A 54,276-nucleotide genomic window follows, 5' to 3' on the forward strand; every position below is an offset into this window, starting at 1 on the left:
AATCCCAGTTGATCATCCACTTTTTGCCGGATCTGACATCCGAGCAGGCGGCCGCCCTCCACCACGCGGTCAGGACCGACGATTGGAGCGACCCCGTCATCGAGGGCATCCCGTTCCCTTGCCCGATGGCGTGCGGCGCGATGACCAGCGACGCGGCGGGAGGGCCGTGCCGGAACTGCTGGAACGCCCTGTGACCTCGTTTGAGACTCCCCCAACCGACAGGAGCCGCATGATGTACCGAGCGTTGAGTGGCTGACCAGACCGACATCGGCGCCCTGGTCGCCGAACTGCAAGACCTGCTCCAGGAGGTCCAGGCCCTCCTACCCGAGCAGGTTGGGGACGTCTCCCGGGGCACGACCTCTCACCACAAGGTGAGCGGGTCACCCGCCCCATGGCACCCCGAGGCCGGGATGGTCCTCATGGTCATCCATGAGGAAGCCCGCCGCCTGGAAGCCGCGCTCCGCATGGAGGTCGCCGGCCACCCCGGTCGACGCCGTGGCGGTAGCGACGCCAACACCGCCGCAGCGTTGACCGCGATCGCCCAGCTGGTGCACGGCGTACCGCGTGAGGCCGCCGTGCAGGCCCGGCGGATCATCGAGCGCTGGATACGCGCCGCCCGGCAGATCCGGGACATCGGCCTGGAGGAGCCGTGGGTCCCCATCCCGGTTCCGCAGGGCGCCGTACCTCCGTCGTGTCCGTACTGCCAGACTTTCAGCCTGCGAATGAGGGGCACCGAGCGGCGGATCCGGTGCATCAACCCCCGCTGCTGGGACCTCGAAGATCGCCACCCGGAGGGCAGACTGGTGAAGAGCGGCCTGAACGGCGACTCCACGATCCAGTGGCGCGACGGGCGGGTGACCTACCGGAGGGACTGGGCCTGATGGGCGACATGGTGGGGTGGACCGTAGACGACGCCGTCGCCATGCTCCACCCCACCATGACCCTGCCCGAGGTTCGTGCCCTCGTCTTGCTGTTCCGGCTAGATGCGGTCGGCCATCGCCGCGGCGGACGCGGCCGACCCGCCCCCGAGTATGACGTCGGCCAGTTCCTTCAAGCGCACGCTGCCATCGTCATGACGCGCGGCCGGCAGCTTGTAGGCCTCGCGCCACCGAGCACCGAATAGGCGCATGGCCTCGCCCGTCCGCCGGATCGCCTCCTCATCCCGGCTCCCCGGGATGATCACAGCGAGGCCGACATCCATCCGGCCGCCGTGGTTACGGCAGGTGAACAGCACCGTCTCCGTCCAGCGACGCCAGCCCCGCGTGTCGCAGGAACCCGGCGGCGGCGGGACCCTCCCCGGCACGATCGCGGCCGGTCTCACATCGACCGCCCAGATGTCCGCGTTGCATTCACGCGGGTCACATCCGAGCGCGTTTCCCTCCATGGTCACCATGGAGCACCACCCCCTGTCTCGTCGAAGGCCCCGAGTTGGACCTCGACGAGCGCACCATGCCATACGAAATCGCTAACGTCGCGTTCTGCTCTGACCTGCGATTACACGGATGAGAGGTGCGTTACTTCCGTCTCCACGAGATCATCAAATCGGCTGCGTACGCAGAGATGTTCACCAACATCTCGTTCAGCTCGTCCATCGATTCGGAGCAGTTCTCGCGCGTGAGGCCGATCGCCTCGTTCGCGAGCTTGCGGAGATCATCGGCTTGATCGAGCAGCTTCCCCGCATTGGGCTCGTCGTGGACTGCGACCGCTGACAGATGAACGTGGATGGCAGTTACCAGCTCGTTCGCCGCACGTTGCCGATGGCGCCTACCCGCCCGCTCGTCGTCCTCCTCGAAGGAGTCTGCGAATTTGCCGAGCGTGTTGGAGGCGGCCTCGATGAACAGCCGTACAGCCGCCCGAGCTTCGACCTCGCGCTGCTGCTGACGCTCGTTGAGGAAGGTGACCCTGATGGTCACGACCGCCACCCAGGCGGCCATGATGCCGCCCAGGAAGCTTGCCGCTACACCTTGGATGAAGACAGGAAGCCAGCCGCCCGGGACGCCCTGGGCGCCGGGGGAGGCGAGTAAATACGTCAGCATGCCGGGAACGTACAGCCTCGCGAAGAGGGGTCGTGTTTGGCCTGGTTGACGGCCACTCGATTTAGCTGGCTTAATTCGTCCTACCACCCTTGTGCCCACGGCCCGGCCAGCGCGCCGGGTTTTCGCGTTTCCCCGCCTCTTCGCGAGGCTCCCATGTTCGTCGCGGGCGGGCTCTTGAGGGTGCGGCCTGCCCGCGATTCCACCTCCGGGGTTATCCACAGAACGCTGCTCGGTCGTTCGGGAGGCTGGCCGGGCCCGGCACCATCGGCGCATGACTCTCGACCTCGCGTTCGCTCACCTCGACGACGCCCGCGCCGCACTCAACGCCACGGACGCCGACCCGCGAGCCGCGCGCCTGGCCGCCCGCATTGAGCTCCGCGCCGCAGACCAGGCGCTGGCCGACCTGATGGCCGCGTAGACGTGCCGCTCCTCTGTGTCCCCTCCGGCCACATCAGGTGGTCGTGTCAGGTCGTAGGCGGTAGCGAGCACAACGCGCCCATCATGCCGGACCCGGACTCCTCCAGTACCAGTTGCCCGTCAACCCTGATCCGGCAGATCATCACGGCTTCCGCTCCGTCGTTCAGGACCGACAGCGTCAACTCCGGCACCGGGCCGTTGATCGCCACCGTCGTGCTGAACGGCAGCTCAACGCGGTCTTGCCTCTGGTGAATGAACGCCGATGCGGACGTACCCGCCGCACTGTAGATCACGGTCCCCAGCTTGGACGCCCCGTCCCGGGACTCGGCCTCGAACGTCACGACGTGACCGTCGACCGGTGTCGCAGAAGGCGCCGCCGGTGCGGTGCCGGCCGACCGGTAGAGCTCGCGCGGCTGAGCCTCGGGTTCGCCGCATCCGGTGAGCAGCATGGCCACCGTCAGCAGCCGAAGGCATCGGATCATGGTCGCGCTCCCGGGGTAGGCATGGGACGACGCAGTTAGACGAGCGTCACCTGTGCGCGGATTACCTCTCTACCGGCCAGGGTTTCTTGACGGGGCGCAGCGAAAGCCGGGGCCCTCTCGTACGGGGGGCGCCTCACTGCTGGGGCCAGACTTAAGGGGGGCAGGGTGGCGTGCCGGCAGACGGGCCGCACGATCACGACCCTGACCCCAGAACGTGAAGCGCACCGCGCCCACAGCGTGCCCCGAAAGCCAGGCGCCCCATGCAAACGGGGGCCGCCCGCACGCAGCGAGCAGCGCCACACGAGGTGACCCGATGCCCCGACGCGAATGCCTCGACTGCGAGACCCTCCACTCCGGTTCAGGCCCACGCTGCGAAACATGTCGACTCAAACGGCAGCGCGTACGCGACGCGGAGCGCGGGACCACCACCGAACGTGGACTCGGGTGGGAGCACCAGAAAGCCCGCGCTCTGCTCCTGGCCGACCAGCCCGCATGCCACTGGTGTGGTGCGTGGCCAGCCACGCACGCAGACCACGTCCAGCAGCGTGCTTTAGGTGGTCGAAGCGTTCTCGAGAACTACGTGCCCTCGTGTGCGTCGTGCAACGAGGCACGTCAGCCACCCCGATCCACATAACCCCAGGCCAGGGGGGTGGGACGTTTACGCAGGTCAGAGGCTTGCCCCCTGACCCGTCCCCAAGGTGCCTTTTCTTCTGTACGGGTCTGGTTATCCCGCGTGATCGCCAGACCGTGTATTTCGGAGGTGATCGCGATGGCCGGGACGGGCCCGCCTTCCAACCCGAACCGCCGGCGCCGCAACGCCGGCCCGGCCACGACCAAGCTCCCTGCGAGCCGCGACGGCGACATTCCGCCGTGGCCGCTCCCCAAGGGCAGGAGCGCGCCGAGGAACAGGCGCGAGGCGGAGGTCTGGGCCGAGCTGTGGCGCACCCCCCAGTCGGCCGTGTGGGAGCGCCTCGCGTGGACGCGCACGGTCGCCCGCTATGTCCGCTACCTGGTCCAGGCCGAGGCGGGCGATGTCCGCATCGCCGCCGAGGTCCGCCAGTTGGAAGACCGCCTCGGGTTGAACCCGCTGGCACTGCTGCGCCTGCATTGGGTGGTCGAGGACGAACCCGCCGGCGAGGTCAGGGAGTTCCCGAAGGCGGTCGGCGACCGTCGTCTCCGCGCGGTGGATCCGGAGGAGTAGCCAGTGCCTTGGCGTGGACCCCAGGAGAGGGGTGAGTTCCCGACCTTGGGCTATATCGTCGGCGACTGGATCGAAGCGAACCTGATCATCCCCGATGGGGAGCGGATGGGTCAGCCGTACCTCCTGACCGACGAGATGTGGCACTTCCTGCTGCGCTTCTACCGGCTGCACCCGTACGCCACCCAGGACATGGGTTCGGAGGCGTTCGTCCACTACGGCGGGCAGCTGGTGCGGCCGCAGAAGTGGGGCAAGGACCCGTTCGCGGCGACGCTCATCTGCGCGCACGCCGTCGGGGAGGACCTGTTCGCCGGCTGGGACGCCTACGGGGAGCCGGTCGCCCGGCCGCACCCCTCGCCGTGGGTGCAGTGCGTGGCGGTCGCGGAGGACCAGACCGTCAACACGTTCGCGCCGATCGTGTTCATGCTGGCGAACGGCCCGCTCGCCGACCTGCAGGGCCTGGATATCGGGGAGACCCGCATCAAGCTCCCCGGTATTGGCTGGATCGAACCGGCGACGTCGTCGGGGCGGGCCCGGTTGGGCGCCCGGCTGACCGAGGCGGTGTTCACCGAGTCGGGGCTGATGACGTCCAACACTGGTGGCGTGGTGCTGGCCCGGAACATGAAGCGGAACCTAGCCGGCATGGGCGGGCGCTGGCTGGAGATCACCAACGCCTGGGCGCAAAATGAGAATTCGGTGGCCCAGCGCACGTACAAGGCGGCGGCGCCGGGTGTGCACATCGACTATCGGCGGCCGCGGGTCCGGGTGGACCTGGACGACGATGCGGCCGTGCTGGACGAGATCCGGTACGTGTACGGCGACTCGATCCGCTCCCGCGGCGGGTGGGTGCGCGAGCAGCGCATCCTGGCCGACATCCGCGACGAGTCCACCGGGGAGAACGAGTCCCGCAGGTTCTTCCTCAACGACGACGAGGCGGGCGGCGCGGAGGACGCGATCAACGCGGCCAGGTGGACGGCGCTGGCCAGGCCGCCCGGCCTGCCCCCGAAGGCACGGATCGCGCTCGGATTCGACGGCAGCCGCACGCGGGACTCCACCGCGCTGATCGCCTGTGACGAGCACAGTCGACTCCACGTGATCCGCGTCTGGGAGCGACCGAAGAACGCGCCGGAGGACTGGCGGGTGCCCCTGCACGAGGTCGACCAGGCCGTGAATGACGCCTTCGAGGCCTACCTGGTCGCCTACCTGTACGCGGACCCGTACGGATGGCAGGACTACCTGACGAAGTGGTCAGCGAAGTGGCCCGGCCGGATCGTGGAGTTTCCGACCACCAGCGAGATCCGGATGGACCGGGCGATCGACCGCTTCCTCACCTCCTACCGGGACGGCGACCTCACTCACGACGGTGACGAGGTCCTGACGAGGCACGCCGGGAACGCGGTGCTGGCGAAGGGCAAACGGAAGCCGCCCGACCCCGACGACGACGGCGTGCCGAAGTACTACCTGCGCGTGGTGAAACGAGCCAAGGGACACCGTATCGACGCGTTCGTGGCCGCGATTCTCGCCAAGCGGGCGCTCAGCAAGGCAATCGAAGAAGACGCATGGGCTGGCCTGGCGCCGCCGGTCGAGCCGTTCGCGGTGTGGGTGTAGGAGTAGGAGGGGCTGTGGCGTTGAGCATCCCGCTGGAGGAGATCGAGGAGCGGGCCCGGACGGCGGACCCGCGCAAGGCGCTGCTGACGGCCTTGCTGCTCGTCCCGTTCGCGCTCGGCTGGACTGTGCGGCGGGCGTGGATGGCGCTGGTCTACCTGTGGTCCGCGATCGTGGCCGGCTGGCAGGAGGCGGCCCGGCCGCGCGCTGCCGAGGACGGCGCCGAGAACTGATGGGGCTGGTGGAGAGGGTCGCGGAGACTCACCGCGGCCGGGCGCAGCCTGCCCGCACGTCCACGGCGAAGTCGTGGTCCGGGTCGGACTTCTGGGACCTGGACCGGCTGCGCTTCCCGTTCCTCGGCTCGTCATCGCTGGCTTCTGACCGCGAGCAGATCGAAAACGACTTCGAGGGCTACGTCACGGGGATCGCCAAGCGAAACGGCCCGATCTTCGCCCTGATGATGGTCCGGATGCTGGTGTTCTCGGAGGCGCGCTTCCAGTTTCGCCAGATCACCAACGGCCGTCCCGGCGACCTATTCGGGACGGCGGCGCTGAGATCGCTGGAGAATCCGTGGCCGGGCGGCACCACGGGGGACCTGCTCGCCCGCATGATCCAGGACGCGGATTTGGCAGGCAACGCCTTCGTGGCGCGCATCGCCGCCCGGCTGCGGAGACTGCGCCCGGACTGGGTGACCATCGTGTCCGCCTCCAAGCTGGAGCCCGAACTACACGGCGCAGCGCTGGACGCCGAGGTGATCGGCTATTTCTACTCGCCGCCCGGTGCTCGTTCGGACACGTTGCTGCTGCCGTCCCAGGTGGCGCACTTCGCGCCGATCCCGGACCCGGAAGCCAACTGGCGCGGCATGAGCTGGCTGACGCCGGTCCTGCGGGAGATCTCGGCCGACATCGCGGCGACCAAGCACAAGCTGAAGTTCTTCGAGAACTCGGCCTCCCCGCGCATCGCAGTGACTCTGGACGCCTCGGTCACGCCCGAGCTGTTCCAGAGGTTCATGGCCGCGATGAACGCGGCCCATCAGGGCGTCGACAACGCCTGGAAGACGCTGTACCTCGGCGGCGGCGCGAGCGTGCAGCCGATCACCATGTCGATGAAAGACCTGGACTACAAGGCCGTGCAGGCTCTGGGCGAGAGCCGCCTGGCCGCCGCCGCCGGTGTCCCGGCCACGATCGTCGGCTTCTCCGAGGGCATGCAGGGCTCGTCCCTCAACGCGGGGAACTACGGGCAGGCCAGACGCCGCTTCGCCGATGGCACGCTCAGGCCGTTGTGGAGAAACGCGGCCGGGTCGCTGGCGTCGATCATCGAGGTCCCGTCCGGCGCCGAGCTGTGGATCGACGACCGCGACATCGCGTTCCTGCGCGAAGACCGTAAGGACGCCGCCGACATCTTCCGGGTCGAGGCGAGCACCGTGTCCAGTCTCGTCCGTGAGGGCTTCACCGCCGAGTCGGCCAAGGCCGCCACCGCCGCCCAGGACGTCAACCTCCTCGTGCACACCGGCCTCGTGTCGGTCCAGCTACAGCCACCCGGCACGTCGACCCCCGATCCGGCAGAGGAGTCGTGATGTTCACCAAGGCCTTCCGCGCCGAGATCAAGGACGCGGACAAGGGCGAGGTCACCGCCATCTTCAGCACGTTCAACGTCATGGACTCCGACCGTGACGTGACCCTGCCCGGCGCGTTCGAGGACGGCGCGGAGATGCCCATCTCCGCGTACGGCCACACCTCATGGTCCGGGGCGCTCCCGCCGGGCAAGGGCAAGATCCGGTCCACGAAGACCGAGGCGATCCTGGAAGCTCAGTTCTTCCTGGACACCCAGCACGGCGCCGACACCTTCAAGACGGTGCAGCGCCTCGGCGAGCTGGGCCAGTGGTCCTACGGCTATGACCCGGTGAAGTACTCCTACGGGGAGCACGAGGGCCAGCGCGTCCGCTTCCTGGAAGGGCTGAAGGTCCACGAGGTCGCTCCCGTGCTGCTCGGTGCGGGCGTGGGGACCCGGACCCTGGGCGCCAAGGGCGCCCCCATGAGTTTCACCGACGAGGCGCGGGCGGTCGTGGCCGCCGCGCGCTCCCTCGGTGACCGAGCCGCGGACGTCTTGGCGAAGCGGCTGGAGAAGGGCAAGGGGCTGGGCGCTGAGAGCGCCGGACTGCTGGTCGAGGTCGAGGCGGAGCTCAAGCGCCTGACCGGCCTGCTGGTCACCCCCGAGCCGGAAGCCGACGGCGACCTGCAGCGCGAATGGCTGCGCATGGTCGCCCGCAACGTCGCCAAGGAGACGGCATGACGATGACCTTCCCGGCGCTCACCGAAGCGCAGGGCAAGCTGGACCTGGCCCGTAAGAGCCTTCACGAGGTGTTCGAGCAGGCGGGGCCTGAGCTGGACATGAGCAAGGTCACCGTGATCGACGGTGACAGCAAGGCCAAGGCCGAGTGGATCCGGACGAAGAACGACGAGATCGACGACCTGGCCGTGACGGTCGAGGGGCTCGTCGACGTCGCCAAGGCGGCGCAGCGCTCCCGCGAGCACGCCGCCAAGGGCGAGCAGCGCGGCGAGCGCGGCGACGAGCGCAAGGGCGAGCGCGGCGCCAAGTCGCTCGGTGAGATGTTCATCGAGTCCGACGCCTTCACCAAGCGGCAGGGTCAGAACGGGCCCGAGGCGCACCTGGACATCGAGCTGAAGGCGCTGTTCGACACCCTGGCCTGGACGCCGGAGACCACGCGCGGCCCGCGCATCGTGGAGGCCGTCACTCGGCCGATCCAGCTCATCGACCTGATCCCGCAGACCACGACCGCCCAGGTCGCGGTCACCTACATGGAAGAGACCGTCTTCCTGAACAACGCGGCCGAGGTCGCCGAGGGCGGGCCCTATCCCGAGTCGTCTCTGAGCCTGGAAGAGCGGCAGTCCCCGGTCCGGAAGGTGGGCACGTGGCTGCCGGTGACCGACGAGACGTTCGAGGACCAGGGGCGGGCGCTCGGCTACCTCAACAACCGCCTGCCGTTCATGGTCCGTCAGCGGCTCGACGGGCAGGTCCTCAACGGCAGCGGCACCGGCACGAACCTGCGCGGTCTGCTGAACATCGTCGGGATCCAGACCCAGGCCAAGGGCGGCGACCCGACCCCGGACGCGGTCTACAAGGCGCTGACCAAGGTCAAGGTCAACGGCCTGGCCAACCCGGACGCGACGGTGTGGAACCCGCTGGACTGGCAGGAAGTCCGCCTGCTGCGCACCACGGACGGCATCTACATCTGGGGCTCGCCCAGCGAGGCCGGCCTGGCGCGCATCTGGGGCCTGCCGGCGATCGAGGCGTTCAGCATGCCCGAGGGCACCTCGGCGGTCGGCGACTTCGGGAACTTCTCCGAGCTCTCGACCAAGCGCGGCATCGACGTGCAGATCAGCAACGCGCACTCGGACTTCTTCGTCAACGGCAAGCAGGCCGTCCGCGTCGACGTGCGCGTGGCCGTCATCTACTACCGGCCGGCCGCCTTTGCGACCGTGACCGGCCTCTAAAGGGGGACAGGTCATGGTCTACATGGGAGGCTTCCCGGTCACCGAACTCAAGGCGGTCCGGGCCCGCTACGACTTCGCCGTCGACGGCGGCGCGGTCGGCGACATCGACCTCACCAAGTCTGCGGTCATCCCCGCTGGCGCGGTCATCCTCGGCGGCTTCATCGAGGTCGACGTCGCGCTCAACTCCGGCGGCTCGGCGACCGTCGCCCTGAAGGTCGAGGGCGCCGGCGACATCCTCGCCGCCGCGGCGTTCGGTGGTGCCCCGTGGTCGACGACTGGCCGGAAGTCGGTCATCCCCGTCTTCACGGGCGCGACCACGGTCAAGACGACCGTCGCCCGCAAGATCCAAGCGACCGTCGCGACCGCCGCCCTGACGGCCGGTCAGTTCGACGTGGTCCTCATCTACGTTCCGATGCCCGACTAGGAGTCCTGACGATGAAGGCTGAGCAGCGGCTGTGGCGCACCGGCGACGGCGGCCTGGTCCTCGACGGCGACCCGGCCGGCGAGTCCCTCGCGTACACCCCTGGCGACGACATCGCCCCGCGCGACGAGTCCCTGGTCCCCGGTCAGGATCCCGCTGGGGACCCCGCCGAAGAGAAGTCCGGCAAGACCGACGACGGCCAGGTGAAGGCGGCGGCCAAGCAGCAGGCCCGCCGCCCGGCCAACAAGGCGGCCCAGCCCGAGGACGACAAGTAGATCAATTCCGGAGGGGGCCGCTCGGTGCGGGCGGCTCCTCCCGTCATGCCTGGAGGAGGCATCCGATGCCGCTGAACACACTCGGCAAGAACGAAGCACTCGATGGCCTTGGCGCCGAGATTACGCACGTCGGCATCGGCAACATGACCGACCCCGGGACCGGCGCGAACTACGCCGGGACGGAGGCGGCAGGCGGGTCCTACGCCCGGGTGGCGCCGGGCTGGGCGTCGGCGGCGTCCGAGCAGAAGTCGAACTCGGGCCAGCTGACCTTCGAGGTCCCTGCGGGCGACTGGGGCTTCTTTCTGTACTTCAACGCGAGCTCGGGCAACTCCAACAACTTCGTGGGGTACGCGCCCATCAACGGGACCACCAAAGGTTTCGGCACGGTCGACAGCGCGGGCGCGACCGCGGACGCGATCCAGTCGGCCGCCCACGGTCTGGCCGACGGCAACCGCGTCCAGGTCTTCAACGTGTTGGGCGAGTCGCTGCCGGCGGGCCTCACCGAGGGGACCGTGTACTACGTCGTCTCCAGTGCGACAGACACCTTCGAGCTGTCCACCACGCTCGGCGGCAGCTCGGTGAACCTGACCGGTCAGGGTGAGTTGTACTGGCACAAGATCATTCCGGAGAGTTTCGGATCCCCGGGGCAACTCGTCGTGGCGGCCAACCAGCTCGTGCTCGACGCGCGGGTGATCTGACGTGCGCCTGCGCAGCATCGCGGCCAACGTCGCCTGCACGTCCTGAAGAGGAGGGCTGACCATGGCTGACTGGCCGCTCTATGACGGGCAGGGCGCCGAGACGGTCGGCGTCACTTCGGCGTCCTCGATCGGCGTGGCCGTCACGTCGGCGGGGACGATCAACACCAAGGGATCATGGACTGAGATCATCGCGGCGACGTCCAGCGACGCGACCGGGATGATCGTCAACATCGGCCGCGGCCATACACAGACGGCCGATTTCCTGGTCGACATCGGCATCGGTGGATCCGGGAGCGAGACGGTCCTGATCCCGAATTTGAAGGCCGACAACGGGACCAGCTTGCTCGGGCCCGGCCAGATCATCATCCCTATCGGTGTCCCGGCCGGTTCCCGCCTTTCGGCGCGTTGTCAGGCGACGGCGGCCTCCGCCGTGTCCCGCATTCAGGTGCTGCTGCAGCGCGGCTCATGGCTGGGGCAACCTCCGCTGTCACGAGTGACGGACTACGGGACGGTCACGGGCGATAGCGGCGCGACCAGCATCGATCCGACAACGACGGCCAACACGAAGGGCTTGTGGGCCCAGATCGCCGCATCCACCGCCAACCCGATGCGGGCCATGCTCGTGGCGATCGGCAACGTGGCGAACTCCAACAGGTCCGCTGGCGATTGGCTGGTCGACATCGGCATCGGTGGTAGCGGCTCGGAAGTGGTCATCATCGCCGACTGGCACATCGAGGCGTCAACCAGCGACGACGTGATCTATCCCCGCTACCTCGGACCGATCGGAGTGAACATCCCGGCCGGGACTCGTCTCGCCGCCCGCGCACAATCCACCACCATGGCGGACTCTGCCGACCGCCTCTTTGACCTGGCGATATACGGCATCGATTAAGGAGAAGCGTCATGTATGCCGATGTTCACGAGATCCACGATGGGAACGCCTGGTCTGTCGTTGAAGAGATCCAGGGCATAGGACTGGTGGACGCCGCGAGGACGGGTAAGCACACGACCCTGGTCCGCAACACCGGAGCGGTCACGGTCTACCTCGGTGGCAGCGACGTCACCGCCGCGACCGGCTATCCCCTGGAGCCGGGTGAGCAGATCCAATTCACGCTGTCCCGCCAGTTCGTGTGGGCGATCGCAGGCACGGGGGACACCGGCGAGGTGCGCGTGCTGATGCACTGGGAGTAGCCGATGTCCATCACGGTGATCGGCTCCGGCAGCCAGTCCGCGACGATCTCGACCGAGCACGATCTCGCGACCGACACCGCCAGCCACACCTACGTCCTGGTCGTGGACACCGGCGCCCTGGCGGACGGAGACGTCGTCGTTCTCCGCCTATATACCAAGGTGCTCTCGGGCGGTACGGAGCGGCTGGCCTACAGAGCCGCCTACGCCCACACCCAGGGCGACCCCCAGAAGTACAGCGTCCCCGTTCCGGCGAACATTCATCTGCGGGCTAGCCTCCAGCAGACGGCGGGAACCGGGAGATCCTTCCCCTGGTCCCTGCTGGCCCTGGACTGACATGGGGACCAGGTACCTCGCCGAGTATCTCGTGCACAGCGGCGGTGGCAGCCCTGGTGTCGACGCCGTCGGGGCCACCAGCGTCGGACTGGCATCCACCGGCGCGACGAAGAAGGTCGCCTACGTCTCGGCCACCTGCTCGGTCGGCGTCATGGGTGCCTCGACCGCTGCCCGGCGGGCCACGTCCGCCGCCACGACGACGGTGGCCCTGGCGTCCACAGCAGTAGGCGCCAAGGTCACGTCGGCTGCGGCGTCCGGCGCGCTGGCCCTGGCCGCCAGCTCGACCGCCACCAAGCGAGTGCCTGCTGAGGGAAGCGGTGTGCTCGGGTTGGCGACGGCCTCCACGGCAGTGAAGCGCACGCCCGCCGCTGCGGCGGCACTGGCAGCGCTGACGAGCTCGTCGACCGCAGGCAAAACCACCTCGGCCGCCGGGACGACTGCTCTGGTTGTGGTCTCCTACCGCAGCGGCGTCGTCACCCGTTTCGCGGCGGCCATGTGCGGCCTCGGCCTGGCCACTACAGGCCACGCCGCCAAGATCGCAGCCACGAGCGCCCAGGCCGACCTTGCGCTGGCTGCCTCGGCGGCGGCTGTGAAACGCGTGCCGGTCGCGGCCGGCAGCTCGGTCGCGATCCGCAGCAACGTCGTGGCGACCAAGCGGGTGGCGTCCGCCGCCGCCACGGTGTTCGGGCTGACCGCTCAGACGCTCGCGGCCAAGCACGCTGCGGCCTCAGGCGGCGCCCTGCTCGGGCTGGCCGCCCTCTCCACCGCGAGTAAGGCCTCCATGGTCCGCGAGGCGGTGGGCGTGGCGGTCCTCGGGCTGGCCTCCTCCGGGTTCGCGGCGAAGCGCCTCCAGGCGTCCGGGTGGGCCGTGCTCGCAGTGGCCACCGCCGCGACCGGGGCCAGGCGCACCAGCGCTGCGGGAGTGACCACGTTCGGCGTTATCGCGTACGCGTCCACCGGAGCGCCACCCACCTCACGGGGCCGCATGGACTTGGGCTCGCGCGGCGGCACCACGATGCGCGCGCCGGTGCGCCAGGCCGCCAGCATGTCCGCACGCACGAGGGGAGAGGGATGAGCATCGATCTCGGAGACGTGGTCCCGCTCAGTGTGGTCATCCGCGACGCTGCGGGCCAACTCGCTGACGCGAGCCAGGTCCACCTGACCATCACCCTGCCGGACGGAACAGCCGCTGCGGTCGGCCCGGTCGCGCCCACCTCGACCGGGGTGTACGACCACGACTACGCCACGGTGCAGGCGGGCCACCACGTCGTCCGCTGGGTGGCCACCGGCGCCAACGCGAGCGCCTACACCGACGCCTTCGACGTCCAGCCTGCTGACGGCTCCCCATGGATTTCCCTCGCGGACCTCAAGAACCATCTGAAGCAGTCGGGCATCGCCACCAGTGACGACGAGAAGCTCCGAGGCAACATCGCCAGCGCCTGCCGGGTGATCACCGATCGGATGGGCGAGGTCTCCCCGATCACAGCCGTACTCGAGGTGGAACGGCGTGGCAAGACGATCATCCTGCCGGTGCGCCCCGTCATCGCCATCACGAGCGTTGAACAACTCCCCGGACTGGCCGTCATCCCTCAGGCCGACCGAGCCGCAGGCATCTCCGGCTGGTCCCTGGAATCGGTCGAGGGCGTGCTCGTGCACACGGGCGGCCGGTTCGGCTCGGCCCGGGTGACCTGGCGGGCCGGGCGGAACCCGATCCCGCCCAACTTCCGGCTGGCCGCGCTGGAGCTCGCCGGTCATCTGTGGCGGACGAGCCAGCTCAACGGCGGCGGCGGGCGCCCGCCCGTCTCCAACGACGAGGTGATCGTGCCCGGCGTCAGCTTCGCCCTGCCGTACTCCGTGCGGCAGCTGCTCGGCCTCGACAAGAGGCCTCAAGACGAAATCCTGGTGGGGTGACATGAGCTGGGGTGTGGCCAGCAGCATCTCAACGGTCCCGGCCTGCCTGGACGCGCTCGTGGCCGCCGCCAGGCGCGCTCACCCCGACGCGGACGCGGTGGATGTGGTCGACGGGCAGCCGGTGAAAGGCACGCTGGACGACGTCATCTGCATCGGCTTCACCAGCGAGCCAGGCGAAGCGGCCGTGCAGTCCGCGCTCAGCCGCACCCAGATGGCCACCACGCCCGACCAGGAGGCGTACGACGTCACCTGTCTCGCCTCTTCCTGGGCCGGAGAGCAGGTGGATCCGGTCATCGTCCGCGATCGCGCCTACGCGCTCGTGAACGGCTTGGCTACCTACCTGGCCCAGGACCCGACCCTCGGTGACGTGGTCGCGCGTGCGCGCATCTCCACGGAGGCGTTCGCCCAGGAGCAGACCACCAGGGGTGCCGTCGCGACTGTGCAGTTCGTCGTCCACGTCGACGCGTTCAGGAGGTAGTGGTGGCTGGCGGCGGCGGCGAGGAGCTGCGCAGGCTGATCGGCGAGCTGGGGAAGATCCCGAAGGAGTTGCGGGCCGCGCTTCGTCCAGTGTTGCGCAAGGTCGTCGACCCGATCTTCGTGCAGGCCAAGGCGAATGCGGCCTGGTCGAGCCGGATTCCCGGGGCGATGCGCATCACCACCACCTTCTCGGGCCGGCGACCTGGCATCGCCATCACGGTGAGCAAGAAGAAAGCCCCGAACGCCCGCCCGCTGGAGAACCTCGGCATGCAGGGCATGATCCGGCGCCCGGTGTTCGGCCATCGGGACCGCTGGGTGCAGCAGCGAGCACGGCCATTTCTGTTCCCCGCGGTCACCGCGAAAGCAAACGTCGCGATGGCGGAAGAAGTCGGCCGCGTGGTCGACCAGGTCGCCCGCGAAAACGGGTTCCGATGAGAAAGGACGGTCATGAGCCTTGACCTAAAGTTCTTCGCCCAACTTCGGGGGACGCTGACCAACGCCTCCGACCTGACGACGGCAGGCGCCCCCGTCGACCTCGCCCAGCAGCTCAATTTCGTGGACGGCGCCGGCGCCGGCGCCGCGAACCGGATCTTCCTCGACACCCGGACCGTCACCGCGTCCGGCACCGACTCGCTCGACCTGGCCGGGGCGCTCACGGATCCGTTCGGGGCGGCGCTCACCTTCGCCCGGATCAAGGGCCTGTTCGTCGTCGCCCGGGCCACCAACGTGACCGACATCAGGATCACCAGGCCCGCGAGCAACGCCGTTCCTCTCTTCTCGGCCGCCGGCTACATCCCGGTCAAGCCCGGCGGATTCTTCGGCTGGTTCGACCCGAGCGCGGCCGGAGTCGCGGTGACGGCCGCTACCGCCGACCTCCTCGACATGGTCAACTCCGGTGCGACCGACGCTATCTACAACATCGCCATCATCGGCGCGGCGTCCTAGGAGGGCCTGCTCATGCCGCTCATGCGTCACCCGCAGCTACCCGACGACCAGACCATCGACGCCCAAGGCCCGCAGGTCCCGCACTACCAGCGGTCCGGCTGGGAGGTCGTCGACGACGACTCGCCCGACGGCGGCGCCCCGCCGACCGAGCAGGGCGATCCGCCACCCACAACCGAGAAGAACCCCTCAGAAGCCCTGGCCGCCGCCGGGGCTTCTGCGTTGCCGGGCACCGACAAGCCGCCGCGTGGCCAGCGGGGCAGTAAGGGAGAGGACGCGTAATGGTTGCTACGCCGATCGCGCAGGAAACCAGGTATTTCAACCCGGAAACGACCAAGATCTACTGGGTCGCGAGCATCGCCAACAAGTTCTCGCCGACGCGAGGCGAGCTCAACGCGGGTATCGACATCACCAAGCCGATCGCCGACGTCAACGGGTGGATGGTCTCTAGCGAGATGATCGACACCCCGGACATGGGGTCGCGGTTCGTCGGCAAGATCCCCGGCAGGATCTCGGCCGACAACTCGTCGATCACGTTCTACGGCGACCGGGACGGCCAGGACGCCCGCACAGCGATGCCCCGAGACGCCACCGGCTACATGGTGTGGCTGGACGGCGGGGACGTGCCCGGGCGGAAGATGGACGTGTACCCCTGCACGGTCAGCTCGCACGGCAAGCAGCGGTCGACGGGCAACGACCCGGCGCGGATCGTCATCGCGTACGCCATCACCAGCGAGCCCGCAGAGAACATCCTGATCCCGGCATGAGCCTGCGCAAGCGGCTCCGCGCCCGCCCGCGTCCCCACCTGGTCTACGAACTGCCCACCGGGGACGTCGGCAGCGCGACACGCGCCCTGGCTGAGGCGGAAGAGGCGTACGACCTCGTCGCCCTGGGCGCGGACGACGGCGAGGACGCCGCCGCCAGGACGGAGGCGAAGGAGACCGCCTGGCGGGCGGTCGAGCAGGCCAAAGCTGATCTCGCGGCCTGCTACGAGCGGATCGAGATCACCGCGATGCTGCCGGACGACTATGAGGCGCTGATCGCGAAGCATCCGCCCCGGCCGGATACCGACGACAAGACGTGGAACGGCGCGACCTTCCCGCAGGCCGCCTTCCTGGCGTGCGTGGAGGGCGGTGACCTTGACCCAGCGGGCGAGGCGGAGTGGCTGGCCATCCTCCGCGAAAACGTGTCCCTCGCCGAACGTGAGGACCTGTACGTCATGGCCCGCATCGTCAACACGAGGCTGGTCAACCCCGCCGTCCCAAAAGGCTCGACGCCGACCCGCAACTCCTGATCGAGCTGGAGATCTGCGACCGGGTCGGCATTCCGCACAGCGAGTTCCTGCGCTGGGACTCCGACGATCGTGACAAGGCGGTCGCGTTCCACCTGCGCCGTCGATCCGAATGCCCTTCCTGCCGCACCCGGGCCGAGGAGTGGGACGAGGCGCGCGGTGGCCACCGCAACAAGTACGTGGCCGACGAAATCCAGTGCCGAGGATGCGAGCAGATCCAGGCCAAGCGGGCGAGCCTGCGCAACGACGACCGGCGTGGCGTCCACGTGATCCTCCGCCGAAACCGAAACCTGCTCCACGACGGGGGGTGACATGTCGGGCACCATGGTCCGTGACCTGCGGGCGAACCTCAGTCTGGCCGCGGACGCGGACGCGTTCGATCGAGAGATCGCGCGGCTTCGCGAGGACGCGCCGCGCAAGGCGGACGGCATCGCCGGCGCGTTCTCCCGGTCGTTCTCCTCCAAGCTGGCCTCCGCGTTCCGGTCGCTGCCCCGGGCGGAGATCACCGCAGATTCGACCGACGCGGAAATCAAGATCCAAACGCTCCGCACGGCCCTGCGGGAGCTGTCCGACAAGCGCATCGGGCTCGACATCGATGCGACCACGGCGCTCGCCGAAATGTCCGCGATCAAGGCCGAGCTGGCCAGCGTCGCCGAGACGGCCGACATCGACGTACGGGCGGACGTGTCCCGGGCCCTGGCCGCCCTGGCCGTGGTCGAGCGGGAAGTGGAGAAGCTCGACGGCCAGACCGCCACCGTCGACGTCGACGTGTCCGGCGCCCCCGAGGCCGTCGCCAAAGTGGGCCTGCTCGACGCGGCGCTGACGACCCTGAAGTCGGCCGGTCCGTTGAAGGTCGCCGCGGTGGCCGGCGCCATAGCCGCCCTGCCCATCGTGGCGACCGCCGCGGCGGGCGGCGTCACCCTGACGCTGGGCGGGGCCCTGGTCGGTCTGGGCCTGCTCGCCTCCAAGGGCTCCACCACCGCGCAGACCGCGATCACGCGGCTCAGGCAGGTGGCCAAGGAAGAGGCGCGGCTGCTCGGCGTCCCATTCGAGCAGGTCTGGGTCACGATCGTGGCCGTCGCCGAGCGCGAGATGCGCAACCTGTCTCCCGCCGTACGGGCGGCGCTGGCCGACGTCGCGCCCGATGTCGAGTCCTTCGTCGACCAGACGGGCGCCAGCCTGTCCGAGCTCGAACCTGTGTTCGGTGCGGTGCAGCGTGCTCTCTCCGCCGTGCTGCGCGAGCTCGGCCCGCGAATGCCAGAGATCATGGCCACTCTGGCGCTGGCGGTCGCCGAGGTGACAGCTGCGGTCGAGGAGAACCCGCAGGCCGTGGTAGCCCTCGTCGAAGGTCTGGCTGACCTGGCCAGATCGACTGGCGAGCTGGTCGGGGAGCTGACCAGGCTGGCGGGCTGGCTGGAGGAGAACCAGGGCGTGGTGGAGTACCTGGCCGCCTCGCTCGGTTACCTGCACCCCGCCCTGGGCGGGGTCCGCTTCCAGGCCAGCGAGGTGACCAAAGAGACGACGGGCATGACCCAGGCCACCCAGGGCGCCGTGCAGGCGACCGCAGTGCTGGATGAGACCCTGCTCGGCCTGGCCAGGACCTACGGCATCGTGGAGGAAGACGCCGAGCAAGCGGTCCAGGCCGCCAAGGCGATGATCGACTCGTGGGCGCAGGGGTTCGCGGGCGCCGTCTCCTGGACGGGGGCGATCCAGGACATCGAGTCGGCGACGCAGGCCAGCACCGCGTCGGCACAGCAGAACGCGCAGCGCCAGGAGGCGGCGACCGAACGGCTGGCCCAGGTGCAGGAGGCCGGCAAGGAGAAGATCACCCGGGCGCAGCGCGAGGTGACGGCCGCGCACCAGCGGGCCGCCGACCAGGTGGTGGCCGCGCAGGAGCGACAGCGCAGCAGCCAGGAATCGCTGGCCTCGACCGTTGAGCAGGCAGCCCGCCGGGAGGCGGACGCGGTCCAGAGCGTGGAAGATGCCCGCCGCCGCAGCGCCGACCAGGCCGAGGAATCCGGCCGCGCGATCGAAGCGGCCGCGCAGCGGGCGGCCGACGCGCACGCCGACGCGGCCGACCAGATAGCCGACGCCGAGGCTCGGGAGCGGGACAGCCACGCCCGCACCGCAGCGGCTGTGGAGGACCTCGCCGAGGCGCGAGAGCGCGCCGCACGCGAGCAGCGTGAGCAGCTGGACGACCTGGCCGCCGCGCAAGCCGATAGCGCCTTCGATGAGAGGGGCGCGCAGCTCGCGATTGAGCGCGCCCGGGAACGCATGAACGAAGTGAACGCCGATCCGGAGGCGTCATCTCTCGATCGGCAGGAAGCGCAGTACGCGTTCGAGCGGGCCACGCGGCGTCTGACCGAGTTGCAGCAACGCAATCGGGAGCTGGGTGAGGAGATCGCCCGGGTCAGCGCCGAAGGGGTCGAGGGCAGCGCCGCTGTCATCTCGGCGAAGGAGCGGATCGCGTCAGCTCAGCGGGAGGAGCAGGAGGCGGAGGAGGCGCTGGCCCGGCAGCGGCAGGAGAGCGCCCGGTCGGTGGCGGACGCGGAGTCGGCCTTGGCCGAGGCCCGCCGCGCGGCCGCCCGCCAGCAGGAGGACTCCGAGCGTTCCCTGGCCCGGGTCGAGGCCGAGCTGAACCAGATCCGGATCGACGGCGCTCGCGACGTGCTGAAGGCCAAGCGAGAGGTCGAGGCGGCCGAGAAGGCGACCGCCCGAGTCGTGAAGGAGGCGGCGGCCGAGGTCCGGGAGGCCGAGGACGGGTTGCGGCAGACGCGCCGCGAGGTGGCCCGCGACACCGTCAAAGCCAACGAGGACGTGCGCCAGTCCTGGGTTGAGCTGGGCTCGACCGTGAGCATCACGACGGCGCAGTACCTGCGCGAGCTGGAGCGGCAGGTCAGGGATCAGGAGAAGTGGGCGGAGAACCTGGTCGCGCTGGCGGGTCGGGTGCCGGATGAGATGCTGCGGGAGCTCGCCGAGCTGGGGCCGGGCGGAGCACGGGTGGTCGCGCTGGCGACCGAGATGTCCGACGCCGAGCTGCAGAAGTTCATCAGCCTGCACGGCCGATCCGGCAAGGATGCCGGCGAGACGTTCGCACGGAACCTGGCCGAGGCTGGGCCGGTGCTGCGGGCGATCGCCCAGCAGCACGGGCAGGAGATCGCCGACCGGGTGCGCGACGGCATGGACGGCGGGCGAAACAACGTGTTCCTGGCGGCTCAGCGCATCGGTGTGGAGGTGAAGCGCGGGATCGACGGCACCTACAACGTGAAGGTCGGTGTAGACCCCGGGCCCGCGTACGGGGTGCTGAACCAGCTCCTGCGGGACATCGGCGCCATCAACGCCAACATCAGCGTGGGCGTCTTGAAGACCGGCGCGGACGGCTACGTCACCATGGCGGACGGCGCGGTCGTGCAGGCCTTTGCGGGCGGAACGGAGAACCACATCGCGCAGATCGCCCCCGCCGGAGCGTGGCGGGTCTGGGCCGAGGACGAGACCGGCGGCGAAGCGTACATTCCGCTCGCGATGAGCAAGCGGCCCCGCTCGGAAGCGATCCTCGCCGACGTCGCCGAAAGGTTCGGCGGCGCGTTCGTCAAGTACGCCACTGCGGGAATGCCGGTCGGCGGTGGAGACGGCGCATCACTCGGCGGGATGGTCTACGTCGGCTCGATCAACCTCAACAACTACTTCGCCGACGACCGCGACATGTACCAGAAGGGCCGGGACGCCGCCGCCGGGCTCAGGGAGTACATACGGCTTGGAGGGGTGCTGCCGACGTGAGTCTGCCGACCCGTACCGTTGAGGTGCAGTTCCGCCCCGCCATCTGGGAAGACGTCACGCCCTACCTGTTGGCCCCGGCATCGGTACAGCGAGGTGCCGTCCGGGTCGATTCGCCGATCATCCGTTACGAGCCCGGCAAGGCCACGATCCGGCTGAACAACTCCGACCGCAGGTTCGACCCAACCCACCTGAGCGGACCGCATACGTTCCTCGGTGAGACGCATGTGCTGCCGATGAAGCCGATCCGGCTCCGAGCCGAATGGGACTCCGTCACCTACGACCTGTTCCGGGGCTTCGTCGACCAGTGGGATGTCAGCTGGTTCGAGCCCAACTACTCGATCACGACGGTCCCGGCGACCGACGCGTTCAAGGTTTTGCGGAACCGGAAGAGATCTGCTGTGACACCGGTCGGCGCGGGAGAAGACTCGGGCGCCCGGGTCACCCGGATCCTCGATTCGGTCGGCTGGTCGGCTGGCCTTCGGCTCATCTCCACGGGCGACAGCACTCTGCAGGCGACGACCTTGGAGGGCGATGCCCTCGACGAGCTACAGGCCGTCGCCGAGTCCGAGATCGGCGAACTGTTTGTCGATGCGGCCGGGCAGGTCCGATTCCGAAATCGGCGCGCCACTCTCACAGAGTCCAGGTCCAACACGGTCCAGTTCACGTTCGGCGGCTCGCCCGGCTCGCCGCAGCCGTACACAGCGCGTCTTAACACCGACGATGCGACTTTGTGGAATGAGGTCCGAGCCCAGCGTGTGGGTGGCACGGAACAGGTGGTGGGCGACACCGCGAGTCAGACCGCGTTCCTGCCCCGCACTTTTCCGAAGAACAACCTCCTTGTGCAGACCGACACGGAGACGCGGGATTGGGCGGGCTGGATCCTCTATGTGAGCAAGAACCCCGAGGTGCGGTTCGACTCGATTGAAATTCACGCCCACGCGGACCCGGACACGCTCTTCCCGGTGGTCCTGGGCGGGGAGATCGGGGACCGGATCAAGATCATTAAGCACCCTCCCGGGGGTGGTTTTCAGATCGAGGGCGAGCTGTTCATTCGTGGCATCTCCCACGACATTCAGCAGGCGACCTGGATTACCACGTGGTACCTGCAGAGCGCAGCCAAGTACGGGAGTTTCCTGGTCCTGGGTCACGTGGACTTGGGCAGGCTGAACATGAACGCTTTGGCGTATTAGGGGGACGGCCGTGTTCATTCACAACCGCGCCATCCATGGGATTCTGAATGAGAATCGAGTGGGCCAGTAATGGTATTCCTGCCTCCTTTTCTGTCAGGCGATATCCTATCGGCAAGCGATATGAACGCGATGCCGAGAATGGACTGGGTGGTTAAAACCGCCGACGAATCCGTTACGTCAAGCGGAAGCGTTCAAAGCGACGACCACCTTTTCATTAGCGTCGGAGTCAACAGTCGATACGCCGTCGACGGCCTGATCATCTACGAGGCCCACACCACGGGCGATTTCATGTTCGGCTGGCTCGCTCCCTCGGGAGCCACCTTCGGCTGGCTCGTCGACGTCGGCGACCCCGCCGGCACCAGCACCTACATGGCGGTGGCGCGCCAATGGACCACGGGGGCAGGCGTTGTCACCGCGCCCGGACTGGGCGCGGGCGCGCTGCTGACCTTTCCGGTGCGCGGGCTCCTCACCACCGCCGGGTCGTCCGGCAGCCTGCAATTCCGATGGGGGCAAGGGACGAGCCACGCCACGCCGACGATCGTCAGAGCAGGCAGCTTCCTGCGCCTCCACAAGATCGCGTGAAGGGGGCCTTCGTGCCGCACATCTTCAAACAGGGCTTCCCGGCAGGCACCTCGCACCACGAGGCGATCGCCATCACGACCGAGGCCGCGCAGCAGTTCGTCGGCGACGGCGAGCAGGTCCTGGTGGCCGAGGTGATGGAGCAGAGCCCCGAGCACGAGGAAGCAGGCGAATACCTCGTCCGCGTCACGATAGGCGACCCCAACGGCGGCGCCGAGACTCCGCCGGGAGCGTAGTTGGACTGGCTCGCCGGCATCCCGTGGGGCGGATCCCTCATCGCCCTGGGCGTGGGCCTGATCGTCTCCGCGTTCGGCCTGGTGATTCGAGGGCACCTGATCCCCAAGTCGCATCACGACCAGCTCATGGCGGCCGCGATGAAGAGAGGCGACGAGAAGGCGGCCGAGGCGGCCGAGTTCCGGGCGGCGTGGCTGGCGGCCGAGACCGCCCGTCGCGAGCAGGGCGGGCAGGTGTCGACGCTCCTGGAGTACGCGCGGGTGACCGACGGGGTGATGCGCGCCCTCTACGGCCGCGCCCTGGGCGAGCTCCCGCCGGACCTCCGCGAGGAGAGTGGCGATGTGGTTCCGTAGACGCCAGCGCGGCCGAGACCCAGAACCCGCCGAGACCCCGGGCCTGCAAGAGGCGCGGCAGGCCCGCGAAGGTGCCGAGGCGACGCTCGGCGAAGTCCGCGACCTGTGGCCCGACGTGAACGAGCTCGCCGACCGGATGCGCGAGTACACCCGCCGCAACGGCATCAGCCGACTGTTCGACGAGGCGCTGGGAGGTGGCCATGATCGAGACCGTCGGTAGCGCGCTGATCGTCTTGTTCGCCGTCCTGGGCAACGCCTGCGCCCTCGTCTACGGGCTCGGCTTCCGCTGGTGGCGGAGCGGCTACGGCCGCCACATGCTCGCCTTCATGGGCGCCCTCGCTGTGATCATCGACGTATGGGTGGCCCGCCTGCTGCTCGGCGAATGGTCCTGGTATCCGGAGCTGAGGCTGGCAGCCTTCGCCCTGCTCCCGATCGTCACCGGCTGGCGGCTGGCCATCCTGCTGCGCGCACTGCCCGCCGAGCTGCGCGAGCGCCGGGCCGAGCGCGCCCACCGTCCCCGGCCGTAGACCTCGGCCGACTCTCCAACTCCAGAACGGAGGGCTGCCGCATGCCCTGGCTCACCCAGCTCGCCGACGTCGCACGGCGTACCGGCTTCGAGGTGGTCGAGGAACCCGGCTGGCGTACCCGTGGCCACGGCGAGATGTTCCCGATCCAGGGCGTGGTGTGTCACCACACCGCCGGATGGAACGACTTGCACGTGGTGCGGGACGGCCGCCCCAGCCTGGACGGCCCGCTGAGCCAGTTCTGGCTCAGCCGCCACGCGGTGATCCACGTCGTCGCGGCGGGCAAGTCCTGGCAGAACGCGCCGTCGACCTCACGCCACCACCAGAACAGCAACTCGATCGGCATCGAGGCGGAGAACGACGGCCGCACGCCGTGGCCCGCCGACCAACTGCGCGCCTTCAAGGCCTTGTCGGCCGAGCTCTGCCTCGAGTTCGGCCTGACCGCTTCACGGGTGTGCGGCCACAAGGAGGTCAACACCGGCAAGGTCGACCCCCACTCGCTCGACATGCACAAGTTCCGGGTCGACGTGGCCCACCTGATGGCGAACGGAGCAGACGACATGCCCCCACCGAAGGAGCTCTGGAACTACGAGCTCAAGGTCCCCTACGGCGACAAGGACAACCCGACCTGGCAGGCCGGCAACGTGCTGGTCAACCACGGCAACTGGCTCCGCAAGATCAGCTCCCAGCTGGACGCGGCCCGCGTCCGCGAGGAAGCCCAGACCGCCGTCATCCGCGAGCTGGCCGCCGCGATCGGCGCGGCCGGCACCGTCGACGTCGACGCGCTCCTGGACCGGATCGAGGCGGCCCTGGACCGGGTCAAGGTCCGGGTCTCCATCGAGCCCGACCCGGAGGCGTGACCCCGATGAATCGCCTCCTGGCCCTCGCGGCCGCCGCCGTGATGTTCCTATCCGCCCTGGTCCCGGTCGGCGCCGCGGTGGCCAGACAGGCCAGCGCCGTACCGCCGCCACCCGTGACCGTGCTCGGCGTGTGCATCGACCTCGGCACCGGCGACTGGCGCCAGCTGGAGCGCCGGAAACTAATCCGTTCCCAGCACGGCGCGTGCCTCGACGACGAGACCAAAGCTCTGGTCCCCACCCAGACCGGCCGCGCGGTGGAGAAGCTGGTCGAGCGTTACCCCGGCCAGACCAAGACCTGCATCCTGGCGGCGCGTACCGCCAAGTCCGCCGTCTACGACTGCGTGTGGTCGGCGCCCAGCCCCTCGCCGTCTCCCTCACCCGCGTCCTGATCGCGGCCCCCTCTGTCCGGCGGCCTCTCCGTGGCCACGCCCCATTCCATGGCCTGCCGGGTGCCCCCTCCCTCCGAAAGATCATGAGGTGATCTCATGTTGGCCAACTTCATCAAGCGCCAGCCCCTGCTCGCTCGGCTGATCGTCGCCATCGCGGTGGTCGCGGTCGTCCGCGTGCTCAACCTGCTCGGCTGGGTGCCCGCCGACTGGGTGGTCGACGAACAGGACGTCCAAGAGTGGCTGGCCTACGCGGCCGGAGTCTGGGCGTTCTGGAGTGCCCGCCGCAAGGTGACCCCGGTGGCCGCGCCCCAGGACAACGCCGGCCGCCGCCTCATTCCGGAAACCTTCGGGACGGCCCGCCGGTAGGCTGCCGCAAGGACTCCCATTAGGGGACGTACAGGGACGGGTAGACCAGCCCCCGCCCGTGGCGGTTGTGCTGGCGGGCTGCCACAGCCCCGACGTGGCTCCCTGTCCCCACCCACAGAAAGTCCCGGCGGCTGCACCACGGCCGGGCCGCCGAGACGCGAACGCCCCGCTCCTCCTTCGGGAGGAGCGGGGCGTTTCGTTGTGTTCTGGGCCGGGTGTCAGGACCGTCGAAACACGGGGAAGGCCGTGTGGACACCTATCTCGTTGGACGTGACCTCCCAGAAGCGCAGTACCCAGCCCGCTTTCTCGACCGCGTCGATCCCGGCACCCCACCAGGCAACTGAGCCATGCGACCATTCCTCAGCCTCGCTGCCGAGGCGGGGGGTGTAGGTGGAGGCACTGCTCGCCCAAGCGGAGCGAGCTTCCTGCCTCAGAACTTCGATCCGCGCTGAGCTCATTGAACACCTCGTGAAGACGTCGAGAGGAAGCCTGCGTAGGACGGCCAAGTTGCCCGACCGGTTGTCCGTTGCGCCAAGGTACGCCCGGGTACAGCGTGTACCCGGGCGTCTTCGCAGATCAGGCAGCCACGCCAGCGAGGACCGCTCGGACGGCTGCCGCCTTGGCCTGGCCCACGCCGAGAACGGCCTTGAGATCACGGATCGTTGGCACTCGCTCGGGTGCGGCCGCGGTTCGCCGGGGCATCGCCAGGCGTTTGCGTACCCGGTGCTCGGGCCCGCCGGGTACACCGTGGCGCACGTCGGGTACAGCGCGGGCCGCGCTGAGCGCGGTACGCAGGGTGGCGATCATGGTCTCAGCTTCGGCCGCCTCGGCCGACCGGCACTCGGCCGTCATGTCCGCCCGCCGCTTCTCCTTCTTGGCGAGCAGCAGCGCTTCATCATGGGCGGTCTGGAGCGCGTTCATCTCGCGCACCCGGGCGGGTACGTAGGGGACGCGGGCGAGGTCGAGCAGTTGCATGAGCGCGGCCGCGGCGGCCGCCTCGACCGCGAGCAGGAGCCCGGCCGCCGCGGCGATGTGCCACCAGGTGGTCATGAGCACCACGGCGCCGGCCGTGACCGGCAGCAGGGCCAGGCCGACGGCGACGATCGCGACGAGGCGCGCAGACCTGCGGCGCCGCGCAATGTCAGGGTCTAGGGTTTCCATTGGTTCGCTCGTCTCTGTCCTGTGGAGATGGGCTGAGCAAGGCCCCGGGCGGACGTGACAGCGTCGCCGGGGCCGCTCTATTTCGGGGGCAGCGTACTGCCGGGAAAGGCCGTGGTGCGGGACTCCTCGCCAAAGGAGCAACCTTCCCGCACCACGGCCCGGCCCGCCACGTCCGGCTCAGAGTGGCGGGACCGGCAAGGCCAACCTGGTGGTGGGTGCTTTCGGACCCTTCGAGGAGGCTGACCCTGCCGGGCCGTGCATGGCCATGGCGTCGACAGACACCACCACAGCCCGCCCGCCGCGTGTTGAGCGAACGCGGCGGGACGGCAGGGCAGCTTGGCTGACAGGCCTCAATGCTGCCCTGCCGGTCTCGCAAGGCCGCAGCGCCGGCTCTCCCTCAAGAACGACGCCACGGCCCGTTGAAGCCCCGCCCGCCGAAGGACGAGAACCCGAAGCGGGCGGGGGGCTAACAAGCCGGGGTACCCGGTGCCGCACCTGGCACCCCGGCCTGGTCTAGAAGAGGGTGACGCGGCGGCTGTAGATCCCGTTCAGGCGCCAGCCGTCCTTCTCCAGTTCCGTCACCCGGGCCAGAGCCCATGCCCTGACGTTTGCAGGCCTGTTCACCGGCCGGTCTCCGATGTCGGACCGGCTCTCAACGATCCTCTTCTCGGTGACGACGATCGTGAGGGTGACCGGCTCGCCATCGTCGCCCTTACCCGTGAGGATCATCCGGCCCTCAAGCCCCTCTGAGCCGTCGGGAAGATGGCCGTGCAGATCGACTGTGTACGCCATCAGACCGATTCCCGTCCGTGCCGCCGAGGGCCGGGCACCCACTCGGGGGTGTCCACCCTGTAAAGCTCCTTGGCCAGGTCGTGCAAGCTCACCGCCGACAGGGTGTTGACCGCGTCGGTGAGAACCCGCTGCCGCATCGCCCACCATCGGAGAGGGCCCTCGCCGGTGGGGCCACACCCCTGCCAGACCCGCCAGGCCGGATACCTCTCTTCGAGCTCGACTCGACCCCAATGCCGACCCTCGATTTGATCCAGTTCGGCCCGCCGCCACTCATTGACCACCGTCACGCTCGGACCATACAACCAAACGTATGCTCTGCTCCAGTACTTGTACGTGATAGCCCATGCACAAGTAGCGCGACAATGGGCCTAGTACCCAGACTTCTAGCGTTTGTATGTGCTCGACCGTGAGGGGCCAGTGCGGCTGTTTAGGCAGGTGGCGGACATACTCCGCGCCAAAATTCGGGACGGAGAACTGGTCCCGGGAAACTTGGTGCCCAGCGAGGCCTCGTTGCAGGCCGAGTACGGCATCGCTCGGGCGACAGCCCGTCGTGCGATTCGGGAGCTCCGCGAGGCCGGACTGGTCTACTCCCGGCAGGGGGAGGGGACCTTCGTCGGTCCGGAAGATGCAGCGCGCACAGCCCGCGGCAACTGGACCTACCAGAGGATCGCCGCCGAACTGGCCGAGGACATCCAGGCCGGAACCTATCGACCCAACCGGCCGATCCCCAGCGAGGCGCATTTGAGCCAGCGGTTCGAATGCGCGAAAGGCACGGTTCGGCAGGCCCTCGCCTTGATGCGTGAGCAGGGCTGGGTCTACACCCTTCCCCAGCAAGGCACTTACGTGTCTGAGCCCCGGAACTGGCCATCGAACTAGAGAGAAGTTCTGTAGGTACGTGCTGACGGTCCCTATGTGGGGACATCAGAACGCAGTGACGTCGCTACGTAGGGTGCCAGACCATGGCGAGGCGACGGAGAATCGATCATGGCTTGGATCGCCCTGCGTACAAGCAGTTGGCCGACTTTATTCGGGCGGACATCGAGAGCGGCAAGCTGGAACCGGGTGCCCGTCTCCCCAGTGAGCTCGACCTCATGCAGGAGCTCGACCTCTCCCGGAACACCGTGCGCCAGGCCTTCGCGCACCTTCGAACTGAGGGCGCGATCGTGACGGGGCCACGCGGGTCGTTCGTGCGGGGCGACGATCCGCGACGGGAGATCACTCCGTCGGGCGCGTTGGTTACGGCGAGGATGCCGACCGAGGCCGAGCGTCGGCAGTTGGCGATCGGGCAGGGCATACCGATCTTGGTGATCACGACGGCCGAGGGCGAGGAACTGCTGCCGGCTGACCGCTTCGCGATCCGCGTTAAGGCGGGGGAGTGACGGCGGCGGGGAGACCCTGGGGAGAATCTGGGGAGAAAAGATCTTGAGCGGGGAGAAGCGAGACTCGCCGACATTCATCGAGATTCACCAAGGCGCATCGTGTGACCAGCGGTTCCCTTGATCGTCCAGGTCGGCGCTTTCGTCTGGCCTCGTTCACACCGAAGAGGTCACTGGTTCGATCCCAGTATCGCCCACTCTGGAGAGGGAGACCTGTGGTCAGCGGCTTTGCCGCTTTCCCCGGGTCTCCTTCGTCGTTTACCCGGGGGACGACCCCCCGAACCCCCCGATGCGAAGGGGCTTTCGCCCCCTCGCGCTCCCCCTGGCCGCTTCGCGTCCCGGCGTCGCGTTCCGCTCCGGGGCGCTTCGCTTGTAGCGAAGGGCTCCGCCCCTCGCGCTCCCTGGTCGGGCCTCGCTTCGCTCGAGGGTGCTCGCTTCGCTCGGCGATCACATTGCTTCGCATCACACGCTGGGTCTTCATACCGTTGACGCGCTCCCTACACATGTGACCGTTGATGACGGACTCACACGCGATGTCGGAGCCGCCAGGTTCTACGATCACTTGGCCCAGACACGCGGTTTCTAGCACCGGATCGTCACGGGCCGTCCTGCCACGTCTCACGCTCGTCACGTTGGACGTCTCTTGACGTTCCAGGGGTTGTAGCCGCTGACCAGTGGGCTGCGGGCAATTGGATCCGGGCCTGTCGGCATCCCGATGGATTGCAGAATATGAGCTAAGAGTGCTTGTCCGTGCACTCATAGGTATGGCGACGGGGAAGATGCATCGAACTGCCTTCTGGCCTGCGCAGCGCACTCCTCCTGGGCGGCGATAGCCGCGGTCAGTTCCCCATGGTCGTCCGCGTCGACGGTGCGTTCGGCGCCGGCCGCCAGCTCTTCGTTAGAGAAGGCCGTCAGGCGGGTGGCCCAAAAACGACCCGCGTCGCTGACGAAGGCACACCAGCCGGGTATCTGCCGAATGCTCCTAGACTGTGCCAAGAATCGCACCTCCGATGTGCGGTCGAGCGACCCGTTGAGCGCGCCCCCGCTCGTGGGTCCCGTTGCGTTTAGCTGGTTCTCCATCACATCCCTATGCGCGCATGCGGCGTCAGGGAGAGTGGGGGAAACTGAGGGAGACAAGCGGACTCCACGACTTCCGGAGGTGTGCGCGATGCGGGATGTGCCCGCCTGGGCCGCGAGGCTTCGGAGCGCGCGACGGGAACGGTTCTGGACGCAGCGCGAGATGGCCAAGCATCTTGCCGAGGCAGCCGACGAGAAGACGGCACTGCCGGAACGTGAATCACTGGTCCGGATGATCCGCGATTGGGAAGCCGGGAAGCACCAGCCCAAAGATCCTTACCGGCTGCTGTACTGCCGTGTGTTCTCCGTGTCGGAGGCTGAACTGTTCGAGGCTGATGGGGTAGAACCCAGCGGCCAGGACGACGAGATCGACGCTATGGATCTCGCTCGTCGAGCAAGCGCGAGTGATGTAGGCCGCGAGACCATCGAACGTCTCGAAGCCGCTGTGGACGAGCTGGCGGTTGCCTACCCAACAACCCCGCCTGCCGAGCTACTTCAGCGCGTCCGCGTTCATCTGAGCTATGTCGCGCGGCTGCTCGACGTGAAGACCACGCTTGCTGAGCGTCGGCAACTTCTGGTTGTGGGCGGATGGCTTTCTCTGCTGGCCGCCACGTGCCATATCGACCTGCGTCAGTTCAGTGCCGGGACGGCTCGACTCGTCACCGCCGGCCAGCTTGCCAAGCAGGCCGATCATGCGGAGATCGCCGCATGGTGCCTGGAGACCGACGCGTGGCAGGCCGTCACGGTGGGGGACTACCGGCGAGCGTTGCCCCTTACCCAGGCCGCTCAAGCCATCGCCCCACGCGCGAGTTCCGCGTACATCCAGGCAACGGCGCAGGAAGGCCGAGTCTGGGCACGGCTCGGGGAAGTACGCGAAACCCGCGATGCGCTCGACCGCCTGTCGCGGCTGGTTTCACCGCTGTCGACGCCCGACAACCCTGAGCATCACTACCGCTATGACCCGGCGAAGAGCGACGCGTACGTGGCGACGACACTTTCATGGCTCGGGGACTCGGCAGCGGTGCCTTATGCACGACGGGTTCTCGCTCGCATGGAGTCGCCTGCTGACGGCCCTGTACGGCCGCGTAGGGCTGTGGCTGCGCGTTTGGATTTGGCATTGGCGCTGCTAGCCGTCGATCAATCCGAGGAGGCTGGCGAATTGGCTCTAGCCGCAATTACGAGTGGGCTCCTTGTGCCGTCCAATTACTGGCGAGCGCGCGAAGTCGTCGCTGAGATCGACAATCGTCGAATACCTGAAGCCGTCCAGCTTCGAGAGGCGTACCGCGAGCTGTGTCGGGTCGCAGATCAGCCTGATTAAGCCTTTATGCCTCCGGCAGGACGCCAGCTCCGGGAGTGGTGGCATGCAAGAGTTCGGACAATATGAGCGGTTGGCTGTCCCGCCTCCCGTCGCCCAGGACAAGCCAGCAGAACGGTCACACGGGGTCAAGGCAGAATATACGCCCAAAATGACCAACGCAGCCTTGACCCCGCGTATCCGGCCCGCTCACTCAGGGAGACGACGGCAGACGGGACAGCAGGTGAGGATGCGGGCGAGAATGCCTAGATGCAGGTTTGTTATTTTATGCAGACACCTGTAAACCGAGCATCCAAGAGATTAGATGCTGCATCAACTCGACTCTGCCATGGCCGGAAGAGTCAGATGCTACTAAGTCCAGCGATTCTGAAAAGAAGCGCCCTCGGCGAGGGTTGAGTAGGGTAATCCGAGTAACCTCAAATCCGGATGCATAATACATTGCCGCATATGTTAATGTCTGGCGAAAATCGAGTGCCCGGAATGCTCGAGTGACTGCCTTTACTTCAATGAGCTCACTACCTGAAATAATGTCGGCAGTAGCTGCATCGACAACGCCGCAACCGGGAACGCGATGCAAAAATAGTGCATTTGAGTTAACGGCAGAATATCGTTGAATAGCGGCACATAGTTGAATGGCTTCTTGCCACTCGGTACGGGACAACGTGTCAAGATCGGCATCGCCGTGTACGAGGTCAGTTATAAAAGCTCGTGCATGTCCTTCAACTCCGAATGGAGGCGCTGTAGAGCCATCGTATGCCATCGAGGCAAGGCGGAAAGCTACTTCGGATATGAGGGAGTTGCGTTGGACATTCGGACCACTTGATACGGGTCGACCAAGTGAATTTTGATGAGTGTTTGACCATCGGACTACCTGCTCCATAGTTGGGGCTACTTGACGCCAAATGGATGAGTGTCTCGCGAAATGATTGGCGGAGATCAAATGGGAACCTTCCAGCTGGAACTTTGACTACGATCTGCCATCCAGTCTTTCACAATGTGATCGAATGGCCTTAATCCATTGCTCACCGCGCGGCGCCAGTGTTGACCTTCGTCGCCTAATGAAAAAGATGCGACAATAAATGCTCGACGTAGCCAAGGATGGGCCGAACTAATAGAGCTTTTTTGATCACTTAGCCACGGTGTAACCCCCCATCTCGCCATCGCTAAAATAATGTCTCTACGAAGGGTGAGGGCAGGAAAGCTTTCGAAACCATGTGCAGTGTTGAATAGCCGATTGAAGAGGAACTCGTTCTCCATGGATTGGCTGCCCGCTAACACGCGTATCATGTAAGCCAAATTAAGATCGATGTTCGCTATGGGAGATGAATCTATGAGATCTCGAACTCTTCGGTGTACTTCCAGCGTAAACTCAGTATCTTCGGAACCGTCCAAAAAGTGCCGAGTCGCCTGCATGACCTGCGGAATTACAGGGCTCAGCGTTTCGATATTATCCAAGAGCGACAGAACGGCGCGCTGTCGCGGTTCCGGCTCCATGTATTCGATCGCCCCAATCAGGCGTTTTGTGAGAGCCGTGTGAATGCGCCCCTTGGTAAGTTCGCTGCGTAGGAGACCCAAAATATCGAACTGAGCTAACTGGCCTTTGAGGGTTTCGTAATCCTGGTCGGCTGTATCCGAGTAGGGATCGTAGTGAATGTGTAGACCTAGAAATTTAGATGCACTACCAGCGGGCGGATTTGGGGGGTCCAGAATGGAAAGGTATTCCGATGATGTCATTATTCGGGTTTTACTTTTTTGGAGAGATAGACCTTCGTTTCTCAAGAGCTTTTCTGATATGAATCCGAGGGTCCTGTGGGCCGTTTGTGTGTCGTTGACGAAGAAACGGTAGTCGTCCGCGTATCGACAGAAGGCCCCGATTCGCGGTTCAGCCATTAGTAGGTAGTCAACGCTGTTGAGAACGAGCTCGGACATAATGCGTGCAGCGGGACCACCCACGGGGAGGCCGTAGGATGTGTTGTTTGATAGGCGCTTAAGAATCTCCATAATATGCTTTGTTCTAGTGGCTCCTGGATCGATTCGACGTAAGCCATTTTCGAGTCGATGATGATAGACGCGAGAGTAGAAATCTGCGATATCAACGGATACCACATAGGCGTGATTTTCGGCTTGTAGCCGAGTCTCAGTCTGAAACTGGCGCCAGCCATCCCTATTGAAGAGGCTTGCGTCTCCATTGGGCTGATAGCGATATGAGAATACATTGCGCTCGGCAGTGGGTCTTCGACGATCCTCAATCGCTGGGGCAAGGGATACGGCTAGGCTCAGTAGGTAGGCGTTCCACATTGGGTCAATCTGCGTGACCCACCGAAACCCTGTATAGCCAACAGGTGACAAAGTTGAATAGAAATGCACGGGATCGTCGTCTATGAAAGCGTTAAAGTCTTTGGCGATTTTCTCAATTAGCTCGACAATGGCGCTTTCCTTGTCGCGCATAATATGATTATCGATCGGAAAGGGTAAGACGTCAGTGTCGCCCCAGGTTGCAATATTCTGGACTGCGCGCCGAATTGTGGGTCGATCAATTAGGGCCATTGTTCGCCTTGTGCTCGCTCTGTATCAAAGGTTCTACCGTACCTAACTTCGCGTCGTTCGTTCTGTCGCTTGTGCATCGATTTCATTTCAAAGCTTCGGAGGAATTGGAGGGGGCGACGCCCCAAAGTTTCGCAGCGCGCTTCCTGTGACTGTTGGACGGGGGTAGCACTAGACGATGGAGACGCTGGTCTGGCTGTTCGCCGAGAATCACCGGCGTGTGCACCGGATGATGTGGGACTCTTAGCTGCCGCTCTCTGGCCCATCCCCTCGTAAGCGGGCGATGGGAGAAGTATTGGCGCTCGGCTATGGCAGCGCGGGCGGGCAGATCTTCCCCGCGATTGAGTGACCAAGTGAGTGACGTTGTGAACCGTCAGCGGACAATGCCGGACGGTTGGCCCGGGTCAGGTTTCTTAGAGTGCCATGAAGCATCAAGGCTTGCGATGCTTCACACCGAAGAGGTGACTGGTTCGATCCCAGTATCGCCCTCTCTGGAGAGGAGACCTGTGGCCAGCGGCTTTGCCGCTTTCCCCGGGTCTCTTTCGTCGTTTACCCGGGGGCAACCCCCCGATGCGACGGGGCTTTCGCCCTCTCGCGCTCCCCTTGGCCGCTTTCGCGTCCGGCGTCGCTTTCGCTCCGGGTCGCTTGCGCTCTTAGCGAAGGGCTCCGCCCTTCGCGCTCCCTGCGGGCCTCGCTTCGCTCGAGGGTGCTCGCTTCGCTTCGCTCGCATGCCGAATCTCATTGGCGAAGGGCTCCTAACGCTCACAGCCGATAGAGCTTCATTCGCGGGCGGTCCGAATGACGACTCATATCGAGCGGGCAGGACGACCACTCTGAGTCCCGGGTCCAGCACCAACTGCAGGGGGCGCTAACCGATTCGCGTTTGGCAGCGCATATCGAAGCGGAGCGCCAGCCTCTATTTCGAAGTCGGCTTCCCGATGAGGTCCCGGACGCCAGTGGCAGGAGCCCGTGCCGGTCCCGTCCGGGTGCTGGAGAAGCTTGCCACCATGTCGCCTCACCGCCGACCACGTCGGGACGTCCTATACGACAGGGTGTGCCTCAGGCCTGCGGTTCTACTGCTGACGACCCGGGATTGGCGTTACGTGACGCGGTTGGTCTGGTACGCCCACATGGCGAGTTCCACGCGGTTGCGGGCTCCCAGCTTGGTCATCAGGCCGGTGAGGTGGAACTTGACCGTGCTCATGCTGATGTGGAGGTCCCGTGCGATCTCCGCGTTCGTCCGGCCTCGGGCGACCTCGGCCAATACGGCCTCCTCCCGGTCGGTCAAGGGCTGGACCGGCTGGGGCGGTGCGGTGGTGGGGCCGCCGGTGGCGAACGTGGCGAGGAGTCTGCCGGTGATGGTCGGGTCGATGAGGGCGTCGCCCTGGACGGCGGCGTGGATCGCCTGGACCAGCTGGTCCGGATCGGCGCCCTTGAGGAGGAAGCCGCGGGCTCCCGCCTTGAGGGCTCCGTAGATGTACTCGTCGGTGTCGAAAGTGGTGATCACTACTACGGCGATGGGATCGGCGATCTCTGGGCCGGCGAGCAGGCGGGTGGCTTCGATGCCGTCCAGCACCGGCATCCGGATGTCGAACAGGCACACGTCCGGACGTAGGCGGCGGGCCAGGGTGACGGCTTCGCGGCCGTCGGCGGCTTGGGCGATCACTTCGATGCCTGGTTGGCCGTTCAGGATCGTCGACAGGCCTGCTCGGACGATGCCCTGGTCGTCGGCGATGAGGACGCGGATGGTCATGGCGTGGGGCCTCGGCGGGGGAGGACGGCCCGGACTTCCCAGCCGCGATCCGGGTTCGGGCCTGCGGTGAGGGTGCCGCCCAGCAGCGTGATCCGTTCGGTCATGCCTACCAGGCCGAATCCGGGCGGGACGGCGGCGGAGGCGATGCGGGTGCCGTCGTCGCTGACCGTCAGGCGCACGTCGGTGGTGCCGCCGGTCACCTCCACCCTGACCCGGGTCGCCTGGTGGGCGTGGCGCTGGGCGTTGGTGATCGACTCCTGGGTCACGCGGTAGAGGGCGGCCTCGACGGCCGGTGGGAGGTTCGTCAGGTCGCCGTGGAGTTCGACGTCGATGCGTAAGGCTTCGGCGGCGATGGCTTCGATGTCGGCGATCCGGCGCTGGGGGACCAGCGGGGGTTGCCCGCGGCGGTCGCGTAGCGCGCTGACCATCGTGCGCATCTCGGCGAGTGCCCGGGCGGCCTCGCGGTCGATGGTTTCGAGGGCTTCGGTCGCTCCGTTCAGGGAGGACGACCTTGCCAGGAACAGGCCCGCTTGTGCTTGGATCGCGATCGCAGAGACGTGGTGGGCCACGGTGTCGTGCAGCTCCCGGGCCAGCTGTTCGCGTTCCTGGAGCTTGGCCTGCACGATCTGCTGGTCGCGGGCGATGGTCCGGTAACGTGCCAGGGCTCCCAGGGTGGCGGCGAAGAGCACGATGCCGATCGCGGCGGTGGTCTCGGCGAAGCCGGGGAAGTCGACGCCGATGATGGCGGCCAGGGTCACCGCGATGACCGCCAGGCCGATGGCGGCGTCGCGACCGGTCCGCCGGCGCAGGAGCGAGTAGGCCAGGACGAGCACCACCCATCCGCTGTACAGGTCCACCGGTTCGGTTCCCATGGCGAACGCGGCGACGTCCAGGATCGCGAACCCGCCGAAGGCGAACACCACGGCGGGCAGCGGATGGGTCCGCCGGACCAGCGCCGCGAGTGCCAGGCCGCATCCGAACGCGACGGCCACCGGTCGCCAGGCCAGGTCTCGGAAGGTCGCTTCGAAGACGACCGCGGTCAGCACCGGCGCGGCGAGGGCCCAGTCGTGCCAGGTGTACAGGCGTAGTGCGGCCCACGACGTCGTTGCGGCGTTCGGCACGACTGACACGGTAGCGAGCGGGTGTGCTCCGCGGATCCGCCACACGGCCGGTCTCTTCCCTGGCCGATGGGACAGGGAGGCGTCGGCCACACGACTCGGGCGCCTGGTCGCGGGTGCGGCCGACACTGGGAGCCCGGCTACCAGGAGACGACTTGTGAGCAGAACTCAGGCCATCGAACTCATCGACACCAAGACCGATGTCAAGGTCGTGCTCTGCGGCTTGTGGATCGCGGTGCTGTTCGTGTTCGCGTACGTCGACATCTTCGCCTTCTACCGCGCCGATGTGATCAACGGGGTGCTCGCGGGAGAGGTGTCCGGCCCCGGGTTCACGATCGACCAGCGGTTCCTCACGCTCACGACGCTGTACATCGTGGTCGCGGTGTTGATGACCGTCGTCTCGCTGCTCTCCCGAGCGCGGGTCAACCGGATCGCCAACATTGTGGTCAGCCTGTTCTATGTGCTGACCGCGAGCGCCTCGCTCATCGGCGAGACGTGGCTCTACTACATCGCGGGGACCCTGATCGAGGTGGCGCTCCTGCTGGTCATCATCCGGGTCGCCTGGAGGTGGCCGACGACGGACGCGCCCTGAGGGAGCATGTCCTCGTGCCCCCCTGTCTCGATGTGTACGTATGGATCGGCGACCCCCGGCCGCACATGCTTGACCGATTCGTCGCCGCGTACGTCAACGTGGACGACCCCGGTTTCGATGTGCGCGTGCTCGACGAACTTCGGTCCGAGGGTGGTGGGTTCACGTTGTACCTCAGGAGCCGCGACCACTCCTACGCGATCATCACGTTCACCGATGAGGGCGCCCTTGTGCTCGGGCTCAGTGTCGAGGACGACGGCGATCTCGGCCTGACGTCGCGCCGGGCCGGAGAACTGCTCGATGTCCTGCGGGCGGAGTTCTCCGCCGCGGCCGGGCTCGCCGGAGTGGAGTTGCCGCCGCCGCGGAGCCGTGCCGAATGGGACGACGACGGCATGGTGCTGCTCCGCGTGGGGGCGCCGCCGTCAGTGGGTGAGGACCCGGTCGGCCGGTAGCGTGACCGTGAACGTGGCTCCCTCGCCGGGGACGCTGCGTACGGTCAGCATTCCGTTGTGGTCGTCCACGACCTCCTTCACGAGGGCCAGGCCGAGGCCGAAGCCCCGGCTCTCCGTCACGCCCCGGTCGAAGAGCCTCACCGGGTTCCCCGGGTTGAGGCCGGCGCCGTCGTCCGCCACGGTCAGTCTCACCAGGTCGTCCGTCGTCGACAGGATGATTTTGATGTGGCCGCCGGGGCCCGTGTGGGTCAGGGCGTTGTCGACCAGGGCCGACAGGACCCGGCGCAGGGCGGTTTCGGTGCCGCTCACCACGGTCGGGCCGTTCGCGCGGTGGACCTCGATGGCGACGCCGCGGGACTCGGCGCGGACCGATTCGGCGTCGGCCAGTTGTTCGGCCAGGAGGGCCAGGTCGACGGGGCGTCTCAGCCGGTCGCGGAGGAGCAGGTCTTCGACGACCTCGCCGAGTTCGCGGGTGCCGGTGACCAGTTTGTCGACGTCCTCCATGGGGAGTTCGCCGCGTTTCAGGCGGATGGCCACCAGCTGGGCTCTCGTGTGCAGGCGGGCCAGGGGGGTGCGGAGTTCGTGGCTGACGTCCTCGGTGAAGCGGCGCTGGCGGGCCAGGGCCTCGCCCAGCGGGGCGATGGCGCGGCGGGCGGTCAGGTGGCCGATTCCGGCGGCGGCGATCAGGGCGGCCAGTTCGGCGACGATCAGGGTGTGCAGGAGGCGGCGGCGTTCGGAGGCCTGGTAGCGGAGGTCCAGGGCGGCCTGGCGGATGACGTCGCCGCGGTGTTCGGTGCGGACCATGTAGTCGAGGCCGCCGATCTCGATGCGGTCGACCCTGGCGCCGCCGTCGCGGGTGACGGCTCTGACGGGGGTACGCCACGGGAACGCCTCGGGCGTTCCTGGGGAGGTCACGACGGATTCGCCCCTGATCTCCACCAGCCACAGGCAGGGCGGGGGATGGGTCACGACGGCGCGTTCGATGGCCAGGTCGAGTTCGCGGCGGGCGGCGGAGTCCTGCTGGCCGGTCATCACGCCGTAGACGAGGGCACCCATGATCAGCAGCAGGACGGCGATGGCACCGGCCACTCTGACCGTCACCCGGTGCCTGGCCCGGGCGAGCATGGCGTTCACAGGGCGCCCAGGCGGTAGCCGACGCCTCGGACGGTTCTGACGACGCCGGGGCCGAGTTTGCCGCGCAGGTAGTAGACGTAGGTGTCGACGATCGACTCGGTCGAGGCGCCGTCGAAGACGCCCCGGCGGAGTGACGCTCTGGTGTGCACGTGCCTGGGGCGGATCGCGAGGGCGCGCAGCAGGCGGCACTCCTGGCCCGACAGCGCGACCTGGTCGCCGCCCGGGAGCCAGACCGCCTGGGCTCCCAGGTCGAGCCAGGCGGCGCCGAGCGGGAGCAGTTCGGCGTGGTCGGTGTGGCGGCGGTGGAGGGCGCGTACGCGGGCCAGGAGTTCGTCGATCTCGAAGGGTTTGACCAGGTAGTCCTCCGCGCCCGCGTCGAGGCCGGTGACGCGGTCGTGGAGGGTGCCGAAGGCGGTGAGGAACAGCGCGGGGACGGTGACGGCCTGCCGCCGGAGCCGTCTGAGCAGGTCGAGGCCGTCGATGGCGGGCAGGCCCCGGTCGACGATCATGGCGTCGTAGGGTCTGCTGAGGGCCAGATGGAGGCCGCGCTGGCCCTCCAGGGCGTGGTCGACCTCGTAGCCGTGGTCGGTGAGCACCTCGACCAGCAGGGTGCCCAGTTCGTGGTCGTCCTCGACGAGCAGCAGCCGACGGGAGTGCGGGTCGGCGGTTCCCGATGTCGCCACGGACATACCGTGTCACTCCGGTCACCGAAATTCCAGAGGTCCTCTGCCGTCACCTGCGGGGGCTCCAGAAATCGAATGAAAGTTACACCAACTGGTCCTCCCGGTCCCGTTCGGCGGCCGGTTCGAGGCGGGCGGGCAGCGCCAGCTTGTAGAGGGGCATGGCCGCGGCCGTGGTGATGACGGCCACCAGGACGAGCATGGCGAACACCTCCTGGCCGATCATGCCGTGGGCCAGGCCGATGTTGATGAAGATGAGGATCATCAGGCCCCGGGCGTTCATCAGGGCGCCGACGGCGTACGACTCGCGCCACGAGAAGCCCAGGGCGCGCATCGAGACGGCGCAGCCCAGGTATTTGCCGACGAATCCGGCCACCAGGATCAGCGCGAAGGCCAGCAGCATGGCGCCCCCGGCGATGCCGTCGAGGTGGGTGTTGAGGCCGGAGAAGGTGAAGAACGTCGGCAGCAGGAGGGTGGAGACGACCTCCATCATCCGGCCGTGCAGGGCCTCGCGGAACTTCGGGTCGCGGGGCATGGCCAGACCGGCCAGGAAGCCGCCGAACACGGCGTAGACGCCGATCCAGTCGGTCAGCCAGCCGGAGGTCAGCGGGACGAGCACGACGACGTACATCATCGCGGGGGTGAAGACGCCCGTCTTGGCGAAGCGGGTGCCGAGCGGGCGCAGCAGCGGGGCGACGACCTTGAGCATGAAGACGGCGAACAGGGCGGTCAGCGCGATCGTGCGGAGGGCGCCGCCGGTGCCGGTGCCGAGGTGGAGGGCGGTCAGCAGGGCCAGCAGGCACCACGCCACGGCGTCGTCGACCGAGGCGGCCACGAGCGTGAGCCGGCCGATCGGCGAGTTCTGCAGGCCACGCTCGTAGAGGATGCGGGCCAGCATGGGGAACGCCGTCAGCGACAGTGCGCCGCCGAGGAACAGCGCGAACTCGAAGGTGCTCACCGAGCCGTCCGACAGGCTCCCGTAGAAGAGCAGGCCGACGCCGAAGCCGAGCAGCAGCGAGGGCAGGAAGCCCGACAGGGCCAGCACTCCGGCCCGTCCGACCTGGCCGGGGCTGCTCGCGCTGTGGTCGAGTCCTGCCCCGACCAGGAACATGTAGAGGGTCAGGCCGATGGTGCTCAGGACGTACAGGATGGGCTTGATCTCGGGCGGGAACAGGGTCTGCTGCGCGGCCGGGAACAGCCAGCCGAACAGGGTCGGGCCGAGCAGCACGCCCGCGACCATCTCTCCCAGCACCCTCGGCTGGTGCACCATCAGCGCCAGCCGTCCGCACACGGCGGAGGCGGCGAGGATGACGACCAGGGCGGGCAGCACCTTCAGCACGAGTTCGAGGTTGGCGTCCACGTGATCACCTGTCTCCGAAGTGGCGGGCGCAGAGGGCCTGCCGGCGGGCGTCCCAGACCATGTAGCCGCCGAGAACGAGCTGGACGAGGCTGCGCCAGACGTCCTCCCAGCGGTCGCGCAGCCGCATGACGCGGGTGCGCCAGGCGGGCGGGCGGGTGCCGGCGGGGGTGAGCAGGCAGGGTCCCCGGTTCGGCAGCGAGCGGGTGTGCCGGGCCGCCGAGGTGAGCTGCCATCTCCCCAGCAGCTCCCGGAAGGCGGCGCGCAGCGCGATCGGGGCGACCCGCCAGGCCGGGCAGGGCCGGTTGGCGGCGATGCCGAACGGGATGTGGTTGAGGTCGCGCACCCCGTGCTCGAACCGGGAGGCGTCGAACCGGTCGGGTTCGGGGAATCCGGCCCGGTGGAAGTCGGGGTAGCTGAAGCAGAGCACCGACCCCTCCGGGATGCCCGGCATGTCGTCGCGGGTGATGCGGTGGGCGACGCCGAACAGCGGATAGAGCCGGAAGGTCTCGTTGATCACCTGGTCGAGGAAGCGGTCGTCGCCGGTGCGGGCGGCGGCCTGCACCCCCGGGTGGTGCGCGAGCACCATGCCGAGGTGCGCGGTCGCCTCGGCCATCTGGACCACGGCCGTGTTGAAGAACACTCCCTGCAGGTAGAGCGCCTGTTCGCGGCGGGTGAGCCCGTCGGGCAGCGGGCGGCGGACCTCGTCGAGCCGCGTCTCCAGGTAGTCGGTGAGCCGGTCGCGGCGGTCCATGTGCCGAAGTCCGGTGCACTTGAGCGCGGTGACGACGTCGTCGGCGTTGCCCACGATGAGGTCGCGGGCCTCCGGCGGGCAGGTGGTGCCGAAGACGAGTTCGTAGGAGAACTCGGCCCAGATCGGCATGGCCAGGTCGCGCAGCCGGTAGGTGGCCCGCGCCCGGCGGGCGCAGCGCGCGGCCATCTCCTCGACGTCGGTCTTCGACACGGCGAGGAACCCCCGGGTCGCCGCGGCGACGGCGTCGTAGCGTTCCCCGGGTTCGAGGTGTTCCTGGTGCAGGTCGGCGCCGGGGGACAGCCAGTACCAGAACAGGTCGGACAGCACCGCGCCCCGGCTGCGGCCGGACGCCGCCGGATGTGAGTAGACCTCCCGGAACCGCTCGACCGGCACCTTCGGCCCCGGTACGGCGATCGCCTCCTGGCCGTTGACCCGCTCGAACACCAGCAGCCGCAGCGCCACGATCCGGCCGGGCAGCCACCACGGCAGCGACGCGACCACGACGGCCAGCACCCCCAGCGTCAGCATCGCCGCACCACGCTCGGGTCGAGCGGACTTCCCGCGAGGGCCATCGCGCTCTCGATCTCGGTACGGAACCAGCCCAGCACCTCCCGCACGCCCGCCTCCCCGCCGGCGGCCAGCGCCCAGATGACCGGCCGTCCGAGGAGCACCGCCCGCGCCCCCAGGGCGAGCGCGGCGACCACGTCGGTGCCCCGCCGGATCCCGCCGTCGAGGGTGACCGGAACGGCGCCGTCCACCGCCTCGACGATGCCGGGCAGCAGGTCGATCGGGGCCGCCGTCCGGTCGAGCTGGCGTCCGCCGTGGTTGGAGACCATGACCAGCGCCGCCCCGTGGTCGATCGCGAGCCGGGCGTCGGCCGGATGGGTGACGCCCTTGACCACCAGCGGCAGGTCGGTGACCTCCCGCAGCCGGTCGAGGTGCGCCCACGAGATCTCCGGCGAGAACTCCACCCGCCGCACCACGTCGCCCTCGCGGAGGTTCTCGCAGGCCAGATGCGCGGGCAGCGCGTGGAACCCGTTGTGCAGGTCACGGGGCCGGGTGCCGAACACGGGCGAGTCGGCCGTGACGACCAGTGCCCGGCAGCCCGCCTTCTCCACCCTGGCCACGACCCGCTCGGTGAAGGCCATGTCGGGCTGGACGTACAGCTGGAACCACAGGGTGGCGCCGGTCTCCGCCAGGGGCTCGATCGCGGTCGTCGAGGCCATGCTGACGACCATGACCGTCTCCTCGGCGGCGGCCGCCCGCGCGGTGGCGAGCTCCCCGTCGGGATGGGCCAGCCGGTGGAAGGCGGTCGGGGCGATCAGCAGCGGCAGGGAGGCACGGCAGCCGAGCAGGGTCACCGCCGGGTCGGGCACCGCACCGGACAGCACGCGCGGGGCCAGGCGCAGCCGCGCGAACGCGGCCTCGTTCTCCGCGACCGCGCCCTCGTCACCGGCCCCGCCCGCGAAGTAGTCGTAGTGGGCCCGCGGCAGGCGCTCACGCGCCGCCGCCTCGTAGCCCGCCAGAGGGGACATCAGATCCGCCGGGCGAAGAACGCCCGGAGAGGTTCCAGGTGGACGTCCGGGGAGGTCCACTCGTTCTCCAGGTTCTCCGTGACGTGGTGGACGGCCGGGGGCTCGCCCGCGCGGTGGTGCCGGACGACCGGATGGAGGTAGTGGCCCTCGTCGGCGCGGTCGGCGTCGCTCTGGCTGATGCGGCTCACCGAGACGTCGAACGGGTCGATCTGGTCGTGGTGGGGGCCGTATTCCAAGGTGATCGTGACGTGGGAGTCAGCGTCGATCGGCAGGTCGATCGGGCGTTCCTCCAGGTAGCGGGCGCCGCCCCGGCCGTCGAGGGCGATGACGTCGGCGATCAGGCCGAACTGCTGCCAGAGGGCCGAGCTGCGGTTGACCCGGTCGAGGACCGCTTGGGCCAGGGCCTTCGGGTCGGCGCCGATCTCCCTGGCGGGCCAGGGGGTGTCGTGGTGGCGCTCCGCCAGGATGCGGTGGAGGGCGCGGGAGCCGTACCGGAAGCCGTGGATGAAGCCGCTGGTGCCGCGCTTGAAGTCGCGTGACTGGGTGATGGTGCCGGCGAAGTACACGCCCGGGACGTTGACCGACTCGTAGGCCGGGGTCAGGTCGGGGAAGCGCCCGCTGACGTGCAGGTCGGGGCGGCAGGTGCCGTCGAAGACGGAGGCGTCGAAGCGGAAGCCGGCGCAGACGATCACGCGGTCGTAGGGGATGTCCTTGGTCACCTCGTCGGCCCGGATGAAGGCGACGGTGACGCGGTAGGTGCCGTCGGCCCGGCGCTCGATGTTCCTGACCTCGCCGTCGAGCAGGGCGTTCTGCGACTTGAGCTGGTAGGTGTCGAGGAAGTTGTTGTTGACCGCGCGCAGGTGGCCGACGTAGTGGGTGCGCCAGGCCATCTTGATCGAGCGCGGCCCGGCGACGTGGACGACGGCGGCGGTCGCGACCAGGTTGTCGGCGGTCTCGAACGCCGAGTTGCCCTTGCCGATGATGAGCACCCGCTTGTCGATGAAGTCCTGGGGGTCGACGGAGACCTCGCCGTACTGCTCGGCGTGCTCGATGCCCGGGATGTTCGGGATGTTCTCCCGGCTCACGCCGGTGGCGACGATCAGCCGCCGGGCCTCGCGTTCGACACCCTGGTCGTCGGTGACGCGGAAGCCTTCCAGGGTTCTGGTGACGGTCGCGGCGCGGGAGCCGTACACGACCTGGAGATCGGCCGCGTAGTCGGCGAGGTAGCGGACCATGTCGTCGGCGGACGGGAAATAGCGGTCGCTGTAGCGGGTGAACAGCAGCTCCGGGTCGTCGGACAGGAGGCTGTTCCAGTCCATGCGGAGGTTCAGCTCGGGGTCGTCGGTGCCGTTGTACTTCTTGTTGATCGAGATGAGGGTCCGGTGGCGGGGGAAGGTGGCGAAGAACGTGCCCGGTGCCGGGCCCGCCTCCATGATCGTGTACGACCTTCCGGCCGCCCCCAGGAACCGTCCCATCTGCAGACCGGCCGGTCCCGCGCCGATCACCAGGTAATCCAGCATGCCCCCAGTGTCGGCACGCGATTCTCAGAGAACGGTCAGAGCCAGCAACGCCGCCTTGTCGGGTTTGCCGGAGGCGGCCATCGGCACCCGGTCGATGACCGTGATCGTCGCCGGCACGTGGTCGGCGCCGAGCTCCTCCCGCACGTGGGCCTTCAGCGCCTCGATGTCGGGGTCCGTCGCGACGACGAACGCGTGGGCGGCCTCGCCGGTGGCCCGGTCGGGGGCGCCGACGACGTAGGCCTCGTCGACGTCGGGATGGGATTCCAGGACGCGTTCGATGGGCCCCAGGTAGACGACCATGGCGTTGACCATGACCGCCTCGCGGGCGCGGCCGACGATGTGGATGTAGCCGTCGTCGTCGACATGGCCCAGGTCCCCGGTGCGGTACCAGCCGTCGGTGACGGGGTTCTCCTCCGCGTTCCAGTAGCCCCGCATCAGATAGGGGCTGCTGACCAGCAATTCGCCCTCATGAGCCCTGACCCGCACCATCGGATGGGGACGGCCGACCGTGTCGGCCTTGGCGGGCAGGTCGCGCGGGGTGAGCATGGAGATCGAGCCCGCCTCGGTCGCGCCGTAGCCCTGGTAGACGACCGGCCCGAGCAGCTTCACCGCCCGCTCCAGCCGGTTTGCGGGGAGAGGCGACCCGCCGACCATCAGGGCGCGCATGTCGGGCAGTTCGGTCGCGGTGTCGATGATCCGGGTCAGCCGGGGGACGGTGAAGACCGAACCGGTGATGCGCAGGTCCCGGTAGACCCGGGGGAACTCGGGGTCCACCGGGATCACGACGGTGCCGCCGCCGAGCACCGCCAGGCCGAGGAACTCGAAGACGACCATGCTGGCCAGCGTGCCGAACAGCAGGTAGCGCTCGAACCCGGCGGCCAGCTCCCTGGCGACCGGCGACCACTCGTCCGGCCGCCACGCCCAGTGCCGGTCGAGGGCGCCGTAGGTGACGGCGCACCCCTTCGGACGGCCGGTACTGCCGCTGGTGAAGGCCAGCAGGGCCACGTCGCCGGGTCGGCCCATCGGGCCGGGGTGCCATTCCTCATCGCCGGCCGGGAGGTTCTCGTCGTCGACGACGTGGTCGACGTCCATGGACAGGACGTGGTCGAGTTGTGGCTTCGAGTAGCCCGGCCGGACGCCGACCACCCGGCAGCCCAGGACGTGGGCGGCCATCTGGGCGGCGAACGCCTCGGGGGTGACCGACGTGCGGAACGCGATCGCCCTCCCCTGGAGGCCCATGCCGTGCAGGGCGCCGGTCATCCGGCCGATCATGGAGTGCAGTTCGGCGCGGGTGACGACCCGGGAGCCGTGCTCGAAGATCGGCCGGTCGGGCTCGGTGCGCAGGAGGGCCGTCAGCGGTTCGGGGAAGACCATTCCACGTCTCCTTCTGGGCAGGGGGCTGTGATCGCGATACAACCACCGTGACATCAGAGCCGGATCAGATCGCCTGGAGGCGACTCGTGGACGTGATCGGCGCGGGGTTCGGAAGGACCGGGACCAGATCCCTCAAAGCGGCCCTCGAAATGCTGGGGTTCGACCCCTGCCACCACATGGCCACGGTCATCGCCGAGCCGCGCCGGGTGCGCCAGTGGCTGGAGGTGGGCGAGGGCCGGTCACGCGACTGGGACGCGATCTTCGGCGGGTTCCGCTCGGCGGTGGACTTCCCGGCCGCCTCCTACTGGCGGGAACTGGCCGACCACTACCCGGAGGCCAAGGTCGTCCTGACCGTGCGCGATCCGGAGCGCTGGTACGACAGCGCGCGGGAGACGATCTTCCGGCGCGCGATCGAGGCGGCCGTCCCCCGGCCGTGGTGGCGGCGGCTGGTGACCTGGCTGATCACCCGCCGGGTGCCCGATTTCGCGCTGCTCCCGCGCATGGTGAACGCGACGGTCGAGCAGCGGGTGTTCGGCGGCCGGGTGGGCGACCGCGACCACTGCGTGGCGGTGTTCCGGCGGCACGTCGAGGAGGTCAGGGCGGCGCTCCCGGCCGATCGGCTGCTGGTGTTCGAGTGCCGTGAGGGCTGGGAGCCGTTGTGCGCCTTCCTCGGCGTGCCTGTCCCGGACGAGCCGTTCCCGAGGGTCAACGAGCGCGCGGAGTTCCACCGGAAACGCCCTGGCCGGGCGCTGCGGCTGATCGTCCTGGGCCGCTGACCGGTTGTTTACCCGCGGCGAGGTGGTGATCCCCCGCGAACGGGGCATGCGACCCCAGATGGGGCTCTAAGTCCGACACGGTGAAAGGGGAAATGTCATGTCGCTTGCCGCCATCCTTCCCGACCGGCGCGGGTTCGGCACGGCTCCACTGGGCAACATGTTCCGCGCGGTCCCGGACGAAGAGGTGCACGCCACCTTGGACGCCGCCTGGGAGCTGGGCACCCGCTACTACGACACCGCCCCCTTCTACGGGGCCGGTCTGGCCGAGGACCGGCTCGGCACCCTGCTGGGCGCCAAGCCACGCGACGACTTCGTCCTGTCGACCAAGGTGGGCCGGGTCATCCTCGACGAGGTGCAGGTCGGCAGCCGCGACCTCGGCGACAAGGGCGGGCTGTTCGAGCACGGCCGCCCGAACCGGATGGTCAACGAGTGGACCGCCGACGCCACCGAGCGGTCGATCGACGACAGCCTCAAACGCCTGGGCGTCGACCGGCTCGACATCGTCTGGGTGCACGACATCGCCCAGGACTTCAACGGCGACGAGTGGCTGGCGAAGTTCGACGAGGCCCGCACCGGCGCCTTCCGGGTGCTGTCGCGGCTGCGCGAGCAGGGTGTGATCAGGGCCTGGGGGCTGGGCGTCAACCGCACCGAGCCGATCGAGCTGACCCTGGCCCTCGACGAGCCGCAGCCCGACGGCTTCCTGCTCGCCGGACGCTACACGCTGCTCGACCACGAGCACGCCCTGCAGCGGCTGCTGCCCATGGCCCAGGAGCAGAACCTCGGCATGGTCGTCGGCGGGCCGTACAGCTCCGGCGTGCTGGCCGGGGGCACCCACTTCGAGTATCAGCAGGCGCCGCCGGAGATCCTCAAGCGCGTCGAGAAGCTCAAGGCGCTCGCCAAGCGGCACGGCGTCGGCATCAAGGCCGCCGCGCTGCAGTTCTCACTCGCCCACCCGGTGGCCGCCGCGGTCATCCCGGGTGCCACCCACCCCAGCCGGATCGCCGAGGACGTCGCCGCCGTCGAGGAGACCGTCCCGGCCGCGTTCTGGGAGGAGCTGCGGGCCAGCGGGCTGGTCAGCCCGGCCGCGCCTCTTCCCGGTGGAGCCTGAGCCTTCCTTCGAACAGGAGAATCATCATGGCCTCGACCTCGGTCAGCCGCGTCATGCCCGTCTCGCCGCAGCAGGTCTGGGATCTCATCGGGGGGTTCCACGCCCTGCCCGACTGGCTGCCGTACATTCCCGAGAGCACCCCGCTTGCGGGCGGCCGGGAACGGCGGCTGCTGAACCCGGACGGCGGGGTGATCGTCGAGCGGATGATGGCCTTCAGCGAGGCGGAGCGTCACTACACCTACGCCATCGTCGAGGCGCCGTTTCCGGTCGTCGGTTATCTGTCCACGCTGCGGGTCAACCCGGTGCCCGGACGTGAGGACGCCGCCGAGGTGCTGTGGTCGGGACTCTTCACCCCGGTGGGGGTGAGCGAGGAGGAGGCGGTCGACCTGTTCACCGGGATCTACCGCGACGGTCTCAACGCCCTGCACGACGCGCTGGCGAAGTGACTACTCCACGCGCTGCGGTGCGTAGCGAGCCACCACCAGGCGTTCGAGCATGGCGACGACGGCGTACAGGCCCACCGAGACCAGGACGATGATCACCGAGCCTGACCACAGCGCCGCGAAGCGGCTGGCGGTGTAGTCGGCGACCAGCAGGCTGCCCAGCCCGGTGCCGCTGGCGAGCCACTCCGCCAGCGTCGCGCCCGCGATGGCGCCGGGGATGGCGATGCGGGCCGAGGCGAACAGGGACGGGAGCGCGTACAGCAGGCGGACCTTGCGGGTGATGGTCAGCTGGCCGCCGCCCAAAGAGGTGATGACCTCGCAGGCGAGCACCGGGGCCGCGCGCAGGCCCTCGCTCACCGTCACCAGGGTGGCGAAGAAGGTCACCACGGCGACGATGACCGTCACGCCCAGGAGGCCGCGGCCGAAGATCAGGGCCAGCAGCGGGGTCAGCGCGACCAGAGGGATCGAGCGCAGGACGATCGCCAGGGGCATGACGACCTGTTCGACGGTGCGGAAGGCGACCAGAAGACAGGCGACCAGCGAGGCGGCGATCATTCCGACGACGTAGCCGAGGCCCGCGTCCAGGAGTGTCGTCCCCAGGGCGGACAGCAGGCGCGCCCGGTGGTCGGTGGCCTCGTCGCCCGAGAAGAGGTAGGTGGCGACGTCGGCCGGGGTCTTGGCGAAGTAGGGGTCCAGGCCGAAGCCCCGGATGACGGCGTACCAGGCCGCCACGACCAGGACGATCGAGCCGAGGACGCCTGCCGCTCCCACACCCAGGCTTCTCAGGCGGCCGTCGGAGGTCGCGACCGAACCGACGGACACGCTGACGTCCTTGGCCGCCCACGGGGTGAGGCGGCGGGCGATGATCGCGACGATCGCGTAGCCGAGGCCGGCCAAAGCCGAGATGACCAGCGCCACGCCCCAGGTGCGGGCCACCTGGAAGGACGACTGCGCCTGGACGAGCATCACGCCCAGGCCGCTGCTGCTGCCCAGGTACTCGCCGATGATCGCGCCCAGGAGCGCGGCGGGGGCGGCGATCTTCAGCCCGGCGAACACGCTGGGGAGCGCGGCGATGAGGCGGAGTTTGCGCAGGACGAGGAAGGAGCCGCCGCCCAGCGACCGGATCAGCTCGATCGTGCTGCGGTCGGCCGAGCGGAGGCCCAGGACGGCGGCGGTCAGGGTGGTGAAGAAGACCGACAGACCGGCCAGGACCTCCTTCGGGGCGTTCCCCGGCAGGACGATCACCAGGATGGGCGCGATGGCGACCAGGGGGACGCAGTAGCTGGCCACCGCGATGCGCAGCAGCACCCGTTCCATGGCCGGGACCTGGACGAAGACCATCGCGAGGACGATCGCCAGCAGGTTGCCCCAGAAGAAGCCGATCGCCGTCTCGCTCAGCGTGGTGGCGATGTTGCCCGAGTAGACGTTCCGGTCGGTCCAGATCGCCTCGGCGACCGCCCACGGGGTGGGGACCACCCTCAGGTCGGAGAAGACCCCGGCCAGGATCCACCAGACCGCGACCAGCACCACCACGACGAGCGCCGTCCGTCGGGATGCGGTGTTCACGCCACTTCCTCGTGGGCGTCGAAGAGGCGTTCGCTCAGGTGGTCGCACAGGGCGTGGAACTCCGGCGAGCGGGTCACCTCCACGCCCCTCGGGCGGGGGAGGCCGACCTTGACGACGTCGATGATGCGGCCCGGACGGGCGCCCATGACCAGCACCGTGTCGGCCAGGAAGACCGCCTCGCTGATCGAGTGGGTGACCAGCAGGGTCGTGGTCGTGCGCTCCAGCCAGATCCGCTGCGTCTCCAGGTTGAGGCGCTGGCGGGTCATCTCGTCGAGGGCGCCGAAGGGTTCGTCCAGGAGCATGACCTCCGGTTCGCCCGCGAGGGTCCGGGCCAGGGCCGCCCGCTGGCGCATGCCGCCCGACAGCTGGGCCGGGCGGGCGTTCTCGAAGCCGGTCAGGCCGACCAGCCGGACCAGGTCGGCGATGGCCGGTTTGCTCACGGGGCGGCCGGCCACCTCGAAGGGCAGGGCGATGTTCGACTCGACCGTGCGCCAGGGCAGCAGGGCGGCGTCCTGGAAGGCGACGCCGATGCGGTGCTCCCGGCGCAGTTCGTCGGGGGAGCGGCCGTGGACGAGCGCGGTGCCCGACGTCGGGGTCTCCAGGCCGGCGAAGATGCGCAGCAGGGTCGACTTGCCGCAGCCCGAAGGCCCGAGCAGGGCGACGAACTCGCCCTGGCTCGTGTGCATGTCGATGTCGCGCAGCGCGGCCACCTGCGACTTCCCGACGTCGAAGACGCGGCTGACCCCTGCGGTGGCCAGGCCTTCCTGGGTCATCCGTGCCACTTTCCGTCCGCCACGACGGCGACGAGCCGCTCGCGGTAGGTGGTGTCGCGGCCCTCGATCTCGTTCTGGACCTTCGAGCCCTCGTGCAGGAAGTGGGAGATGTCGCGGCCCATCTCCTGGCCCCGGCGGGTGTGCATGTCGAGGGCCCAGTCGGGGATCTCGGGGAGGCGCTCACCTGTGGCGAGCGAGTGGGCGGCCCACAGGCCCAGTTCGTCGGTCGTCCGGTCCTTGGTCCGGGTGACGAGGAAGCGGACGGCGTGGGCGGCGAAGAGCCAGCGGTCGCCGAACTCGCGGGTGATGCGCTGGTGCATGCGGTAGAGGGCGTCCAGGACGACGGGTTCGGAGAAGGTGCCCGTGCCGGTGTCCTCGCAGGAGATGACGAGCAGGCGGGACCACATCTGCTCTTCGAGTTCGGGGCTGCTCTCGTACATCTCGCGGGCGACGAGGAGCGCGTTCTCGAGCAGGCCGCGGCGGATGGACTTCTGCAGGGTGGAGATCAGCTCGTCGGCGGCGAAACCGCGCTTGCTGGTGACACGGGTCCAGGGGTCTTCGGTGTGCACGGGGGAACGCTCCTCAGATGTGGGTCTTGCCGGCATACGCGTCCTTCAGGACGGTCGCGTCGAAGAGCTCCTCGGCGGTGCCCTTGACGCCGAGCGAGTTGATCGTGGCGATGTTGGCGGCGATGCCGTCGGCGCTCATGGTGAGCAGGCCGTTGGTTTTGGCGTCGCCGGTCTCGATGACCGAGCGGAAGGCGGCGGCGGTCTTCTGCTGGGCGGCCAGGTCGAGGTTGAGGCTCTTGCCGTACTTCTCGACGACCAGCTTGGCGGCGGCGTCGGTGTCGGCGAGGGCGTCCTGCCAGCCGCGCACCGAGGCGCGGACGATCTTGACGATCTGCTCCCTCTTGTCCTTGTCGGCCAACGCCTGGTCGCTGGTCAGGAGGCAGTCGGCCCAGACGTTGTAGCCGTACTCGCTGAGCGTGAACGTGGTGGTCTTCACGCCCTGGAGGTCGAGCTGGATCGGCTGGTTGACCAGCAGCGACACGAACGCGTCGCACTCTCCGGCGACCAGGGGCGACGGGTCGAACTGGACCGGGACCATGGTGATGTCGGCCGGGTCGATGCCGTTGGCCTTCAGCACGGTGTTGACGATCTCCGCGCCGCTCTGCTGCATGCCCAGCTTCTTGCCGACGAGGTCCTGGAGGGTGTTCACCGGCTTGTCGGCGAGCGACATGATCGCGGTCGGGTTGGTCTGCATGGTCGCCGCGATGATCTTCAGAGCGGCGCCCTCGTTGCGGGCCTTGGCGATGGTGTCGACGGAGTCGAGGCCGACCAGCGCCTTTCCGCTGACGATCAGCGGTTCGACGACGACCGAGGGGCCGCCGGGCGTCAGCGTCACGTCGAGGCCCTCGTCCTTGAAGTAGCCGCGGTCGTCGGCCACGAACAGGCCCATGTTCTCGACGTTGGCGATCCAGCCGAGCTGGAAGTTCACCGGGCCGGAGGCGGCACCGCCACCGGCGGCGGCGGTGGTCGGGGCGGCGGAGGTGCCGGACGAGCACGCGCTCAGCACGGCGGTGCTCGCGGCGAGCAGCGAGGCGCCGCCGATTCCGGACAGGAAGGCACGACGGGAGAAGGACGAGGGCATGGCGGAAGCCTTTCTGGGGGTGGGAATGCGACGCCGGTCGGGAGGGGACACGACACGACGCGAAGACGGCACGGGGACCGGTCGGGCGGGTGAATGAGGGTCAGACTGAAAACGGTTTCCCTCGGGCGTTGGACAGGCGCCAACTCCCGCGCCGTCCCTCAGGACCAATCACCGGCACTCCTCTGGCAGACAAACCCCTAGTAAATGGGGCGAACTCCGCATAGTTGCTGGTAGGACGATCGTACTGACGCCGAGCCTCTGTCAAGGGGGTGTGCGCGGACTTAACGCAAAGACACATGTTCGTGACATGAACTACCTGGTCAGAGCGCTGACAACGATTGCAGTACGAGGCGCCGAAGTGCCGCCCAGAGGCCGGTGAATGCCGCTGATGTCACGGATCGATCACGGAGATTGACGTTTCCGCAGGTGGGGGTGGATCCTCCACTGACAACGGTTTCATCGGGAGCGCAATTGGTGACGATCCATGAGGTTGCGGCACGCGCCGGGGTGTCCCCGGCGACCGTTTCACGCTTCCTGCGTGGCCAGTCGGTGCGCTCGCCGGAGGCCATCCAGGCCGCGGTCGACGCGCTGGGTTACTGGCCGAGCGCGGCCGCCCAGTCGCTGAAATCCGGTCGTACCCACACCATCGGCGTCGTCGTCCCGGACATCACGAACCCCTTCTTCGCCGCCGTGGTCAAGGGCATGGAGTCGGTCACCCGCACCGAGCAGTACAGGATCCTGCTGGCCAACAGCGACGAGAGCATCGAACGCGAAGACCACGTGCTCAGCGACATGGCCCGCCGGGTCGACGGCGTCATCCTCGCCCCCGCGACCGAACGCGACCGCACCCCGCTCAAGCTGCGCGACAGCAAGGTGCCGCTGGTGTTCATCGACCGCGACCTGGTCGACGGCGAGGACTTCGACGCGGTGCTGGTCGACAACGTCGGGGGAGCCAAGCTGGCCGTCGACCACCTGGTCGGCCTCGGGCACACCAGGATCGCCGCGATCAGCGGGCCGTCCGACACCACTCCGGGCCGGCGGCGGCGCGAGGGGTTCCTGGAGGCGCTCACCGCCAAGGGCGTCGGCATCGCGCCCGCCCACGACCTCATCGGCGACTTCCGCGAGTCGAGCGGCTACCAGCTCACCCTGTCGCTGCTGTCGCTGCCCGAGCCGCCGACCGCGATCTTCACCGCGAACAACCTCATGACCCTCGGCGCGCTCAAGGCGCTGCACGACATGCGGGTCGACGTGCCGGGGCAGGTCAGCCTGATCGGGTTCGACGACCTCGACACCGGCCCGCTGCTGCGGCCGCCGCTCACCGTGGTCGACCGGCCCATGGTCGAGCAGGGCGTGCTGGCGATGCGGCTGCTGCTGCGCCGCCTCGATCCGCAGTACGTCGACGACATCCCGCGCCGCATCGTGCTGGACACCAAGCTCGTCCACCGCGCGTCGACGGCGCCGCCGAAAGCACGGAAGGCACGATCAGCATGAGACCGAAGGGCGTCCTCGTCGTCGGGAGCGTCACCGCCGACGTCACGGCGTTCAGCCGGAGGTTCCCCGCCCCCGGCGAGACCGTGCTCGGCGACGACGTCACGCTCGTGCTCGGCGGGAAGGGCGCCAACCAGGCCGTGGCCGCCGCCCGCGCGGGCGCGCCCACCTGGATCGCCGCCTGCGTCGGGAACGACCCGTTCGGTGAGCTCGTGGTGGCGGGGCTGCGGTCGCACGGGGTCGCGTTGTCGCAGGTCCGCATGGTCGACGACCGGACCGGCGTCGCGCACATCCGGGTCGACGCGTCGGGCGAGAACGACATCGTGATCGTCCCGCTGGCCAACGCCGCCCTCGACGAGGCACGGGCGGAAGAGAGCATCAGGGCCCTGAAGGACGAGGCCGGGGTGCTGCTGCTCCAGCTGGAGGTCCCGATGGCGACCACCTGCCACGCCGCGAAGACCGGGAGGGCGGCGGGGCTGACGGTGGTGCTCGATCCGGCGCCCGCGCAGGCGCTGCCCGACGACGTGTGGCGTTTCGTCGACGTCGTGACGCCGAACGAGAGCGAGGCGGGGGTGCTGACCGGGGAGCCGGTCACCGATCTCGCGTCGGCCGGGCGGGCGGCGGCGTGGTTCCTCGACCGGGGCGTCGGGCACGCCCTCATCACGCTCGGGTCGGGCGGCGCGCTGTCGGTCACCGCCGAGCGCACCCGCCACTATCCCGCCTATCCGGTGACGCCGGTCGACACCACGGCGGCGGGCGACGCCTTCACCGGGTTCTTCGGCGCCGCCCTCGCGGCGGGGTTCGACGACACCACCGCGATCCTGCACGGCATGGCGGCCGGAGCGCTCGCCACCACCAGTCCGGGGGCGAGCCCGTC

General features: G+C 68.4%; 66 protein-coding genes (2 of these 66 running past the window's edge). 45 read left to right on the forward strand and 21 right to left on the reverse strand.

All coding sequences use genetic code 11. The features are described 5' to 3' along the window. The 3 genes in view from ACYQ78_RS33575 to ACYQ78_RS33585 are tightly spaced (at most 54 nt apart) and all read left to right on the forward strand, a layout consistent with a single transcriptional unit that may run on beyond the window. A protein-coding gene (locus ACYQ78_RS33575; protein WP_459804980.1) for a hypothetical protein crosses the window boundary here: on the forward strand, positions 1-12 show its end. It extends 225 nt beyond the left edge of the window; the window shows 12 of its 237 coding nt (coding positions 226-237); its start codon lies off the left edge, out of view; its stop codon occupies positions 10-12. An 11-nt stretch (positions 13-23) separates the two neighbouring features. Next, the gene (locus ACYQ78_RS33580) at positions 24-194 is read left to right on the forward strand and encodes a hypothetical protein (protein WP_459804981.1); all 171 of its coding nucleotides are present in this window, start codon (positions 24-26) and stop codon (positions 192-194) included. A 54-nt stretch (positions 195-248) separates the two neighbouring features. Further along, a complete protein-coding gene (locus tag ACYQ78_RS33585; RefSeq protein WP_459804982.1) occupies positions 249-881 on the forward strand; it encodes a hypothetical protein in 633 nt (210 codons plus the stop codon). A gap of 98 nt (positions 882-979) precedes the next feature. Here the strand turns inward: ACYQ78_RS33585 and ACYQ78_RS33590 are convergent, their stop codons facing one another. Together ACYQ78_RS33590 and ACYQ78_RS33595 are read right to left on the reverse strand one after the other, a co-directional pair. Beyond that, complete coding sequence (locus ACYQ78_RS33590; protein WP_459804983.1) at positions 980-1,393, reverse strand: hypothetical protein; 414 nt, start codon at positions 1,391-1,393, stop codon at positions 980-982. Between the two features lie 121 nt (positions 1,394-1,514). Beyond that, positions 1,515-2,036 (reverse strand): hypothetical protein, encoded by a 522-nt coding sequence (locus tag ACYQ78_RS33595; RefSeq protein WP_459804984.1) that lies wholly within the window; start codon positions 2,034-2,036, stop codon positions 1,515-1,517. Positions 2,037-2,307: 271 nt separating this feature from the next. Between ACYQ78_RS33595 and ACYQ78_RS33600 the strand changes: the two genes are divergently transcribed. Further along, the gene (locus ACYQ78_RS33600; protein WP_459804985.1) at positions 2,308-2,454 is read left to right on the forward strand and encodes a hypothetical protein; all 147 of its coding nucleotides are present in this window, start codon (positions 2,308-2,310) and stop codon (positions 2,452-2,454) included. Between the two features lie 46 nt (positions 2,455-2,500). Here ACYQ78_RS33600 and ACYQ78_RS33605 read toward each other — a convergent pair whose 3' ends face one another. Continuing rightward, positions 2,501-2,935: a hypothetical protein gene (locus ACYQ78_RS33605; RefSeq protein WP_459804986.1), complete on the reverse strand. Its 435-nt coding sequence runs from the start codon at positions 2,933-2,935 to the stop codon at positions 2,501-2,503. Positions 2,936-3,248: 313 nt separating this feature from the next. Here ACYQ78_RS33605 and ACYQ78_RS33610 point away from each other — a divergent pair, with 313 nt between their 5' ends. From ACYQ78_RS33610 to ACYQ78_RS33760, 31 genes are all read left to right on the forward strand, one after another. Beyond that, a complete protein-coding gene (locus tag ACYQ78_RS33610; protein WP_459804987.1) occupies positions 3,249-3,569 on the forward strand; it encodes an HNH endonuclease in 321 nt (106 codons plus the stop codon). Between the two features lie 99 nt (positions 3,570-3,668). Next, positions 3,669-4,136 (forward strand): phage terminase small subunit, encoded by a 468-nt coding sequence (locus ACYQ78_RS33615; protein WP_459804988.1) that lies wholly within the window; start codon positions 3,669-3,671, stop codon positions 4,134-4,136. A gap of 3 nt (positions 4,137-4,139) precedes the next feature. Further along, positions 4,140-5,741 (forward strand): hypothetical protein, encoded by a 1,602-nt coding sequence (locus tag ACYQ78_RS33620; protein ID WP_459804989.1) that lies wholly within the window; start codon positions 4,140-4,142, stop codon positions 5,739-5,741. 14 nt (positions 5,742-5,755) lie between these two features. Beyond that, on the forward strand, positions 5,756-5,971 hold the full coding sequence (locus tag ACYQ78_RS33625) for a hypothetical protein (protein WP_459804990.1): 216 nt from the start codon (positions 5,756-5,758) through the stop codon (positions 5,969-5,971). Next, positions 5,971-7,314 carry a phage portal protein gene (locus tag ACYQ78_RS33630; protein WP_459804991.1) on the forward strand — a complete coding sequence of 448 codons (1,344 nt, stop codon included), beginning with the start codon at positions 5,971-5,973 and terminating at the stop codon, positions 7,312-7,314. Before ACYQ78_RS33625 ends, ACYQ78_RS33630 begins: the two co-directional genes overlap by 1 nt. After that, positions 7,314-8,030, forward strand: coding sequence for an HK97 family phage prohead protease (locus ACYQ78_RS33635; protein ID WP_459804992.1), 717 nt, complete (start codon positions 7,314-7,316; stop codon positions 8,028-8,030). The genes ACYQ78_RS33630 and ACYQ78_RS33635 overlap by 1 nt, the downstream gene beginning before the upstream one ends. Further along, positions 8,027-9,253: a phage major capsid protein gene (locus ACYQ78_RS33640; protein ID WP_459804993.1), complete on the forward strand. Its 1,227-nt coding sequence runs from the start codon at positions 8,027-8,029 to the stop codon at positions 9,251-9,253. Before ACYQ78_RS33635 ends, ACYQ78_RS33640 begins: the two co-directional genes overlap by 4 nt. A gap of 13 nt (positions 9,254-9,266) precedes the next feature. Then, positions 9,267-9,677 carry a hypothetical protein gene (locus tag ACYQ78_RS33645; protein WP_459804994.1) on the forward strand — a complete coding sequence of 137 codons (411 nt, stop codon included), beginning with the start codon at positions 9,267-9,269 and terminating at the stop codon, positions 9,675-9,677. A gap of 11 nt (positions 9,678-9,688) precedes the next feature. Further along, positions 9,689-9,949: a hypothetical protein gene (locus ACYQ78_RS33650; protein ID WP_459804995.1), complete on the forward strand. Its 261-nt coding sequence runs from the start codon at positions 9,689-9,691 to the stop codon at positions 9,947-9,949. A 65-nt stretch (positions 9,950-10,014) separates the two neighbouring features. Beyond that, positions 10,015-10,647, forward strand: a complete 633-nt coding sequence (locus ACYQ78_RS33655) for a hypothetical protein (RefSeq protein WP_459804996.1) — start codon at positions 10,015-10,017, stop codon at positions 10,645-10,647. 61 nt (positions 10,648-10,708) lie between these two features. Next, positions 10,709-11,539, forward strand: coding sequence for a hypothetical protein (locus tag ACYQ78_RS33660; protein ID WP_459804997.1), 831 nt, complete (start codon positions 10,709-10,711; stop codon positions 11,537-11,539). 11 nt (positions 11,540-11,550) lie between these two features. Further along, a complete protein-coding gene (locus ACYQ78_RS33665; RefSeq protein ID WP_459804998.1) occupies positions 11,551-11,838 on the forward strand; it encodes a hypothetical protein in 288 nt (95 codons plus the stop codon). 3 nt (positions 11,839-11,841) lie between these two features. Then, entirely contained in the window at positions 11,842-12,171 is a 330-nt protein-coding gene (locus tag ACYQ78_RS33670; RefSeq protein ID WP_459804999.1) for a hypothetical protein, read from the forward strand. Position 12,172: 1 nt separating this feature from the next. Then, positions 12,173-13,246, forward strand: coding sequence for a hypothetical protein (locus ACYQ78_RS33675; RefSeq protein ID WP_459805000.1), 1,074 nt, complete (start codon positions 12,173-12,175; stop codon positions 13,244-13,246). Beyond that, positions 13,243-14,082: a hypothetical protein gene (locus tag ACYQ78_RS33680; RefSeq protein ID WP_459805001.1), complete on the forward strand. Its 840-nt coding sequence runs from the start codon at positions 13,243-13,245 to the stop codon at positions 14,080-14,082. Before ACYQ78_RS33675 ends, ACYQ78_RS33680 begins: the two co-directional genes overlap by 4 nt. A 1-nt stretch (position 14,083) precedes the next feature. Then, positions 14,084-14,560, forward strand: coding sequence for a hypothetical protein (locus tag ACYQ78_RS33685; RefSeq protein WP_459805002.1), 477 nt, complete (start codon positions 14,084-14,086; stop codon positions 14,558-14,560). Between the two features lie 2 nt (positions 14,561-14,562). Then, complete coding sequence (locus ACYQ78_RS33690; protein WP_459805003.1) at positions 14,563-14,994, forward strand: HK97 gp10 family phage protein; 432 nt, start codon at positions 14,563-14,565, stop codon at positions 14,992-14,994. A 12-nt stretch (positions 14,995-15,006) separates the two neighbouring features. Continuing rightward, entirely contained in the window at positions 15,007-15,504 is a 498-nt protein-coding gene (locus tag ACYQ78_RS33695; RefSeq protein WP_459805004.1) for a hypothetical protein, read from the forward strand. A gap of 12 nt (positions 15,505-15,516) precedes the next feature. Then, positions 15,517-15,783 carry a hypothetical protein gene (locus tag ACYQ78_RS33700; RefSeq protein ID WP_459805005.1) on the forward strand — a complete coding sequence of 89 codons (267 nt, stop codon included), beginning with the start codon at positions 15,517-15,519 and terminating at the stop codon, positions 15,781-15,783. Further along, the gene (locus tag ACYQ78_RS33705; protein ID WP_459805006.1) at positions 15,783-16,268 is read left to right on the forward strand and encodes a phage tail tube protein; all 486 of its coding nucleotides are present in this window, start codon (positions 15,783-15,785) and stop codon (positions 16,266-16,268) included. The genes ACYQ78_RS33700 and ACYQ78_RS33705 overlap by 1 nt, the downstream gene beginning before the upstream one ends. Then, positions 16,265-16,795 carry a hypothetical protein gene (locus ACYQ78_RS33710; RefSeq protein ID WP_459805007.1) on the forward strand — a complete coding sequence of 177 codons (531 nt, stop codon included), beginning with the start codon at positions 16,265-16,267 and terminating at the stop codon, positions 16,793-16,795. The genes ACYQ78_RS33705 and ACYQ78_RS33710 overlap by 4 nt, the downstream gene beginning before the upstream one ends. Before the next feature lie 309 nt (positions 16,796-17,104). After that, positions 17,105-20,569 (forward strand): hypothetical protein, encoded by a 3,465-nt coding sequence (locus ACYQ78_RS33715; RefSeq protein WP_459805008.1) that lies wholly within the window; start codon positions 17,105-17,107, stop codon positions 20,567-20,569. After that, on the forward strand, positions 20,566-21,759 hold the full coding sequence (locus ACYQ78_RS33720; protein ID WP_459805009.1) for a hypothetical protein: 1,194 nt from the start codon (positions 20,566-20,568) through the stop codon (positions 21,757-21,759). The genes ACYQ78_RS33715 and ACYQ78_RS33720 overlap by 4 nt, the downstream gene beginning before the upstream one ends. A gap of 120 nt (positions 21,760-21,879) precedes the next feature. After that, positions 21,880-22,341, forward strand: a complete 462-nt coding sequence (locus ACYQ78_RS33725) for a hypothetical protein (RefSeq protein WP_459805010.1) — start codon at positions 21,880-21,882, stop codon at positions 22,339-22,341. An 11-nt stretch (positions 22,342-22,352) separates the two neighbouring features. Then, positions 22,353-22,574, forward strand: coding sequence for a hypothetical protein (locus ACYQ78_RS33730; RefSeq protein WP_459805011.1), 222 nt, complete (start codon positions 22,353-22,355; stop codon positions 22,572-22,574). After that, positions 22,575-22,925, forward strand: a complete 351-nt coding sequence (locus ACYQ78_RS33735) for a hypothetical protein (protein WP_459805012.1) — start codon at positions 22,575-22,577, stop codon at positions 22,923-22,925. Further along, entirely contained in the window at positions 22,912-23,145 is a 234-nt protein-coding gene (locus ACYQ78_RS33740) for a DUF7620 family protein (protein WP_459805013.1), read from the forward strand. The genes ACYQ78_RS33735 and ACYQ78_RS33740 overlap by 14 nt, the downstream gene beginning before the upstream one ends. Continuing rightward, complete coding sequence (locus ACYQ78_RS33745; RefSeq protein ID WP_459805014.1) at positions 23,126-23,452, forward strand: putative phage holin; 327 nt, start codon at positions 23,126-23,128, stop codon at positions 23,450-23,452. Before ACYQ78_RS33740 ends, ACYQ78_RS33745 begins: the two co-directional genes overlap by 20 nt. Before the next feature lie 41 nt (positions 23,453-23,493). Beyond that, positions 23,494-24,309: a peptidoglycan recognition protein family protein gene (locus tag ACYQ78_RS33750; RefSeq protein WP_459805015.1), complete on the forward strand. Its 816-nt coding sequence runs from the start codon at positions 23,494-23,496 to the stop codon at positions 24,307-24,309. Between the two features lie 5 nt (positions 24,310-24,314). Continuing rightward, positions 24,315-24,698, forward strand: a complete 384-nt coding sequence (locus ACYQ78_RS33755; RefSeq protein ID WP_459805016.1) for a hypothetical protein — start codon at positions 24,315-24,317, stop codon at positions 24,696-24,698. A gap of 96 nt (positions 24,699-24,794) precedes the next feature. Then, positions 24,795-25,064 (forward strand): hypothetical protein, encoded by a 270-nt coding sequence (locus tag ACYQ78_RS33760; protein ID WP_459805017.1) that lies wholly within the window; start codon positions 24,795-24,797, stop codon positions 25,062-25,064. A gap of 576 nt (positions 25,065-25,640) precedes the next feature. Here the strand turns inward: ACYQ78_RS33760 and ACYQ78_RS33765 are convergent. The 3 genes from ACYQ78_RS33765 to ACYQ78_RS33775 all read right to left on the reverse strand — a co-directional run bounded on the left by ACYQ78_RS33765 (position 25,641) and on the right by ACYQ78_RS33775 (position 27,304). Beyond that, positions 25,641-26,225: a hypothetical protein gene (locus ACYQ78_RS33765; protein WP_459805018.1), complete on the reverse strand. Its 585-nt coding sequence runs from the start codon at positions 26,223-26,225 to the stop codon at positions 25,641-25,643. 513 nt (positions 26,226-26,738) lie between these two features. Continuing rightward, complete coding sequence (locus ACYQ78_RS33770) at positions 26,739-27,017, reverse strand: hypothetical protein (protein ID WP_459805019.1); 279 nt, start codon at positions 27,015-27,017, stop codon at positions 26,739-26,741. Continuing rightward, positions 27,017-27,304 (reverse strand): hypothetical protein, encoded by a 288-nt coding sequence (locus ACYQ78_RS33775; RefSeq protein ID WP_459805020.1) that lies wholly within the window; start codon positions 27,302-27,304, stop codon positions 27,017-27,019. Before ACYQ78_RS33775 ends, ACYQ78_RS33770 begins: the two co-directional genes overlap by 1 nt. Before the next feature lie 109 nt (positions 27,305-27,413). Here ACYQ78_RS33775 and ACYQ78_RS33780 point away from each other — a divergent pair, with 109 nt between their 5' ends. The 3 genes from ACYQ78_RS33780 (at position 27,414) to ACYQ78_RS33790 (ending at position 30,788) form a co-directional block, all read left to right on the forward strand. After that, positions 27,414-27,893 (forward strand): GntR family transcriptional regulator, encoded by a 480-nt coding sequence (locus ACYQ78_RS33780; RefSeq protein WP_459805021.1) that lies wholly within the window; start codon positions 27,414-27,416, stop codon positions 27,891-27,893. A gap of 83 nt (positions 27,894-27,976) precedes the next feature. Beyond that, positions 27,977-28,396, forward strand: a complete 420-nt coding sequence (locus ACYQ78_RS33785) for a GntR family transcriptional regulator (protein ID WP_459805022.1) — start codon at positions 27,977-27,979, stop codon at positions 28,394-28,396. A gap of 1,165 nt (positions 28,397-29,561) precedes the next feature. Then, complete coding sequence (locus ACYQ78_RS33790; protein ID WP_459805023.1) at positions 29,562-30,788, forward strand: helix-turn-helix transcriptional regulator; 1,227 nt, start codon at positions 29,562-29,564, stop codon at positions 30,786-30,788. A 262-nt stretch (positions 30,789-31,050) separates the two neighbouring features. Here ACYQ78_RS33790 and ACYQ78_RS33795 read toward each other — a convergent pair whose 3' ends face one another. The 4 genes from ACYQ78_RS33795 to ACYQ78_RS33810 all read right to left on the reverse strand — a co-directional run bounded on the left by ACYQ78_RS33795 (position 31,051) and on the right by ACYQ78_RS33810 (position 36,203). Continuing rightward, positions 31,051-31,545 (reverse strand): hypothetical protein, encoded by a 495-nt coding sequence (locus tag ACYQ78_RS33795; RefSeq protein ID WP_459805024.1) that lies wholly within the window; start codon positions 31,543-31,545, stop codon positions 31,051-31,053. A gap of 176 nt (positions 31,546-31,721) precedes the next feature. After that, the gene (locus ACYQ78_RS33800; RefSeq protein ID WP_459805025.1) at positions 31,722-33,233 is read right to left on the reverse strand and encodes an RNA-directed DNA polymerase; all 1,512 of its coding nucleotides are present in this window, start codon (positions 33,231-33,233) and stop codon (positions 31,722-31,724) included. A gap of 1,195 nt (positions 33,234-34,428) precedes the next feature. Then, positions 34,429-35,082, reverse strand: a complete 654-nt coding sequence (locus ACYQ78_RS33805; RefSeq protein ID WP_459805026.1) for a response regulator — start codon at positions 35,080-35,082, stop codon at positions 34,429-34,431. After that, a complete protein-coding gene (locus ACYQ78_RS33810) occupies positions 35,079-36,203 on the reverse strand; it encodes a sensor histidine kinase (RefSeq protein WP_459805027.1) in 1,125 nt (374 codons plus the stop codon). Before ACYQ78_RS33810 ends, ACYQ78_RS33805 begins: the two co-directional genes overlap by 4 nt. Positions 36,204-36,357: 154 nt before the next feature. Here ACYQ78_RS33810 and ACYQ78_RS33815 point away from each other — a divergent pair, with 154 nt between their 5' ends. Together ACYQ78_RS33815 and ACYQ78_RS33820 are read left to right on the forward strand one after the other, a co-directional pair. Continuing rightward, complete coding sequence (locus ACYQ78_RS33815) at positions 36,358-36,792, forward strand: DUF6326 family protein (RefSeq protein ID WP_459805028.1); 435 nt, start codon at positions 36,358-36,360, stop codon at positions 36,790-36,792. 65 nt (positions 36,793-36,857) lie between these two features. Beyond that, positions 36,858-37,241 (forward strand): hypothetical protein, encoded by a 384-nt coding sequence (locus tag ACYQ78_RS33820; protein WP_459805029.1) that lies wholly within the window; start codon positions 36,858-36,860, stop codon positions 37,239-37,241. Here ACYQ78_RS33820 and ACYQ78_RS33825 read toward each other — a convergent pair. The 7 genes from ACYQ78_RS33825 to ACYQ78_RS33855 all read right to left on the reverse strand — a co-directional run bounded on the left by ACYQ78_RS33825 (position 37,212) and on the right by ACYQ78_RS33855 (position 45,595). Beyond that, entirely contained in the window at positions 37,212-38,366 is a 1,155-nt protein-coding gene (locus ACYQ78_RS33825) for a sensor histidine kinase (RefSeq protein ID WP_459805081.1), read from the reverse strand. The two genes, ACYQ78_RS33820 and ACYQ78_RS33825, sit on opposite strands and share 30 nt — an antisense overlap. Before the next feature lie 5 nt (positions 38,367-38,371). Beyond that, on the reverse strand, positions 38,372-39,058 hold the full coding sequence (locus tag ACYQ78_RS33830; RefSeq protein WP_459805030.1) for a response regulator transcription factor: 687 nt from the start codon (positions 39,056-39,058) through the stop codon (positions 38,372-38,374). 82 nt (positions 39,059-39,140) lie between these two features. Further along, positions 39,141-40,415: a cation:proton antiporter gene (locus tag ACYQ78_RS33835; RefSeq protein WP_459805031.1), complete on the reverse strand. Its 1,275-nt coding sequence runs from the start codon at positions 40,413-40,415 to the stop codon at positions 39,141-39,143. A 4-nt stretch (positions 40,416-40,419) separates the two neighbouring features. Continuing rightward, positions 40,420-41,694, reverse strand: coding sequence for a cytochrome P450 (locus ACYQ78_RS33840; RefSeq protein ID WP_459805032.1), 1,275 nt, complete (start codon positions 41,692-41,694; stop codon positions 40,420-40,422). Continuing rightward, positions 41,688-42,701, reverse strand: coding sequence for an alpha-hydroxy acid oxidase (locus ACYQ78_RS33845; RefSeq protein ID WP_459805033.1), 1,014 nt, complete (start codon positions 42,699-42,701; stop codon positions 41,688-41,690). The genes ACYQ78_RS33840 and ACYQ78_RS33845 overlap by 7 nt, the downstream gene beginning before the upstream one ends. Further along, positions 42,701-44,221, reverse strand: a complete 1,521-nt coding sequence (locus ACYQ78_RS33850; protein ID WP_459805034.1) for an NAD(P)-binding domain-containing protein — start codon at positions 44,219-44,221, stop codon at positions 42,701-42,703. The genes ACYQ78_RS33845 and ACYQ78_RS33850 overlap by 1 nt, the downstream gene beginning before the upstream one ends. 24 nt (positions 44,222-44,245) lie before the next feature. Next, the gene (locus tag ACYQ78_RS33855) at positions 44,246-45,595 is read right to left on the reverse strand and encodes a class I adenylate-forming enzyme family protein (RefSeq protein ID WP_459805035.1); all 1,350 of its coding nucleotides are present in this window, start codon (positions 45,593-45,595) and stop codon (positions 44,246-44,248) included. Positions 45,596-45,681: 86 nt separating this feature from the next. Here ACYQ78_RS33855 and ACYQ78_RS33860 point away from each other — a divergent pair, with 86 nt between their 5' ends. From ACYQ78_RS33860 to ACYQ78_RS33870, 3 genes are all read left to right on the forward strand, one after another. After that, complete coding sequence (locus tag ACYQ78_RS33860) at positions 45,682-46,371, forward strand: sulfotransferase family protein (RefSeq protein WP_459805036.1); 690 nt, start codon at positions 45,682-45,684, stop codon at positions 46,369-46,371. A 97-nt stretch (positions 46,372-46,468) separates the two neighbouring features. Continuing rightward, a complete protein-coding gene (locus ACYQ78_RS33865) occupies positions 46,469-47,479 on the forward strand; it encodes an aldo/keto reductase (RefSeq protein ID WP_459805037.1) in 1,011 nt (336 codons plus the stop codon). Between the two features lie 26 nt (positions 47,480-47,505). Continuing rightward, the gene (locus tag ACYQ78_RS33870; RefSeq protein ID WP_459805038.1) at positions 47,506-47,925 is read left to right on the forward strand and encodes an SRPBCC family protein; all 420 of its coding nucleotides are present in this window, start codon (positions 47,506-47,508) and stop codon (positions 47,923-47,925) included. Here the strand turns inward: ACYQ78_RS33870 and ACYQ78_RS33875 are convergent, their stop codons facing one another. The 4 genes from ACYQ78_RS33875 to ACYQ78_RS33890 are packed head-to-tail and all read right to left on the reverse strand — an operon-like array spanning position 47,926 to position 51,911. After that, positions 47,926-49,488: an ABC transporter permease gene (locus ACYQ78_RS33875; protein WP_459805039.1), complete on the reverse strand. Its 1,563-nt coding sequence runs from the start codon at positions 49,486-49,488 to the stop codon at positions 47,926-47,928. Then, complete coding sequence (locus ACYQ78_RS33880) at positions 49,485-50,261, reverse strand: ABC transporter ATP-binding protein (protein WP_459805040.1); 777 nt, start codon at positions 50,259-50,261, stop codon at positions 49,485-49,487. The genes ACYQ78_RS33875 and ACYQ78_RS33880 overlap by 4 nt, the downstream gene beginning before the upstream one ends. Further along, on the reverse strand, positions 50,258-50,830 hold the full coding sequence (locus ACYQ78_RS33885) for a hypothetical protein (protein ID WP_459805041.1): 573 nt from the start codon (positions 50,828-50,830) through the stop codon (positions 50,258-50,260). The genes ACYQ78_RS33880 and ACYQ78_RS33885 overlap by 4 nt, the downstream gene beginning before the upstream one ends. Before the next feature lie 13 nt (positions 50,831-50,843). Beyond that, positions 50,844-51,911 carry an ABC transporter substrate-binding protein gene (locus ACYQ78_RS33890; RefSeq protein WP_459805042.1) on the reverse strand — a complete coding sequence of 356 codons (1,068 nt, stop codon included), beginning with the start codon at positions 51,909-51,911 and terminating at the stop codon, positions 50,844-50,846. 474 nt (positions 51,912-52,385) lie between these two features. On the opposite strand from ACYQ78_RS33890, the gene ACYQ78_RS33895 reads away from it, so the two are divergent. Together ACYQ78_RS33895 and ACYQ78_RS33900 are read left to right on the forward strand one after the other, a co-directional pair. Then, positions 52,386-53,402, forward strand: coding sequence for a LacI family DNA-binding transcriptional regulator (locus tag ACYQ78_RS33895; RefSeq protein ID WP_459805043.1), 1,017 nt, complete (start codon positions 52,386-52,388; stop codon positions 53,400-53,402). Then, a protein-coding gene (locus tag ACYQ78_RS33900) for a ribokinase (RefSeq protein WP_459805044.1) crosses the window boundary here: on the forward strand, positions 53,399-54,276 show its 5' portion. It continues 40 nt past the right edge of the window; 878 of the gene's 918 nt are visible here — the first part of the coding sequence; the start codon lies at positions 53,399-53,401; the stop codon falls past the right edge of the window. The genes ACYQ78_RS33895 and ACYQ78_RS33900 overlap by 4 nt, the downstream gene beginning before the upstream one ends.

The sequence above is a fragment of the Herbidospora sp. RD11066 genome (assembly GCF_054661255.1).

Coding starts and splice junctions, on each gene's coding strand:
- ACYQ78_RS33710 (WP_459805007.1), top strand. CDS start 16,265: ATGAGCCTGCGCAAGCGGCTCCGCGCCCGCCCGCGTCCCCACCTGGTC.
- ACYQ78_RS33745 (WP_459805014.1), top strand. CDS start 23,126: ATGATCGAGACCGTCGGTAGCGCGCTGATCGTCTTGTTCGCCGTCCTG.
- ACYQ78_RS33705 (WP_459805006.1), top strand. CDS start 15,783: ATGGTTGCTACGCCGATCGCGCAGGAAACCAGGTATTTCAACCCGGAA.
- ACYQ78_RS33790 (WP_459805023.1), top strand. CDS start 29,562: ATGCGGGATGTGCCCGCCTGGGCCGCGAGGCTTCGGAGCGCGCGACGG.
- ACYQ78_RS33595 (WP_459804984.1), bottom strand. CDS start 2,036: ATGCTGACGTATTTACTCGCCTCCCCCGGCGCCCAGGGCGTCCCGGGC.
- ACYQ78_RS33695 (WP_459805004.1), top strand. CDS start 15,007: ATGAGCCTTGACCTAAAGTTCTTCGCCCAACTTCGGGGGACGCTGACC.
- ACYQ78_RS33850 (WP_459805034.1), bottom strand. CDS start 44,221: ATGCTGGATTACCTGGTGATCGGCGCGGGACCGGCCGGTCTGCAGATG.
- ACYQ78_RS33825 (WP_459805081.1), bottom strand. CDS start 38,366: ATGCTCGCCCGGGCCAGGCACCGGGTGACGGTCAGAGTGGCCGGTGCC.
- ACYQ78_RS33805 (WP_459805026.1), bottom strand. CDS start 35,082: ATGACCATCCGCGTCCTCATCGCCGACGACCAGGGCATCGTCCGAGCA.
- ACYQ78_RS33660 (WP_459804997.1), top strand. CDS start 10,709: ATGGCTGACTGGCCGCTCTATGACGGGCAGGGCGCCGAGACGGTCGGC.
- ACYQ78_RS33760 (WP_459805017.1), top strand. CDS start 24,795: ATGTTGGCCAACTTCATCAAGCGCCAGCCCCTGCTCGCTCGGCTGATC.
- ACYQ78_RS33740 (WP_459805013.1), top strand. CDS start 22,912: ATGTGGTTCCGTAGACGCCAGCGCGGCCGAGACCCAGAACCCGCCGAG.
- ACYQ78_RS33865 (WP_459805037.1), top strand. CDS start 46,469: ATGTCGCTTGCCGCCATCCTTCCCGACCGGCGCGGGTTCGGCACGGCT.
- ACYQ78_RS33870 (WP_459805038.1), top strand. CDS start 47,506: ATGGCCTCGACCTCGGTCAGCCGCGTCATGCCCGTCTCGCCGCAGCAG.
- ACYQ78_RS33855 (WP_459805035.1), bottom strand. CDS start 45,595: ATGGTCTTCCCCGAACCGCTGACGGCCCTCCTGCGCACCGAGCCCGAC.
- ACYQ78_RS33795 (WP_459805024.1), bottom strand. CDS start 31,545: ATGGCATACGATGGCTCTACAGCGCCTCCATTCGGAGTTGAAGGACAT.
- ACYQ78_RS33840 (WP_459805032.1), bottom strand. CDS start 41,694: ATGCTGACGCTGGGGGTGCTGGCCGTCGTGGTCGCGTCGCTGCCGTGG.
- ACYQ78_RS33890 (WP_459805042.1), bottom strand. CDS start 51,911: ATGCCCTCGTCCTTCTCCCGTCGTGCCTTCCTGTCCGGAATCGGCGGC.
- ACYQ78_RS33635 (WP_459804992.1), top strand. CDS start 7,314: ATGTTCACCAAGGCCTTCCGCGCCGAGATCAAGGACGCGGACAAGGGC.
- ACYQ78_RS33845 (WP_459805033.1), bottom strand. CDS start 42,701: ATGTCCCCTCTGGCGGGCTACGAGGCGGCGGCGCGTGAGCGCCTGCCG.
- ACYQ78_RS33675 (WP_459805000.1), top strand. CDS start 12,173: ATGGGGACCAGGTACCTCGCCGAGTATCTCGTGCACAGCGGCGGTGGC.
- ACYQ78_RS33755 (WP_459805016.1), top strand. CDS start 24,315: ATGAATCGCCTCCTGGCCCTCGCGGCCGCCGCCGTGATGTTCCTATCC.
- ACYQ78_RS33700 (WP_459805005.1), top strand. CDS start 15,517: ATGCCGCTCATGCGTCACCCGCAGCTACCCGACGACCAGACCATCGAC.
- ACYQ78_RS33750 (WP_459805015.1), top strand. CDS start 23,494: ATGCCCTGGCTCACCCAGCTCGCCGACGTCGCACGGCGTACCGGCTTC.
- ACYQ78_RS33645 (WP_459804994.1), top strand. CDS start 9,267: ATGGTCTACATGGGAGGCTTCCCGGTCACCGAACTCAAGGCGGTCCGG.
- ACYQ78_RS33665 (WP_459804998.1), top strand. CDS start 11,551: ATGTATGCCGATGTTCACGAGATCCACGATGGGAACGCCTGGTCTGTC.
- ACYQ78_RS33590 (WP_459804983.1), bottom strand. CDS start 1,393: ATGGTGACCATGGAGGGAAACGCGCTCGGATGTGACCCGCGTGAATGC.
- ACYQ78_RS33765 (WP_459805018.1), bottom strand. CDS start 26,225: ATGGAAACCCTAGACCCTGACATTGCGCGGCGCCGCAGGTCTGCGCGC.
- ACYQ78_RS33605 (WP_459804986.1), bottom strand. CDS start 2,935: ATGATCCGATGCCTTCGGCTGCTGACGGTGGCCATGCTGCTCACCGGA.
- ACYQ78_RS33685 (WP_459805002.1), top strand. CDS start 14,084: ATGAGCTGGGGTGTGGCCAGCAGCATCTCAACGGTCCCGGCCTGCCTG.
- ACYQ78_RS33630 (WP_459804991.1), top strand. CDS start 5,971: ATGGGGCTGGTGGAGAGGGTCGCGGAGACTCACCGCGGCCGGGCGCAG.
- ACYQ78_RS33680 (WP_459805001.1), top strand. CDS start 13,243: ATGAGCATCGATCTCGGAGACGTGGTCCCGCTCAGTGTGGTCATCCGC.
- ACYQ78_RS33650 (WP_459804995.1), top strand. CDS start 9,689: ATGAAGGCTGAGCAGCGGCTGTGGCGCACCGGCGACGGCGGCCTGGTC.
- ACYQ78_RS33800 (WP_459805025.1), bottom strand. CDS start 33,233: ATGCGCGACAAGGAAAGCGCCATTGTCGAGCTAATTGAGAAAATCGCC.
- ACYQ78_RS33600 (WP_459804985.1), top strand. CDS start 2,308: ATGACTCTCGACCTCGCGTTCGCTCACCTCGACGACGCCCGCGCCGCA.
- ACYQ78_RS33715 (WP_459805008.1), top strand. CDS start 17,105: ATGTCGGGCACCATGGTCCGTGACCTGCGGGCGAACCTCAGTCTGGCC.
- ACYQ78_RS33820 (WP_459805029.1), top strand. CDS start 36,858: ATGCTTGACCGATTCGTCGCCGCGTACGTCAACGTGGACGACCCCGGT.
- ACYQ78_RS33670 (WP_459804999.1), top strand. CDS start 11,842: ATGTCCATCACGGTGATCGGCTCCGGCAGCCAGTCCGCGACGATCTCG.
- ACYQ78_RS33880 (WP_459805040.1), bottom strand. CDS start 50,261: ATGACCCAGGAAGGCCTGGCCACCGCAGGGGTCAGCCGCGTCTTCGAC.
- ACYQ78_RS33785 (WP_459805022.1), top strand. CDS start 27,977: ATGGCGAGGCGACGGAGAATCGATCATGGCTTGGATCGCCCTGCGTAC.
- ACYQ78_RS33725 (WP_459805010.1), top strand. CDS start 21,880: ATGAACGCGATGCCGAGAATGGACTGGGTGGTTAAAACCGCCGACGAA.
- ACYQ78_RS33655 (WP_459804996.1), top strand. CDS start 10,015: ATGCCGCTGAACACACTCGGCAAGAACGAAGCACTCGATGGCCTTGGC.
- ACYQ78_RS33640 (WP_459804993.1), top strand. CDS start 8,027: ATGACGATGACCTTCCCGGCGCTCACCGAAGCGCAGGGCAAGCTGGAC.
- ACYQ78_RS33770 (WP_459805019.1), bottom strand. CDS start 27,017: ATGGCGTACACAGTCGATCTGCACGGCCATCTTCCCGACGGCTCAGAG.
- ACYQ78_RS33610 (WP_459804987.1), top strand. CDS start 3,249: ATGCCCCGACGCGAATGCCTCGACTGCGAGACCCTCCACTCCGGTTCA.